Source organism: Glutamicibacter creatinolyticus (genome assembly GCF_006094275.1).
Classification (GTDB): Bacteria; Actinomycetota; Actinomycetes; order Actinomycetales; family Micrococcaceae; genus Glutamicibacter; species Glutamicibacter creatinolyticus.
Genome location: NZ_CP034412.1, coordinates 3,188,287 through 3,243,540 on the forward strand (window position 1 = coordinate 3,188,287; position 55,254 = coordinate 3,243,540).

The 55,254-nt window shown below is 65.3% G+C and carries 55 protein-coding genes and 1 tRNA gene (2 of these 56 cut by a window edge); 24 read left to right on the forward strand and 32 right to left on the reverse strand.

Annotated elements, in window-relative coordinates; genetic code table 11:
* Together GcLGCM259_RS14590 and GcLGCM259_RS14595 are read right to left on the reverse strand one after the other, a co-directional pair.
* On the reverse strand, positions 1–262 hold the 5' end (the start) of the coding sequence (locus GcLGCM259_RS14590; RefSeq protein WP_138927060.1) for an ABC transporter permease. It extends 719 nt beyond the left edge of the window; the window shows 262 of its 981 coding nt (coding positions 1–262); the start codon lies at positions 260–262; its stop codon lies beyond the left edge, outside the window.
* 93 nt (positions 263–355) lie between these two features.
* Complete coding sequence (locus GcLGCM259_RS14595) at positions 356–1,345, reverse strand: siderophore ABC transporter substrate-binding protein (RefSeq protein ID WP_138927061.1); 990 nt, start codon at positions 1,343–1,345, stop codon at positions 356–358.
* A 941-nt stretch (positions 1,346–2,286) separates the two neighbouring features.
* Here GcLGCM259_RS14595 and GcLGCM259_RS14600 point away from each other — a divergent pair.
* Entirely contained in the window at positions 2,287–2,499 is a 213-nt protein-coding gene (locus GcLGCM259_RS14600) for a hypothetical protein (RefSeq protein ID WP_138927062.1), read from the forward strand.
* A gap of 55 nt (positions 2,500–2,554) precedes the next feature.
* Here the strand turns inward: GcLGCM259_RS14600 and GcLGCM259_RS14605 are convergent, their stop codons facing one another.
* The 7 genes from GcLGCM259_RS14605 to GcLGCM259_RS14630 all read right to left on the reverse strand — a co-directional run bounded on the left by GcLGCM259_RS14605 (position 2,555) and on the right by GcLGCM259_RS14630 (position 8,813).
* The gene (locus GcLGCM259_RS14605) at positions 2,555–3,301 is read right to left on the reverse strand and encodes an aspartate/glutamate racemase family protein (protein ID WP_138927063.1); all 747 of its coding nucleotides are present in this window, start codon (positions 3,299–3,301) and stop codon (positions 2,555–2,557) included.
* Positions 3,302–3,318: 17 nt separating this feature from the next.
* Entirely contained in the window at positions 3,319–4,845 is a 1,527-nt protein-coding gene (locus GcLGCM259_RS14610) for an NCS1 family nucleobase:cation symporter-1 (RefSeq protein WP_138927064.1), read from the reverse strand.
* Positions 4,846–5,065: 220 nt separating this feature from the next.
* Complete coding sequence (locus GcLGCM259_RS15315) at positions 5,066–5,203, reverse strand: hypothetical protein (RefSeq protein WP_175419463.1); 138 nt, start codon at positions 5,201–5,203, stop codon at positions 5,066–5,068.
* A gap of 298 nt (positions 5,204–5,501) precedes the next feature.
* Positions 5,502–6,164 (reverse strand): HNH endonuclease, encoded by a 663-nt coding sequence (locus GcLGCM259_RS14615; protein WP_138927065.1) that lies wholly within the window; start codon positions 6,162–6,164, stop codon positions 5,502–5,504.
* A gap of 59 nt (positions 6,165–6,223) precedes the next feature.
* Positions 6,224–7,168 carry an endonuclease/exonuclease/phosphatase family protein gene (locus tag GcLGCM259_RS14620; protein ID WP_138927066.1) on the reverse strand — a complete coding sequence of 315 codons (945 nt, stop codon included), beginning with the start codon at positions 7,166–7,168 and terminating at the stop codon, positions 6,224–6,226.
* Between the two features lie 68 nt (positions 7,169–7,236).
* Positions 7,237–7,734, reverse strand: a complete 498-nt coding sequence (locus tag GcLGCM259_RS14625) for a hypothetical protein (RefSeq protein ID WP_138927067.1) — start codon at positions 7,732–7,734, stop codon at positions 7,237–7,239.
* A 2-nt stretch (positions 7,735–7,736) separates the two neighbouring features.
* Positions 7,737–8,813 carry a carboxylate-amine ligase gene (locus GcLGCM259_RS14630; protein WP_175419464.1) on the reverse strand — a complete coding sequence of 359 codons (1,077 nt, stop codon included), beginning with the start codon at positions 8,811–8,813 and terminating at the stop codon, positions 7,737–7,739.
* A 380-nt stretch (positions 8,814–9,193) separates the two neighbouring features.
* Here GcLGCM259_RS14630 and GcLGCM259_RS14635 point away from each other — a divergent pair, with 380 nt between their 5' ends.
* A complete protein-coding gene (locus GcLGCM259_RS14635; protein ID WP_138927069.1) occupies positions 9,194–11,326 on the forward strand; it encodes a catalase in 2,133 nt (710 codons plus the stop codon).
* Positions 11,327–11,535: 209 nt separating this feature from the next.
* On the opposite strand, the gene GcLGCM259_RS14640 is transcribed toward GcLGCM259_RS14635, so the two are convergent.
* Positions 11,536–12,441 carry an SDR family oxidoreductase gene (locus GcLGCM259_RS14640; RefSeq protein WP_391495604.1) on the reverse strand — a complete coding sequence of 302 codons (906 nt, stop codon included), beginning with the start codon at positions 12,439–12,441 and terminating at the stop codon, positions 11,536–11,538.
* 649 nt (positions 12,442–13,090) lie between these two features.
* Here GcLGCM259_RS14640 and GcLGCM259_RS14645 point away from each other — a divergent pair.
* The 3 genes from GcLGCM259_RS14645 to GcLGCM259_RS14655 are packed head-to-tail and all read left to right on the forward strand — an operon-like array spanning position 13,091 to position 13,881.
* Complete coding sequence (locus GcLGCM259_RS14645) at positions 13,091–13,360, forward strand: DUF7218 family protein (protein ID WP_138927070.1); 270 nt, start codon at positions 13,091–13,093, stop codon at positions 13,358–13,360.
* 28 nt (positions 13,361–13,388) lie between these two features.
* A complete protein-coding gene (locus GcLGCM259_RS14650; RefSeq protein WP_138927071.1) occupies positions 13,389–13,577 on the forward strand; it encodes a hypothetical protein in 189 nt (62 codons plus the stop codon).
* A 46-nt stretch (positions 13,578–13,623) separates the two neighbouring features.
* On the forward strand, positions 13,624–13,881 hold the full coding sequence (locus GcLGCM259_RS14655) for a hypothetical protein (protein ID WP_138175949.1): 258 nt from the start codon (positions 13,624–13,626) through the stop codon (positions 13,879–13,881).
* Positions 13,882–14,007: 126 nt separating this feature from the next.
* On the opposite strand, the gene GcLGCM259_RS14660 is transcribed toward GcLGCM259_RS14655, so the two are convergent.
* The 5 genes from GcLGCM259_RS14660 to GcLGCM259_RS14680 all read right to left on the reverse strand — a co-directional run bounded on the left by GcLGCM259_RS14660 (position 14,008) and on the right by GcLGCM259_RS14680 (position 19,191).
* Entirely contained in the window at positions 14,008–14,901 is an 894-nt protein-coding gene (locus GcLGCM259_RS14660; protein ID WP_246049654.1) for a carbohydrate ABC transporter permease, read from the reverse strand.
* The gene (locus GcLGCM259_RS14665) at positions 14,894–15,817 is read right to left on the reverse strand and encodes a carbohydrate ABC transporter permease (RefSeq protein WP_138175951.1); all 924 of its coding nucleotides are present in this window, start codon (positions 15,815–15,817) and stop codon (positions 14,894–14,896) included. Before GcLGCM259_RS14665 ends, GcLGCM259_RS14660 begins: the two co-directional genes overlap by 8 nt.
* Before the next feature lie 9 nt (positions 15,818–15,826).
* Positions 15,827–17,293, reverse strand: a complete 1,467-nt coding sequence (locus GcLGCM259_RS14670; protein WP_138927072.1) for an extracellular solute-binding protein — start codon at positions 17,291–17,293, stop codon at positions 15,827–15,829.
* Positions 17,294–17,476: 183 nt separating this feature from the next.
* Positions 17,477–18,640, reverse strand: coding sequence for a hypothetical protein (locus GcLGCM259_RS14675; protein WP_138927073.1), 1,164 nt, complete (start codon positions 18,638–18,640; stop codon positions 17,477–17,479).
* Between the two features lie 122 nt (positions 18,641–18,762).
* Positions 18,763–19,191, reverse strand: coding sequence for a CBS domain-containing protein (locus tag GcLGCM259_RS14680; RefSeq protein ID WP_138927074.1), 429 nt, complete (start codon positions 19,189–19,191; stop codon positions 18,763–18,765).
* Between the two features lie 334 nt (positions 19,192–19,525).
* Here GcLGCM259_RS14680 and GcLGCM259_RS14685 point away from each other — a divergent pair, with 334 nt between their 5' ends.
* Entirely contained in the window at positions 19,526–19,741 is a 216-nt protein-coding gene (locus GcLGCM259_RS14685; protein ID WP_054821704.1) for a hypothetical protein, read from the forward strand.
* A 69-nt stretch (positions 19,742–19,810) separates the two neighbouring features.
* Positions 19,811–20,983: an alcohol dehydrogenase catalytic domain-containing protein gene (locus GcLGCM259_RS14690; RefSeq protein WP_138927075.1), complete on the forward strand. Its 1,173-nt coding sequence runs from the start codon at positions 19,811–19,813 to the stop codon at positions 20,981–20,983.
* Positions 20,984–21,017: 34 nt separating this feature from the next.
* Here GcLGCM259_RS14690 and ku read toward each other — a convergent pair whose 3' ends face one another.
* Positions 21,018–22,163 (reverse strand): non-homologous end joining protein Ku, encoded by a 1,146-nt coding sequence (ku, locus tag GcLGCM259_RS14695; protein ID WP_138927076.1) that lies wholly within the window; start codon positions 22,161–22,163, stop codon positions 21,018–21,020.
* Between the two features lie 253 nt (positions 22,164–22,416).
* Between ku and GcLGCM259_RS14700 the strand changes: the two genes are divergently transcribed.
* The 6 genes from GcLGCM259_RS14700 (at position 22,417) to GcLGCM259_RS14730 (ending at position 29,333) form a co-directional block, all read left to right on the forward strand.
* Positions 22,417–24,918: an ATP-dependent DNA ligase gene (locus GcLGCM259_RS14700; protein ID WP_138927077.1), complete on the forward strand. Its 2,502-nt coding sequence runs from the start codon at positions 22,417–22,419 to the stop codon at positions 24,916–24,918.
* A 482-nt stretch (positions 24,919–25,400) separates the two neighbouring features.
* The gene (locus GcLGCM259_RS14710) at positions 25,401–25,652 is read left to right on the forward strand and encodes a DUF4235 domain-containing protein (protein WP_054821171.1); all 252 of its coding nucleotides are present in this window, start codon (positions 25,401–25,403) and stop codon (positions 25,650–25,652) included.
* Positions 25,653–25,685: 33 nt separating this feature from the next.
* Positions 25,686–26,345, forward strand: coding sequence for a cysteine hydrolase family protein (locus GcLGCM259_RS14715; protein ID WP_138927078.1), 660 nt, complete (start codon positions 25,686–25,688; stop codon positions 26,343–26,345).
* Between the two features lie 4 nt (positions 26,346–26,349).
* On the forward strand, positions 26,350–26,670 hold the full coding sequence (locus tag GcLGCM259_RS14720; protein WP_138175967.1) for a hypothetical protein: 321 nt from the start codon (positions 26,350–26,352) through the stop codon (positions 26,668–26,670).
* A gap of 77 nt (positions 26,671–26,747) precedes the next feature.
* On the forward strand, positions 26,748–28,586 hold the full coding sequence (locus GcLGCM259_RS14725; protein WP_138927079.1) for a thiamine pyrophosphate-requiring protein: 1,839 nt from the start codon (positions 26,748–26,750) through the stop codon (positions 28,584–28,586).
* A 3-nt stretch (positions 28,587–28,589) separates the two neighbouring features.
* Entirely contained in the window at positions 28,590–29,333 is a 744-nt protein-coding gene (locus GcLGCM259_RS14730; RefSeq protein WP_138927080.1) for an MBL fold metallo-hydrolase, read from the forward strand.
* A gap of 91 nt (positions 29,334–29,424) precedes the next feature.
* Here the strand turns inward: GcLGCM259_RS14730 and GcLGCM259_RS14735 are convergent, their stop codons facing one another.
* A complete protein-coding gene (locus GcLGCM259_RS14735; RefSeq protein WP_138927081.1) occupies positions 29,425–29,892 on the reverse strand; it encodes a DUF421 domain-containing protein in 468 nt (155 codons plus the stop codon).
* On the reverse strand, positions 29,892–30,431 hold the full coding sequence (locus tag GcLGCM259_RS14740; protein WP_138927082.1) for a hypothetical protein: 540 nt from the start codon (positions 30,429–30,431) through the stop codon (positions 29,892–29,894). Before GcLGCM259_RS14740 ends, GcLGCM259_RS14735 begins: the two co-directional genes overlap by 1 nt.
* A 350-nt stretch (positions 30,432–30,781) precedes the next feature.
* Here GcLGCM259_RS14740 and GcLGCM259_RS14745 point away from each other — a divergent pair, with 350 nt between their 5' ends.
* Positions 30,782–31,261 (forward strand): hypothetical protein, encoded by a 480-nt coding sequence (locus GcLGCM259_RS14745; RefSeq protein WP_138175977.1) that lies wholly within the window; start codon positions 30,782–30,784, stop codon positions 31,259–31,261.
* Between the two features lie 141 nt (positions 31,262–31,402).
* Here GcLGCM259_RS14745 and GcLGCM259_RS14750 read toward each other — a convergent pair whose 3' ends face one another.
* Positions 31,403–31,846, reverse strand: a complete 444-nt coding sequence (locus GcLGCM259_RS14750; protein ID WP_138927084.1) for a hypothetical protein — start codon at positions 31,844–31,846, stop codon at positions 31,403–31,405.
* 517 nt (positions 31,847–32,363) lie between these two features.
* On the opposite strand from GcLGCM259_RS14750, the gene GcLGCM259_RS14755 reads away from it, so the two are divergent.
* Positions 32,364–33,602, forward strand: coding sequence for an MFS transporter (locus GcLGCM259_RS14755; RefSeq protein WP_138927085.1), 1,239 nt, complete (start codon positions 32,364–32,366; stop codon positions 33,600–33,602).
* A gap of 106 nt (positions 33,603–33,708) precedes the next feature.
* On the opposite strand, the gene GcLGCM259_RS14760 is transcribed toward GcLGCM259_RS14755, so the two are convergent.
* Positions 33,709–34,140 (reverse strand): VOC family protein, encoded by a 432-nt coding sequence (locus tag GcLGCM259_RS14760; protein WP_138175981.1) that lies wholly within the window; start codon positions 34,138–34,140, stop codon positions 33,709–33,711.
* A 185-nt stretch (positions 34,141–34,325) separates the two neighbouring features.
* On the opposite strand from GcLGCM259_RS14760, the gene GcLGCM259_RS14765 reads away from it, so the two are divergent.
* The 4 genes from GcLGCM259_RS14765 (at position 34,326) to GcLGCM259_RS14780 (ending at position 37,660) form a co-directional block, all read left to right on the forward strand.
* Positions 34,326–34,401 (forward strand) — tRNA-Ala (locus GcLGCM259_RS14765).
* Between the two features lie 568 nt (positions 34,402–34,969).
* On the forward strand, positions 34,970–35,602 hold the full coding sequence (locus tag GcLGCM259_RS14770) for a TetR/AcrR family transcriptional regulator (RefSeq protein ID WP_054821082.1): 633 nt from the start codon (positions 34,970–34,972) through the stop codon (positions 35,600–35,602).
* A gap of 92 nt (positions 35,603–35,694) precedes the next feature.
* Positions 35,695–36,549: a 3-hydroxyacyl-CoA dehydrogenase gene (locus GcLGCM259_RS14775; RefSeq protein ID WP_138927086.1), complete on the forward strand. Its 855-nt coding sequence runs from the start codon at positions 35,695–35,697 to the stop codon at positions 36,547–36,549.
* 307 nt (positions 36,550–36,856) lie between these two features.
* On the forward strand, positions 36,857–37,660 hold the full coding sequence (locus GcLGCM259_RS14780; protein WP_246049655.1) for a P1 family peptidase: 804 nt from the start codon (positions 36,857–36,859) through the stop codon (positions 37,658–37,660).
* A 44-nt stretch (positions 37,661–37,704) separates the two neighbouring features.
* On the opposite strand, the gene GcLGCM259_RS14785 is transcribed toward GcLGCM259_RS14780, so the two are convergent.
* The 3 genes from GcLGCM259_RS14785 to GcLGCM259_RS14795 all read right to left on the reverse strand — a co-directional run bounded on the left by GcLGCM259_RS14785 (position 37,705) and on the right by GcLGCM259_RS14795 (position 40,292).
* On the reverse strand, positions 37,705–37,968 hold the full coding sequence (locus GcLGCM259_RS14785; RefSeq protein ID WP_138175995.1) for a hypothetical protein: 264 nt from the start codon (positions 37,966–37,968) through the stop codon (positions 37,705–37,707).
* Between the two features lie 95 nt (positions 37,969–38,063).
* Positions 38,064–39,269, reverse strand: coding sequence for a S8 family serine peptidase (locus GcLGCM259_RS14790; protein ID WP_138927087.1), 1,206 nt, complete (start codon positions 39,267–39,269; stop codon positions 38,064–38,066).
* Between the two features lie 147 nt (positions 39,270–39,416).
* Positions 39,417–40,292, reverse strand: coding sequence for an EamA family transporter (locus GcLGCM259_RS14795; protein ID WP_138927088.1), 876 nt, complete (start codon positions 40,290–40,292; stop codon positions 39,417–39,419).
* Between the two features lie 341 nt (positions 40,293–40,633).
* On the opposite strand from GcLGCM259_RS14795, the gene GcLGCM259_RS14800 reads away from it, so the two are divergent.
* From GcLGCM259_RS14800 to GcLGCM259_RS14810, 3 genes are all read left to right on the forward strand, one after another.
* Positions 40,634–41,404, forward strand: coding sequence for an SDR family oxidoreductase (locus GcLGCM259_RS14800; RefSeq protein ID WP_138927089.1), 771 nt, complete (start codon positions 40,634–40,636; stop codon positions 41,402–41,404).
* The gene (locus tag GcLGCM259_RS14805; RefSeq protein WP_138927090.1) at positions 41,394–42,446 is read left to right on the forward strand and encodes an L-idonate 5-dehydrogenase; all 1,053 of its coding nucleotides are present in this window, start codon (positions 41,394–41,396) and stop codon (positions 42,444–42,446) included. Before GcLGCM259_RS14800 ends, GcLGCM259_RS14805 begins: the two co-directional genes overlap by 11 nt.
* 246 nt (positions 42,447–42,692) lie before the next feature.
* Positions 42,693–44,126, forward strand: a complete 1,434-nt coding sequence (locus GcLGCM259_RS14810) for an L-lactate permease (protein ID WP_138927091.1) — start codon at positions 42,693–42,695, stop codon at positions 44,124–44,126.
* A gap of 38 nt (positions 44,127–44,164) precedes the next feature.
* Here the strand turns inward: GcLGCM259_RS14810 and nrdF are convergent, their stop codons facing one another.
* From nrdF to GcLGCM259_RS14845, 7 genes are all read right to left on the reverse strand, one after another.
* Entirely contained in the window at positions 44,165–45,190 is a 1,026-nt protein-coding gene (gene nrdF, locus GcLGCM259_RS14815) for a class 1b ribonucleoside-diphosphate reductase subunit beta (protein WP_138927092.1), read from the reverse strand.
* A gap of 84 nt (positions 45,191–45,274) precedes the next feature.
* Entirely contained in the window at positions 45,275–45,757 is a 483-nt protein-coding gene (nrdI, locus tag GcLGCM259_RS14820; protein WP_138927093.1) for a class Ib ribonucleoside-diphosphate reductase assembly flavoprotein NrdI, read from the reverse strand.
* A 510-nt stretch (positions 45,758–46,267) separates the two neighbouring features.
* Positions 46,268–46,684, reverse strand: a complete 417-nt coding sequence (locus GcLGCM259_RS14825) for a cupin domain-containing protein (protein WP_138927094.1) — start codon at positions 46,682–46,684, stop codon at positions 46,268–46,270.
* Positions 46,685–46,712: 28 nt separating this feature from the next.
* Positions 46,713–47,522: an IclR family transcriptional regulator gene (locus tag GcLGCM259_RS14830; protein ID WP_138927095.1), complete on the reverse strand. Its 810-nt coding sequence runs from the start codon at positions 47,520–47,522 to the stop codon at positions 46,713–46,715.
* 76 nt (positions 47,523–47,598) lie between these two features.
* Positions 47,599–48,897, reverse strand: coding sequence for an MFS transporter (locus GcLGCM259_RS14835; protein WP_138927297.1), 1,299 nt, complete (start codon positions 48,895–48,897; stop codon positions 47,599–47,601).
* Positions 48,898–49,230: 333 nt separating this feature from the next.
* Positions 49,231–50,592 carry an MFS transporter gene (locus GcLGCM259_RS14840; RefSeq protein ID WP_138176015.1) on the reverse strand — a complete coding sequence of 454 codons (1,362 nt, stop codon included), beginning with the start codon at positions 50,590–50,592 and terminating at the stop codon, positions 49,231–49,233.
* A gap of 256 nt (positions 50,593–50,848) precedes the next feature.
* Entirely contained in the window at positions 50,849–52,102 is a 1,254-nt protein-coding gene (locus GcLGCM259_RS14845) for a M24 family metallopeptidase (RefSeq protein ID WP_138176017.1), read from the reverse strand.
* Positions 52,103–52,119: 17 nt separating this feature from the next.
* Here GcLGCM259_RS14845 and GcLGCM259_RS15320 point away from each other — a divergent pair, with 17 nt between their 5' ends.
* Entirely contained in the window at positions 52,120–52,299 is a 180-nt protein-coding gene (locus GcLGCM259_RS15320; protein ID WP_175419465.1) for a hypothetical protein, read from the forward strand.
* A gap of 109 nt (positions 52,300–52,408) precedes the next feature.
* On the opposite strand, the gene GcLGCM259_RS14850 is transcribed toward GcLGCM259_RS15320, so the two are convergent.
* Positions 52,409–54,199: a BCCT family transporter gene (locus tag GcLGCM259_RS14850; RefSeq protein ID WP_425459787.1), complete on the reverse strand. Its 1,791-nt coding sequence runs from the start codon at positions 54,197–54,199 to the stop codon at positions 52,409–52,411.
* A gap of 1 nt (position 54,200) precedes the next feature.
* On the reverse strand, positions 54,201–54,992 hold the full coding sequence (locus GcLGCM259_RS14855) for a creatininase (RefSeq protein ID WP_138927096.1): 792 nt from the start codon (positions 54,990–54,992) through the stop codon (positions 54,201–54,203).
* 223 nt (positions 54,993–55,215) lie between these two features.
* Here GcLGCM259_RS14855 and GcLGCM259_RS14860 point away from each other — a divergent pair, with 223 nt between their 5' ends.
* Positions 55,216–55,254 carry the 5' end (the start) of a PucR family transcriptional regulator gene (locus tag GcLGCM259_RS14860; protein WP_175419466.1) on the forward strand. It continues 1,455 nt past the right edge of the window, so the window shows 39 of its 1,494 coding nt (coding positions 1–39); its start codon is at positions 55,216–55,218; its stop codon lies off the right edge, out of view.

Here is a 55,254-nt window from a genome sequence, read left to right on the forward strand (position 1 = left end):
TGGGCTCCACGAACCGGTTCTGGGTCAGCAGCTGCATCACCAGCCCGCTCATGGCCATGGCCGCGCCAGCCAGAACCAGGGCGATGGTGCGCGGGATGCGGGTGATGGCGAACATGTCCCCACCATCCTCGGCGCCGAAAATGTCGTAGACGCCGGTAAAAAGCGAAAAGCCCAGCAGGATCAGGACTCCAAGGATCCCAAGCAGCAGCTTGGGTTCGAAGAGCCTGCCCCGGGGCGGCTGTGTGGTGATGGTGCTGGTCATGGTCCTGCCGTTACTGCGAAGGTGTGGTGAGACGCCACAGTGGTGGACGCCGCCGGTTGGCTGCGTCCACCACTGGGTCAGTGCGCGTTGGGGCTACTTGCCTTCGAGCGCATCAGCGAAGTCATTGATGAATTCGGTGTAGGTCTGGATGCCCTCGTTGGTGTAGGTGTCAGCCGGCATCACCAGGACGTTGCCTTCCTTGGCGGCGGTGACGTTCTTCAGCGCATCCGAGTTCTTCAGCAGGTCGGCGGCCGGCTTGTAGTCCGGCTCATCGGCGGCCACTGCGGCATCGCGGTCCATGACCAGGATCCAGTCCGGGTTGGACTTGGCGATGGCCTCAACGGAGATGTCATCACCCTGGTGGTCGGTGGAGGACTCATCAACCTCAAGGGCCGGGGTCAGATCCAGCAGGTCGAACAGCGGGCCAAGGGTGCGGCCGGTGGACGGTGCCGAGTAGTTGATGTTGCCGCCGGAGGTGATGACGCCCATCACCTTCTGGTCCTTGTTGTAGGCGGCCTTGGCGCGCTCGACGGCCTTGTCGAACTCGTCGGTCAGCTTCTTGGCTTCATCTTCCTTCTGGAAGATCTGGCCCAGCACGGTGGTCTGGCGCTTGAGTTCCTCGCCGAACGGCTTGTCCTCGCGCGGGTCCAGGGAGACGATGGTGGCCTCGGGGGCCAGCTTCTTGAAGTCCTTCTCGTACTGGGTGAAGCGCTGGCCGTTGATGATCAGGTCCGGCTCCACGGCGACGACCGATTCCAGGTCAGGCTCGCGGTGGCTACCCAGGTCGATCAGGTCCTTGTCCTTGGTGTAGCCGATGGTGTCCGGCATCAGCGAAACCGCTGCGGCCGAGAGCTCCACGCCCCAGGAGTCCAGGGTCTCGAAGGTGCGGTTGTCGGTGGCAACCACGGACTTTGCCGGGACATCGATGGTGTGCTCGCCGTTGTTGTCCTCGAACGTGACGGTCGAGGCGCCCTCGGAGGACGAAGCGCTCGACTCTGGGGTCGAAGCGTTCGAACCGCAGGCGGTCAGGGACAGAGCGGCGATGCCAAGCAGCGCAGCGGCGCGCAGTTTCACAGAGGCCATGATTTCCTATCGTTCCGGGGCCACCGAGCGGCGGCCAGCGAGGTTGATCTGAAATTAGCTTAGCCTAAGCTCCATGCGCTCTGCACTCCGCAGATAAGGTTATTCAAATCACACCTAATGTGATCCAGGCTCCGAAAGTACGGGTTTTCAAGGATTTTTCCGCGAACAACAAGGCGCGCCTGCCTGAATAACGAACCAAATTGTTTCCGGAATCCAAGAAAAAGAGAATTCCGGGAAATTTTCGTTGGCGAAGGTCCCTCGCGGCTGGTATTGTGCCCGCCTTCGACTCCCGACCTTCACTTGGACGATGTGGGGCAGACTGCCTTCCCCCGAGGTTTATGCCCATCTCCTTGGGGACTCAGTTCTTGGGGAGCCCGGACGGCACTTTCGCGCGCTGCTTCCACCTTGAAGCGGTTGCGCGGGAATGCCCGGCAGTTTAGCTGGCAGCGGGTGGCAGTGGCGAGGGTCGTTGCCCCGTCGGTTCAACGGGTGCGCTTCGACTTTGTCGGAAAGGCGCCGGTGATGGCGATGGGTGACGCTGATATTGAAATCATTGTGGAAGGGCGGCGCAGTTTCCGGCTTCCGAACGCCCGACAGGCGTGCCGGCTGCCACGTGCTGAACCAGGAGTTGGCTGCTCAAGAATTCCCTGCCGCCCTCACTCAATCGGCGGCCACTTTGGTCACCGCTGAGCCTACGGCGGAAAGGACATTGAGCTGGGCTCGGTGATTTAGGCGGCATGCTTCCGCCATGTCCTGGATCGGCTTAGGGAGGGCTTGGGGTGCACTAATGATGTACTGGCGGGTGCCGAATCACGAGAGCCAGCAGGGCGCCCCGTTAGAGATTGCGCAAAGGGCTGGACGCGGGGCTGGGAGTTTCAAACTGCAAGCGCTAGCCTTGAGAGCCTTGGGCCCACCACCTACAGTGCTGAAGGAGGTTGCTTATGGAAGTGAGGACGCTGCTCCTTGAACTAAGCGATGACCAGTTAGCCGATCTGAACGACGCTTTGGAAGACTACAGAGACTATTTCAAGACGCAAGCTCAAGAAGCCTCCATGGGTTTCGGGCTCGATGCCGAGTATTGGGAATCCCGGGCGAATGAGATTCAAGGCTTAAGGGAGATGCTCCTGAAGGCCCGCGGCAAAGAAGTCACCTGAAGGCACTCACTGCGGGGCGGTCCAGCACTTTGGACCGCCCCGCAGTGAGTTTCTATCAGGACGCGGCGTTGACTTCCGTCAACCTGGTCAGGGGCCAGCCAATAACGCGCTTCGGCCGCGGCGGGGCATAGGTGCGCACCTTTGAGGTAGACAGGCCCATTCGGACCATTGACTCAGCGATGGTGACCGCAGCGCGCACGCCGTCAACGATCGGAACGCCGGTGGCTTCGCGGACCTGGTGCTCGAGCTCGGCCATGCCGCCGCAGCCCAGGCAGATCACCTCGGCCTTGTCCTCCTGCACCGCATGCCGGGACTGATCGACGATGGCTTCGATGGCGCGCTGCGGATCCGACTCTAGCTCCAGGACCCCCAGTCCGCTGGCCCGCACGGAGGCGAGCCGGTCGGTCAGCCCGGCCAACTTCAGCCGGTCCTCGATCAGCGGAACCGTCCGGTCCAGCGTGGTCACCACTGAGTACTTGTGCCCGAGGAACTGGGCCGTGGACGCCGCCGCCTCGGTGATGTCCACGACCGGCACCTCCAGCAGTTCCTGCAGGCCTTCGCGGCCGTGCTCCCCGTAGCCAGCCTGAATCACCGCATCGAACGGCTCGGGATAATTGACCACTTTGTCGATGACGGCGATCGCCGCCAAGTAGCTTTCGAAGTTTCCCTCGCAGCTGTCGGCCCCGAAATCGGGGGTGAGCTCAATGATCTGCGTCCCGGGGGAGGCCACTTCCCGCGCGGAGTCTCCGATGGCGGTGGTCATTGAGGCAGTGGTGTTCACGTTCAGGACGAGAATTCGCATGGTCTTTTCCCTTCCCTCTAGTGCTTTGCCACTACGGCGATGGCTTCGCCATCGATATCCGCCAGGTCATGCTGTCGCTTGGCGAGCAGCAGGTATACCAGTGCGCCGCTGCCCGAGCCCAGGAACCAGGCGAAAGGACCGACAACATGCAGGGCAGGAAGGAAGGCGAGCAGCAGGGCCACTATGGAGCTGATGGCCAGCGCTGCCACGGCACGGTAGTTCACGCCACGGGTGAAGTAGTAGGTGCCGTTGGGGGAGGTGCGGTAGAGGTCCACGACGTTGATGCGTGCCCGGCGCACCAGCCAGTAGTCGGCCATGATGATCCCGAACAGCGGGCCGAGCAGCGCGCCCAGGCCGCCCAGGAAGTAGTTGATGATTTCCGGTGAGTTGTACAGATTCCACGGCAGGATGACCAACCCGATTACCCCGGAGATCAGCGCGGCCCGGCGGAAGTTCAGGTGCTTGGGGAACAGGTTGTTCAGGGCGTACGTGGGTGCGACGAAGTTCGCCATCAGGTTCACCGCGATGGTCAGCACCAACAGGGCGCCGGATGCCAGCAACAGCAACGCCGTGTTCGGAATGGCCTGAACGACATCTGACGGAGAGTCAATGATGATTCCGTTGATGGAGAACTGGGTGCCGGTCAGCACCACCACAATCGCACCGAAGAACAGCATGTTCAGCGGGATTCCGAAGAAGTTGCCGCGCACGATTGCCTGCTTGGAGATCGCGCCGCGGGTGAAATCGCAGAAGTTCAACACGAAGGTGCCGTAGATGGAGACCCACAGCGCTGCCGCGCCGAACACGCCGATCCACATGTCCAGCCCACTGCGGGGAGTGCCGGTATCCAGGGCGATGTTGAACCCGGATTCGAACAACATCCACACGGCCAGGGCAAGGAACGTGACAAGGATGACCGGACCGGCGAAGGCCTCATACTTGCGGATCATCTCCATTCCATAGCTGACGATGACCAACTGCAGGATCCACAGGGAAACAAAGCATATCCAGCCCAACACGTCGAGGCCGAGGAAGCTGGTTTCCCGCAGGGAAACGGCCCCCGGGGCCAAGGCGATCACCATCACGCTGAGGACCTGGGAGGCCAGGAAGGTTTGGATGCCGAACCAGGCGATAGCGACCGCGCCGCGAAGGAGCGCCGGAAGCTGCGCGCCGGTGATGCCAAAAGCAATGCGGCTCATGACCGGGAAGGGAACGCCGGTCTTCTCTCCCATGAATCCGGAGAGGGTCAACAGGGCAAAGAGCAATATGGCTCCGATTCCCAACGCGCCTAGAATCTGCCATCCGCTCATGCCCAGGGCAAAGAGGCCGATGGCAAATGCGTAGTTGCCCAGTGAGTGCACATCGTTTGCCCAGAGGGTGAAGATGCTGTAGGCGTTCCACGTTCTGCCCTTTTGGGCGGTCGGTGCCAGGTCTTCGTTGTAGAGCGAAGCGGACAGCTGGTGCGGGTTGGAGGGGTCGATGCCCAATGGGACATCAGTGGTTGGGGTGCTTTGAGGCGCCGTTACGGCGTTGGGGATAGACATTGGTCAGGATCCTCTGAGATTTATGGCAGGCCAAGGCAGCGGCTGCGGGCAGCGCAAAGCGGACTGCAAAAGTTAGGGAGAACCGAGGGCAAATGAGCTGGTTCGGTATGGAGGGTTGCGGCGAAGTGGTCAGAGCGACAGGGACCGCAGGCAAAGGGTGCCTCTCCGGAAACGCCAGCGCCAAAATCATGGGCGGGGCGTGCGGAGGAAAAAGGAAATCTCAGACGCGCAGGAAGGTATCTTTGTAGCCGGCATAGTGGCCGGCCAGCGCCGCGTTGCGTTTCGCGGCATAGTGCGAACGGCGAATCCACTGCCGGCCCACGTGGGCGCTGCAGAGAATCAGATCGAGACTGATCATGGCTGCTCCTGAGAAAGAACTCCGAGATGTGTGCCACATCACTAATGGTGCTCTTACTGTAGTGGTGCCGCGTTGATTCCGCAAGAAAATAATTCACTTCCAGCATACGGAAGGGATTCCTCTTGCCCTGCGGAATGAATTCATTCTGTCCGGCGGAATAGGGGCTGGAAACAAGCTTGCGTGGTGGAACTTGAGCCAAGGGAATCAGGGTCGCGGTCTGAACAAAAATCGCTGGAGCCTGTGGCCGTCCCTGGGGTGGGGCGGCCACAGGCCGAAGACGCATCACGAACCGATGGGATTAGCCAGGTCCCAGCTCATCCCCGGCATGCCAGGACAAGGTGGCATCCGGTGGGCCGGTGCCATCCGGTGGGTCGGGGTCATCGCCTGGTGGCCCGTGTGGTGCCCGGTTCCCGGCGCCCGGTGGCGGGTCCCCGGGGATTTGCGAGCTCAGATCCGGGTCGCTGGGATCATGCCAATACCCCGGGGTGCCCGGCGGGACCTCATGCAACGCCAACACCTCACGCAGCTTCTCATCCACATACACCGCCTCCCGCGAAGGAGCGCTCATCGTGTAGTTCGACCGACCATTCACGGTGGTCAGACTGCCCGGATCAGAAAAGTGCACCAACCCGTTCGGGGATTCCCACCGCACCGACCCATCCGGCAGGAACTGGCTCTGCCACCGCAACGCGTGTTTGAACATCTGATGCCGGGTACACAACAATTTCGTGTTATCCCGGGTGGTCGCCCCGCCCTTGGCCCAGTCCTTGACATGATCGATCTCGCACCGCTCCGCCGGGCGCCGGCATCCAGGGAACTGGCAATGCTCATCACGCAACTGCACCAGCTCCTGCAACGCCGCCGGAGGCCGGTACCGGGTGCGGCCCACATCGATCGGGGCCCCGTCCCACGGATCGGTAAGCACCCGGGCAAAGGACGGGGCGTGCCGGACAGACCCCATACCGGCATCGGCGGCAAATCACCCATCGACCGCGTACACAACGTCCATGGGAAGAACAGCTAGGGGGCGGACACATCCAGGGTGGAAACCAGCCCCAGGTGGTCAGAATCCCCGGCCTCCACGCGTTCCAGGCCGGCCGGCTCCACCCCGCGCACCAGCACGTGGTCGATGCCCAGCACCGGGAAGGGCTGGCGCGGCCAGGTCAGCGCCAGCCCCCAGCGGCTGTAGCGCACCAGTTCCAGCTGCCCGCTGACCGGCGCGAAGTGCCGGTCGGTGCTGGTTGCGTTGAAGTCCCCGGCGGCCACAATGCGCGGGGAGGGATCCTGCCGCACATACGCGGCCAGGTTGCGCAGCATCATGTCCCGGTCACCGTGCCCGGTGGGCCGGGCGGAGGCGGCATGCACCGTGTACAGGCGCACCGGCCCGGCCGCGGTTTCCACATCCAGGCGCAGCGCCCGATCCCAGTCCAGGCCCAAATCCAGCGGCTCGGCCCGGCTGACCGGGTACTTGGACCAGACCCCCACGGTGCTGACCGAGAAATGGTACGGGTGGCTGGAGGCCAGGGTGCGGCTCACCTCGGCGTCCTGCCCGGCACCCAGCTCCTGCAGGGCGATGACCTCCGCCCCGGCCTGCGCCAGGGAACGGGCCGCCGAATCCACCTGCCGTTCATGCACGTTCTGGGTGGCCACCTTCAGCCCCTGCACCGGTTCGCGGGCGGGAGCCGGCACCACCATCGGGCCGAAGATCAGCGCCCAGGCCACCGCCGGAACCAGCAGCATCAGGAAGGTGCCGCGCCCGCGCGCGCCCAGGGCAAGGAGCAGCAGCACCGGTACCCCCAGCCCCAGCCAGGGGGCCAGGTTGTCGATGACCAGGCCGAGCCCGGCCACGTCGGGAACCTGCTGGTGGAAAACCAGCAGCACGGTCAAGGCGAGGCAGCCGGCAATGATCAGCAGGCGCGCAAATATTCTGGATGCCGACAGGCGGCGTGATGCAACGTGGGACATTGGACTTCAACAGTGCCACAGAAACCTGCAAAAACAATCGATTTGCCCTGCGAAATGCTGTGGACGGTTCAGGCCTCTTCCAGGGGGCCGCCGGAGAGGCGATCTGCCGAGTACGGCTGGTGATCCAAGACCCGGCGTTCCGGATTCTGCTGTTTTGCGGAGCGATACCCGGGCACCTCATCCTGCAGCGACTCATCTTCCAGCTCATGCCAGTCAATGCTGTCCACCGGGTTGTTCCAGCACGCGTTCTCGCGGCGGATGCGCCGGGTCTTCTCCCGGTCTACCCACGCCACCTTCAGGTGCGAGAAGTGATTGGCGTCAAGGACCTGCGCCGGGTAGCGGATCATGACCCGCGGCCCATAACTGGCGATTTCCTGGGCATGGATCAGCGACCCGTCCAGCTGCACCTCCAGATACGGGCATTGGTCGGCCTCGTGATGCTGGATCTGCGCCGGGTCCTCGGCGGCGGGCAAGCGTCCGCGCGATGCCCCCGTCGACTCGCCCTCCATCCAGCGCAGGACGGCGCAGCCATTGAGCAGGCCACCGGTATGAAAAGGATCCCCCATGATTACAACTCCAACTCGTGCCGGGCCAACTGCAGCAGTTCACTAAGCGAACCCTGCGCGAAGGCCTGGCGCTGGCGGCGTGCCCCATTGCCGCGACGTACTGTTTCCTCCAATTCCTGACGGACGTACTCATAGTCCCTGCTGTCCCGCAGGGCCGGCTCGATGTGGGTGAGCAGGGTCTGCAGGAAAGCCTCGGTGCTGGTGGTGCTGGAGGTCCAGGGGTTCAGCAGCGGGCCGTCCAACCCGTGCTTGGCCGCCTGCCAGAACGCGATGTCCAAGAATTCCGGGTCAAATTCCCGGTTGCGGCTCGGATATTTCACCGCCTGGTCCACCAGCCCGCGCACCAGCAGCGCCAGCAGCACCGAATCGGCGGCCCGCATCTGGGAGTCGGCCACCCGGACCTCCACGGTCGGCTGGTTTTCCGACAGGCGCATTGCCCAGCCCACGTGTCCACTGTCCAGGACCACGTCACTGGCCAGCACCCGGCCCAGGCGCCGGTCGTAGTCCCGGCTGTCCTTGAAGGCCGGCGGAATGCCCTGCACCGACCACCGGCGGTACTGGATGGTGCGCCAGGAGGCGAAACCGGTGTCCGCGGCCCGCCAGTAAGGGGAGTTCGCGCTGATCGCCAGCAGCAGCGGAAGCCAGGGGCGCAGCGCGTTCATGGCCACGATCCCCTCCTCACGGTTCTCGATGCCCACATGGATGTGCTGACCGCTGAGGTAGTGCTCCGCGGCGATGCCGGGCATGTGCTGGGCAATGCGCTGGTAGCGTTCGGTGTCGGTGACCGTCGCGGTTTCGGTGCTGATCGCGGGAACCGCGCCCAGCCCCACCGCCATTAGTCCCTCGGCCTGCGCCGCGGAAGCCAGCTTGCGCCGAAAGGTGCGCAGCTGATCCAGCCCGTCCTGGGGGCTCTGGCAGACCCCGGTGGCGAACTCGATCTGGCATGCCAGCCATTCCTTCTGGATCTCCCCTTCAAGCCGATGCGTTCCCAGCCCGAGCAGTTCACCGCGCGGAACGGCGGGCAGACCGGTTTCCCCATCGAGCAGGAAGAACTCCTCCTCCACACCAAAGGTGTTCAACGTGTCCTTCCTTCCTTTCTCCCACGCACGCCGCTTGCGTCGACGGCGGGTGGGGGCCAGTGCCTGTCGGTAATCCTGGTGCGACACTAGGCCAGTGACGCCGCCGCTGAAAGGGGACCGGGTGAATTCACATGCTGCGTTCAAGAAGCCATAGCGGAGCCTGATGGTAAACGGCAGGAAATTTGCTGAACCGTTCCGATGAATCCATTGACATTTGTTTGATGCCCTGCCTGCGACTCGTAGCGTGAGGGGCAGGAATCAGGCACGAATCCCCGTGCCGGCGCCGACCGGTGCTGACCGGGCACCCGCTGGCCGCTGCGGGGGTTTGTCGCCGAACACCGACTTCATCTGCCTCGAACAACTCACGTAGGAGCGCACGCATGAACAAGCCAGCCAATCAACCCAATCAATCCGCCAACGCGAAGCACACCGGTCCGCCGGAGGATGCCAAAACCGGTTACGGCCAGCGTTCCGAGCACATGACCACCAGCCAGGGCGCCCCGGTGCGCGATACCGACCATTCGCTGAAGGCCGGTCCGCGCGGCCCGGTGCTGCTGCAGGATCACCACCTGCGCGAGAAGATCACCCACTTTGACCACGAACGCATTCCCGAGCGCGTGGTCCACGCCCGCGGCGCCGGGGCCTTCGGGCAGTTCACCAGCTACGGCACCGCCGAATCGATCTGCGCCGCCGGGTTCCTGGAACCCGGACGCGTCACCCGGGTATTCTCCCGCTTCTCCACCGTGGTCGGTTCGCGCGGCTCCTCGGACACCGTGCGCGACACCCGCGGCTTCGCCACGAAGTTCTACACCGAGGAGGGCGTCTTTGACCTGGTGGGGAACAACATCCCAGTGTTCTTCATCCAGGACGGCATCAAGTTCCCGGACATCGTGCACGCCGCCAAACCGCACCCGGACCTTGAGATCCCGCAGGCCCAGTCGGCGCACGACACGTTCTGGGATTTCGTCTCCCTGCACACCCCCGCCCAGGCGCACGCCATCTGGCAGATGAGTGACCGCGGCATCCCGCGGTCATTCCGGATGATGGAGGGCTTTGGCATCCACACCTTCCGGCTGATCAATGCCCAAGGCAACAGCTGTCTGGCCAAGTTCCATTGGAAGCCCAAGCTCGGGGTGCACTCGTTGACCTGGGAGGAAGCCCAGCTGACCTCCGGGGCGGATCCGGACTTCCACCGCCGGGACCTGGCTGATGCGATCAGCTCCGGGCACTACCCGCAGTGGGAGCTGGGGGTCCAGGTGTTCCCCGATGACGGTTCGGAAAGCTTTGAGGGCATCGACCTGCTGGACCCGACGAAGATCGTGCCCGAGGAACTGGCCCCCGTCCAGCCGCTGGGGCTGCTGGAACTGAACGAGAACCCGTCGAACTACTTCGCCGAAACCGAGCAGGTGGCCTTCCACCCCGGACACCTGGTGCCCGGCATCGACGTCACCAACGACCCGCTGCTGCAGGTGCGCCTGTTCTCCTACATCGACACCCAGCTCAGCCGGCTGGGCGGGCCGAACTTCTCCCAGCTGCCGATCAACCGTCCGCACGCGCCGATCAATGACACGTTCCGCGACGGGATGCACCAGCAGTACATCCACGAAGGGATCGCGCCCTACAAGCCGAACTCGCTGGACGGCGGGTGCCCGTTCATGGCCGAGCCGGGCAGCGAAGCCCAGGCGCGGATGGTGGACTTCCCCGAGGCGGTCACCGAGGCGGTGAAGGAACGCGCCGAGCCGGTGGGCTTCAGCGATCACTTCAGCCAGGCCCGCCTGTTCTACCGCAGCCTCACCGCCCCCGAACAGCTGCACGTGCAGCAGGGGTACTCCTTCGAACTGGGCAAGTGCAGCAGCGAGGAAGTGCGCAAGCGCCAGCTGCAGTGCCTGGCCAACATCGATGAGGAGCTGTGCGCCTCGGTCGCCCTCGCCCTGGGCCTGCCGGCCCCGCAGCCGGATGAGGAGGTCAAGGACATGGCACCGAGTCCCGCGCTGTCCCAGGTCGGCCAGCAGTGGCCGGTCGATGGCCGCGTGCTGGGACTGGTTGTCAGCCCGGAAACCGACCTGGAGCTGGTGCGCCGGCTCAAGGACGAGGCGATGGGCCTGAACCTGCGGGTGCTGCTGGTGGCCGCCGACGGCGGCAAGCTGGCCGAGGGCCTGCCGGTGGACCGCAGCTACCTCACCGCCCGCTCGGTGGAGTTCGACAGCATCCTGGTGGTCGGCCGGCACCGTGCCGCGCCCACCGCCAAGGTTCCGCTGGACACCAAGGCCGGGGCGGCCGGGGACCACGCCGGACCCGAGATGCTGGACCCGCGGGTGGGCCTGCTGCTGCAGGAAACCTTCCGCCAGTCCAAGGCCGTGGCCTACACCAGCCCGGAGCTGGAGCAGGACCTGGCGAAGCTGGCCATCCCGGCGGGCACGCCCGGGTTCGAACACCAAGATGCCGGGCAGGCCGTGACCTGGCTGGCCGGGCAGATGGCCCTGCACCGGGTGTGGCAGCGCTTCGGCGGCTAGGACGCCAAACAACGCAAGACGACCTGGGGCCGTGGATCCGTGTGGGGGTCCACGGCCCCAGGTTCATTTGCCGTACCGGCCCCGCGTGGGCAGCGAGCGCCGCCAAACGGGGTGTGAGTCAAATAAAAAGAGGCACCAACGCCGTGGCGTTGGTGCCTCTTTTTATTGGCGGGCTGTGCCGCCGTCAGGCCGTTGCGGCCAGCTGCCGGCTACGGCTGGTTCTGTCCGCCGTTGACGTGGATCGTGGACCCGACCACGTAGGAGGCGTCGTCGGAGGCCAGGAACACATAGGCCGGAGCCACCTCCACCGGCTGACCGGCACGGCCGAGCCAGGTATTGTGACCGAACTTCGGCAGCTTCTCGATGGGCTGGCCATCCGAGGGCTGCAGCGGCGTCCAGATCGGTCCGGGAGCCACCGCGTTCACGCGCACGCCGCGTTCGGCGGCCTGCTGCGCCAGACCCTTGGTGAAGTTCGAGATCGCGCCCTTAGTGGCCGCATAGTCCAGCAGGTGCGCGGAGGGTTCGAACGCCTGGATGGAGGTGGTGTTGATGATCGACCCACCCTCGCCCAGGTGCTTCAGGGCGGCCCGGCTGAGGGTGAACATCGTCAGGATGTTCACGTCAAAGGTCGCCTCCACCTGCTCATCGCTCAGCTGGTCGATGGACTCGATGCTGATCTGCTTGCCGGCGTTGTTCACCAGGATGTCCAGCCCGCCCAGGGCCTTGACCGCCTCGTCCACCAGCGAATCACGGTAGCTGCGGTCCCGCAGGTCACCGGGCAGGTGGTGCACCTCCACACCGGCTTCCTCCAGCACCTGCGCGATGCTCAGCGCGTCGCTTTCCTCCTGCGGCAGGTAGGCCAGCGCCACGTCGGCGCCCTCGCGGGCAAACGCGATGGCCACGGCCGCGCCGATGCCCGAATCACCGCCGGTGATCAGCGCGCGCTTGCCGGTGAGCCGGTCCCGGCCCTGGTAGGTGCGCTCGCCGTGATCGGCCAGCGGGATCATCTCGCTGTCCAGGCCCGGTTCGGGCTGACGCTGTTCGGGTGGGGAGATCTTCTCCTTGCCGGCGCGCTGGGCGCGGTCCCCGTCCCCGCCGCCGGAGGAGGTTTCCACGCCACCGGTGCCCACCGGCTCGTGCGGGGCGCCGGGCCCCGCCTGCTTGCGGCCGCTGTGACCGTCCCCGGTGCCGACCGGTTCGTTGTGCTGCGGCACGCCGGAGGTCGATTCCTCGTCGTCGTCGCGGTCGGTGTGGGCGGTGCCTACCGGCTCGTTGTGTTCGGCGCTGGACGTGGTGTCCTTGCTGCTGGTGTCGTTGGGAGTACCCACCGGTTCGGTGTGCTTCTGTGGATGTCCAGGGTTCTGGGACTGATCATGGGACATGATTGTTTCCTCCTGCTTTCGACATTCGACGGTAGGAGACCGCGCCGCCCCGGGCGACGTAGCCCCTGCTTCAATCCACAGTCTTACAGGCTTGCCCGGCGTCGACAGGCAGGGCAGGGTTTTCACGGAGAAAGCTCAGACGATACTCGGATTCGATTAAGGCATGCGGGATTTTGTTCTCACCGCGGGACAATACGACCGGCGACGGCGGCCTTCTCGGTGTTAGCTGGGATTTCCCGCAAAGCCGCACACACGCCCTGTTACCAGCCTGTGAGGTGGTCTAGCGTGATGCGAATAAGGGGCCCGCACCTTGCACGGACGAACGTCCGGGACGGTGAACCAGGGTCCACGGCGCAGGAGTGAACCGAGTAGGGGAGGATCCATGCCAGAGAACAAGGACAACAGCCGCATCAAGGACGAGGAGCTCTACGAGGAGCTTCGCAAGGAGGGCAACTCCAAGCAGAAGTCCGCCCGCATCGCCAACGCCGCCGCCCGCGACGGGCGCTCGAAGGTGGGTGAACGTGGCGGGGAGTCCGGCAGCTACGAGGACTGGACCGTTCAGCAGCTGCGGGAGCGGGCGGCCGAAATCGGCGTTGATGGCCGTTCCAAGATGAAGAAGGACGAACTGGTCGAGGCCCTGCGCAATTCGTAGGGCTGCATCCAAGGAAAGGACTGGACCAATGAGTGATCGCAAATCTTCCGACGACTACCCACAGACCGACGAGCAGGATGCACGCCTGGCCGAACCGGTTGATCAGGAAACCACCGACCAGCAGGCCAGCACCGAGCGCGGCAAGCGCGGCGATGAGCAGACCGGGCCGGCCGGCAAGGGAGCCGACGAAGACGAACAGCGCTTCGACGCGGGATAGGCCGGCAACGGCCCCGCCACACACAACTTTGCACAAGGGAGAACCAATGTCAGATAGCCGTGGAGTATCTCGTCCGCAGAAGAAACGCCCCGGCGTGGGGCTCATGATCTCCGGTGCCATCATCGCGGTGGCCTTCGCCGCGTTCCTGATCTTCGCACCAGGAGCCGGCACCACCAACCCCAGCCCGCTGTGGATCGCCGTGATCTGGGGTGCGCTGATGTTCATCTACGGCGCGTTCCGGGCGATCCGCGGGCGTCACGCATTGGACCACCCGCGCGGCGGCACCAGCGTCGACGGCAAGTAGCCGCACACGCCCGGTGACTGCCACCACCGCAGCACGGCGGTGAACCACACCGGACCGTGAAGAAACCAGCCAGGGGCTGCAGATCCCGTTCAAGGGAACTGCAGCCCCTGGTCTGTGGTCCGCCCGCTATCGGGGACCGGCGGGTGCCGCGCCCTCCAGAATGTGGCGCTGGGCGATGAAGAAGACGATGATCATGGGAATGGTGGCAATGACGCTGGCGGTGACGATCAGCTCCCAATGCCAGTTGCCAGCAAAACCAAACTGATCCACCAGGGCCTTCAGCCCGCGGGGGATCGTGAACGTGGTTTTATCGCGCAGGTAGATCAGCGGCCGCATCAGGTCCGTCCAGGCCGCCTGCGTCTCAAAGACCAAGGTCACCACGATCGCCGGCTTGCACAGCGGCAAGGCGAAGTTCCAGTACAGCCGCCAGTCGCTGGCCCCGTCCACGCGGGCCGCCTCGAAGACCTGCCGGGGCAGGCCCAGGAAGAACTGCCGGATCAGGAAAATGTAGAACGCCGAACCGAACAGGTTCTGCGCCCACAGCGGCGTCAACGTCCCCACCTGGCCCAGGGCATCCCAGATCAGGTACGTGGGAATCAGGGTGACCACCCCGGGCAGCATCATGGTGGCCAGAATCAGGAAGAACAGCGCGTCCCGGCCGGGGAAGCGGTAGTACGCGAACCCCCAGGCCACCAGGGAACTGCTGAACGTTACGGCCAGAGACGCCAGCACGGTCACCAGGATCGTGTTGCCCATCCACAGGGCCATCGGCGCCGACTGCCAAATGTCCAGATAGTTCTGCAGTGTTGGGGTCGCGGGGATCAACCGGTTGTCGAAGACCTCTGACTGCGGTTTGAAGGAGGCCGAAAGCAGCCAGATCAGCGGGTAGATGAACAGGCCCGTGGCGATCAGCAGGACCACCCAGGACAACAGCTTGCGCACCTTGCGCAGGGCCGTGCGCTGCCCGGCCATCTCGCGCGGGGGGCCGGCGATGCTGCTGGTGCTGCGGATGCTAGCCACCGTCTTCTCCTTCGTAGTAGACCAGTTTCCGTCCGGCGAAGTACTGGATCATCGAAATCACCATGATCACCAGGAACAGCACCCAGGCCAGCGCCGAAGCGTAGCCCATGTGCAGGTATTCGAAGGCCTGGCGGAACAGGTAGATGACGTAGAACAGGGCCGCGTCATTGCTGTAGGTCTGGTTGCCCGCCCCGAAGTACGCGGTATAGGCCTCGGTAAAGGTCTGCAGCCCGGCAATCGTGTTGACGATGACCAGGAAGAACAGGGTTCCGGAAATCATCGGCAGGGTGATGCGGGTCAGCCGCCGCCAGGCCCCGGCCCCGTCCAGCTTGGCCGCGTCGTACAGGTCCTGCGGCACCTGGTTCAGCGATGCCAGCAGGATCACCACCGATCCGCCCAGCGTCCACAGGCTCATCAGCACCAGGCCCGGGACCACCCAGCGTCCATCGGTGGTCCACTGCGGGCCGGGGATTCCCACGGCCTCCAGCAGGACGTTGACCGCTCCGGTGTGCCCGTTGAACAGCAACAGCAGCAGCACGCCCACCGCCACCGGCGGGGTCATGTTCGGCAGGTAAAACACGGTGCGGAAGAAGCCGCGGCCCCGGATCACCTGCTGCAGCAACAGCGCCAACGCCAGGGCCACCCCTATGTGCAGCGGCACCGAGAGCAGCGTGAAGTACATGGTGTTGCGCAGCGAGAGCAGCACCTTGGGGTCCTCGAAGAGCTCCCGGTAGTTGTCCATCCCCACAAACGACGGGTCGGTCAGCACGTCATAGTCGGTCAGGGACAGGTAGGCGGTGTAGATGATCGGCCAGGCCGTGAAGATCAAAAACCCCAGGATCCATGGGCTGATGAACACCAGCGCGGTCAGCGTGGTGCGCCGCCGCCGGGCCCGCCGGGTGGTTGCGGTTGCCATCGGGCAGCCCTACTGTTCCGAGCTGCTGGCCTGGGAATTGGCCTCCCACTCACTCCACGCCTGGTCCAGGGCCCGCTGGGCCTCATCCTGCGCGGTTTCCAGCGAATCGGTGACCGACGCGTTGCCGCTGAGCACCCGGTTCACCGCGTCCAGCCACGCCTGCTTGAACTGTGCGTCGGCCGGCAGGGCCGGGATGGCGAAGGAGTGGTTGTTCGCTTCGTAGGACGCCTCCACGGCCTCGGCCCACGGGGAGGCCAGGTAGTCGTTGGTGTCCACGAACTGCTCCTTGATCTGCTCATCCGCCGTCCGGTTCGCCGTGAACAGGCCCGTGAACGGCTTCTGATCCTTCACTCGGTCATCCGAGCGGGCCTTGGACGCCGCCAACCAGGTGTCAGTGGTGGTCATGGTCTTCAAAAAGCGGCACGCGGCCTGCGGGTTGTCGCCCCCGCTGGGGATCGCCCAGGCCGAACCGGTGCCAAAGCTCATCGGCTCACCGGCGGAGGTCTTCATCGTGGTGAACGCCATTGGGGTATCGGGGGAAACGTCGTTGAGGATATTGACGTACCACTGCTCCATGGGCATCGCGCCCAGGGCGTTGGTGGCGAACTGGTTGCCCTTGCCGAAGAAGTCGGCGGAGTCACGCAGCGACTTGACGGTGCCAAAACCGTCCTGCTTTTCGTAGAGGTCGATGCCGAACTCCAGGGCGCTGACCACCTTCGGGTCGTTCAACAGCGCGGTCCGCCCGTCCTCCGACACCAGGGCGGCACCCTCGCCCATGGCCCACAGCGGAAGGAATTCTGGAAGCTTGGGGTCGTAGCCGATGGCCGAGAGCTTGCCGTTCTTGTGCTGCATCATTTTCTCGGCGGCATCGGTGATCAGCTGCGGGTTGGACCCGTCGATGTCCTGCACGGACAGCCCGGCGGAGTTCAGCATTTCGGCGTTGGCCATGATGATCTGCACCTGGTTGAACTCCGGCACCCCGTAGACGTTCCCGTCGAAGGTGACCTGGGCCAGGGCCGACTCGCGGAAGTCATCGGTGTTGATGCCCTCACCCTCGATGCAGGTGTCCAGCGGCATGACCGCCTTGCGGGCGGCCATCGAACCCAACTCGTCCCGGTTGATGTAGATCAAATCCGGGGCCTTGCCTGCGGCAATGGCCGACAGCAGCTGCTGGGTGTCCAGTTCCCCGGCCGGGGCGCTGAGCGTGGCCGGCTTGATGGCCTCCTCGGCCAGGTCGGTGCGGGTGCTGGCCACCTCGTCGGCGTCCCGGTTGAAGCCCATCACATCCAGCTTGCCCTGAAGCTCGGCGTCGGAGGAGAACTCGATGCCCGGATCGTTGTTCTTGTCATTGGTGCTGCCCCGGGCGCAGCCGGTTACGGCGATGGCCGCGACACACGCCAGGGCCAGGGTGCGGACAGCCGGGTGCGCGGGCGGGCGAAGACCGGACGCCGGGGACGGGGAAGAAGAGCGTGACATCGTGACTCCCAGGTGCGCGTGAAGGAACCGGTGCTCAGCGACCGCGCCGGCAGATCCCGGCGCGGGAGCTGAACGTGGTCTCACGATAGAAGCGGTGCCCAGAGTAAGCCATGTCACACGATTTTTAACAGCAAGTACTCAGGTTTAGTGCCCGTTTCCTGGCGGGTGGCGCGCGGAGCGCGGCTATTCGCCGGACTCTTCGTCCTCTTCCTCCAGCTGCAGGTTGCGCCGCTCGTACTCGCGGTGGCTGAACGTCGCCTGGCGCACCGCCTGCTCATCATCGAAGCTCGAGCCGATGGCCCCGCCCATGGTGCCCAGGGATGCGGCCAGCCACGCCAGGTTCAGGTATTCGTCGAGGCTCGCCTCATGGCCCAGCTGTTCGGAGAGGAATTCAATGTCAATGACGGCCAGCGCACCGAGCAGCAGCACCCCGTAGAGCACCAGGTACATGGCGGCGGCCGCCAGCCCCACGGTGACCAGGGTGGCCACGTTGTACAGCACCCAGCGTTCGCGCCTGCGCACCCCGCGCGGGGACTCCCACAGGCGGTTGTGCATGATCAGCCAGGTGGTCAGCACCGCCAGCGAGGTCAGCGTGATCAGGGTCAGCCGGGCGGCGGAGAGATAGTCGGCCATCTGCCAGATGCTGGTGTAGAACACGCCGAACGCGCCGGTGGCGGCGGCACCGGCCATGGCGGAGGACAGCCGCGGCACCAGGCGCCAGGGACGGTTGCTGCGCACCATCCCGAACACCAGCAGCAGCCGGCCCGAGAGCCCCTCCACCGTGGAGAAGCGGTCCTCCGGCTCCTGCTCGTGCACCACGCTGCCGGTCATTGACAGCAGCCGGTCGGGCATCTTCACCGAGGGCTCGGGGGTCTCGTTGTCCTCGTGCAGTTCCTTGATGGCCCGCAGGACCCAGTCGATCAGGGTGCGGCGGCGGGCCAGGCCCATCATCGGCACCACGATGGTCGCCACCCGGTGGGCGCTGCTGACGATCATGCGCACCGGCCGGCCCTCGACGTACTGCGGGATGTCGGTCAGGTAGACCACGTAGTCCCAGCCCAGGCGCTTGCCCAGCGATTCGGCGTGGTCGTTGATCATCACCCGCCCGGCGGCCGAGACCGGCAGCGACTGCCGGTCGCTGTCGATCTCCCACAGCTTGCCGCCCTCATCGCGGGTGTTCAGCGTGTGGCGCACCGGCTGCAGGACCCGGCCGGCCAGTGTCTGGGCGATTCCGGGATCGGCAAGCAGCCCCACCGTGTAGTCCGGTTCCCGCTGCGGGCTTTCCTCGCCCTCGGACTTGTCCTCTGCGGCCATCTGTTCCTGCCTGTCGATCCCGCCGGTGCTCATGCGTCCCACTTTCCAAGGCGCCATCCGGCGGTGCTGGATATGGCACTGTGGTGGCCGGCCAGGGGCCGGGCCACCACAGTGCCTCGTAGTTGTTCAGTATGGGTCAAGCGGCTGTGTGTCTCCTAGTCCTGCGGTTGGGAAACACCGGAGACCATGTCACCGGTGCGCTCCTCGTCGTAGTAGCGGGCAACGTCGGCCTGGGCGAGCATGCCCACCAGCTTGTGCCCGTCAATGACCGGCAGGCGGCGCACCTGGTGCTGCTGCATGGTCTTGATGGCCTCCTCCACGGAGTCATCGGCGCCGATGGTCACCGGCTTGCCCTGGGCGTAGTCGGCGACCTTCACCCGTGAGGTCTCCACCCCGTCGGCCACACAGTTGATGACGATGTCGCGGTCGGTGATGGTTCCGGCCAGCCGCTCATCGCTGCCGCAGATCGGCAGCATGCCCACATCCAGCTGCCGCATGCGCTGCGCGGCGAACTGGATGGAATCCTGCTCGTTGACGCACTCGGCCGGAGAGGTCATGAGTTCTCGTGCGGTCACTGTTGCCATGGTCCTACTTCCTTCCTTTTCAGGGGAACGGAAGCCGGTCGGCTCCCTGAGTTGTCGCTGCCCGCCGCCGCTGCCGATGCGCTGAAGCAAAATCCGCTGCGGCGGCATCCAGGCACACCCCCAGCGTGGCCGCTGCCCGGGCGCAGCGGCAATGATTGCCAGCAACCTTTATGCCGTTACCGCCGGCGGGCCAAGCTGGGGGCCGGGCATTCTGTAAGAAACCGATTAAGCGTGTTCCCGCGCCACGGTGCGTGGTACTTGGTAGGGGGTCAGCTGTTGCGTGCGCGGCCGCTGGCACCCCACGTTCCCGAATCGAGGAAAGGCGGAACACCACATGGGTTTCATCGACAAGGCCAAGGATGCGGTGAAGGAAACCATCGACAAGATCAAGGACCCGGACCAGAACCTGGTGGAGAAGGCCTGGCCGGTTTCCGAGGGGAACCCGGACGTGGATGACCGTCCGGAGCCCGGGGAAGAGGATGACCCCACCGTGGGCATCGACCCGGACCTGGACCCCTCCGAGGGCGACCAGTACGACGACGAGCGCTAGGACCACCGCCGGCGGCAGCCACCGCCCGGCGAACCCCCGGCACCAGCCCATCCCAACCGAAAGGCAGGCATGAAGGCACTGACATGGCAAGGCAAGCGCAAGATCGAGTACACCCAGGTCCCCGACCCGCAACTGCAGCAGCCCACCGACGCGATCGTGCGGATCACCTCCACCGCGATCTGCGGTTCGGATCTGCACCTGTACGAACTGCTCGGCCCGTTCATGCAGGAGGGGGACATCATCGGCCATGAGCCCATGGGCGTGGTCGTTGAGGTGGGCAGCGAGGTGCACAACCTCAAGGTCGGGGACCGGGTGGTGATCCCCTTCAACATCGCCTGCGGCCACTGCTGGATGTGCGAGCAAGGGCTGCAGTCCCAGTGTGAAACCACCCAGGTCAAGGAGCAGGGCAAGGGGGCCGCTCTCTTCGGGTACTCGAAGATGTACGGGCAGGTGCCCGGCGGGCAGGCCGAACTGCTGCGGGTGCCGCACGCCGACTACGGCCCGATCGTGGTGGGCAACGAGCTGCCCGACCACCGCTACCTGTTCCTCTCGGACATCCTGCCCACCGCCTGGCAGGCCGTGCAGTACGCGCAGGTGCCCGACGGCGGGAGCGTGGCGGTCTTCGGGCTGGGGCCGGTCGGCCAGATGGCCTCCCGCATCGCCACCCACCTGGGCTTCCGGGTTATCGGGGTGGACCCGGTGGCCGAACGCCGCGACATGGCCGCACGCCACGGCGTGGAAACCCTGAACTTCAAGTCCTCCAGCGCCAAGGAACTGGCGGAAATGACCGGTCGCGGACCGGATTCGGTCATTGACGCGGTGGGCATGGAGGCGCACGGTTCACCGGCAGCCTGGGTGGCGCAGCAGGCGACCGGCCTGCTGCCGGGTCCGGTGGCGGAACTGGCGATGAAGCATGCGGCGGTGGACCGCACCGCGGTGCTGCATTCGGCGGTGTCCTCGGTGCGCCGCGGCGGAACGATTTCCCTCAGTGGGGTTTACGGTGGGGCCGTGACCCCGATGCCGCTGCTGGAGATGTTCGACAAGCAGATCACCGTGAAGCAGGGCCAGTGCAATGTGCGGCGCTGGATCGATGACCTGCTGCCGCTGACCGAGGATTCAGCTGACCCGCTGGGCCTGGACGACCTGGTCACCCACACCGCCCCGCTCTCCCGCGGGCCGGAGCTCTATGAGACCTTCCAGAAGAAGAAGGACGGCTGCATCAAGGTGGTGCTAACGCCCTAGGGAACCACCGGGCCGAACGGTCCCGGAAGAGTGTTCAGGCGCTCTTCCGGGGTCGTTTGGTCTCTGTGGACTTCTTCGCGCTGGAGGTGGTGCCCTTTTTGGCCGCCGGTTTCTTGGCCGCCGTCTTTTTAGCGGCCGGCTTCTTCTCTGCCGACTTTTTGGTCTCCGTCTTCTTCTGCGCGGTTTTCTTCGCGGTGGATTTTCTGGTGCTGGTCTTCTCGTCCGAGGAGTTCTTGGCCGCTGTCTTCGTGGCCGTGGATTTCTTGGTGCCCTTGGTGGCTGTTTCCTTCTTGGCCGCCGTCTTCTTGCCGCCGGAGCCCGAATCAGCGTCCTCATCCTCGGCCTCGGCGTCCTTGGCCGGCTTCGAGCGGGTGGCCGCCTTGGCCTTGCCACCGCGCTTGGAATCGATGCTGCGCTTCAGCGCCTCCATCAGGTCAATGACCTCCCCGGAGGATTCGGTCTCGGCCGGGGCCTCACCGAACGTGGCGTCGGTGTCCAGCGCGTCCCCCTGCTTCAGTTTTTCGTCAATGAGGGTGCGCAGCTCGTTCTGGTAGTCGTCCTCGAACTGGCTCGAATCGAAATCCCCGGTGAACTGCTCCACCAACGCCGCCGACATCTTCAGCTCCTGCGGGGAAATCTTCGCCGCACCATGGGCGGCAGGGAAATCGGCTTCCCGCAATTCATCGCCCCACATCATGGACTGCAGCACCATGACATCGTCACGCACCCGCAGGACGCCCAGCCGGGTCTTCTGGCGCAGCGCGAACTTCACCACCGCCATCAGCTCGGTCTGCTCCAACGTGCGGCGCAGCAGCGCGTAGGCCTTGGGGGACTTGGAATCCGGTTCCAGGTAGTAGCTGCGCTCCAGGGTCAGCGGGTCAATCTGCTCTGCCGGAACGAACTGCACCACATCGATTTCGCGGCTCTTCTCCGAGGGCAGCGCATCCATTTCCTCGTCGGTGAGCACCACGGTCTGCTCACCGGTGTCGTAGGCCTTGTCGATGTGCTGATAGGTGATCTTCTTCCCGCACACCTCACAGCGCCGCTCGTAGCGGATCCGGCCGCCGTCCTTGTCGTGAACCTGATGCAGGTCAATGTCGTGGTCGCTGGCCGCACTGTAGGCCTTGACCGGCACGTTGACCAGCCCGAACGCAATAGAACCTGTCCAGATAGCACGCATAGGCACAGTCAAGCAGGAAGGCAGCGGCGCTGACTAGGGGGCGCAGCAAACTTCATGGTTCTTCCACCATCACCCGGCCCCGCTGTCCGCCGGCGGGGCGGACAACCGCAAAGCTTGCCATGAGCGGTTGGGCACCGTCACCCGGCAGGGCACAGTGGGAAACAGCGGCACGGGCCTTGAGCAAGGAGCCGGGCCAACGCACGATGGCAGTAGCCGGCACGTGGGAAGCGTGCGGCAGATAAGGGAGGGACGCATGGCTCGGCGGGGCGGCGAACAGAGCGTGAGCATTGACGGACACACCCTGCGGGTCAGCAACCTGGACAAGGTGCTGTATCCGCAGACCGGGACCACCAAGGGTGAGGTGATCGACTACTACGCCCGGGTGGCGCCCACCCTGATCAGCTACGCGGCCTGGCGCCCGGCCACCCGCAAACGCTGGGTCGAAGGGGTCGGTACGGAGGGCAAGCCGCTGCAGCCGTTCTTCCGCAAGGACCTGGAGGACTCGGCCCCCAGCTGGATTCCCACCGGGAAGATCCAGCATTCGGATCACGTGAACACCTACCCGCTGGTCAACGAACCAGCGGTCCTGGCCTGGCTCGGGCAGGTGGCCGCCCTGGAAATCCATGTCCCGCAGTGGCGCTTTGATCCCACCCTGAACCCGCAGAACCCGGACCGCATGGTTCTGGACTTGGATCCCGGGCCCGGGGCCGGACTGGCCGAATGCGTTCAGGTGGCCAAGTGGTGCCGGGAAATCCTGGAGGGGATGGGCATGCAGGCGCTGCCGGTGACCAGCGGGTCCAAGGGCATCCACCTGTATGCGCCGCTGGATGGCACCCATACTTCCGAGCAGATCTCCGCGGTCGCCCGTGAGATGGCCCGTTCCCTGGAGCAGGACCAGCCGGAGCTGGTGGTCTCGAACATGAAACGCTCGCTGCGTGAGGGGAAGGTGCTTGTGGACTGGAGCCAGAACAACGCGGCCAAGACCACCATCTGCCCGTATTCGCTGCGCGGACGCGCCCACCCGACCGTGGCCGTTCCCCGGCACTGGGAGGAACTGGAGGATCCGGACCTGCGCCACCTGGAGTACCCGGAGGTGCTGCAGCGCCTGGAGGAGGGCAACGACCCGCTCACCCCGCTGGCCGATACGGCCAGCACGGATCGGCTGGCCACCTACCGCTCCATGCGCGATGCGGCCAAGACCCCGGAGCCGGTGCCCGAACCACGCACCAAGACCACGCTGCGCACGGTCGGGCAGCAGGCCACGTTCGTCATCCAGGAACACCAGGCCCGCCGCCTGCATTGGGATTTCCGGCTGGAACACGACGGGGTGCTGGTGTCCTGGGCGGTGCCCAAGGGACCGCCGCTGCGCCAGGGCGTGCACCGGCTGGCCGTCATGACCGAAGACCATCCGCTGGAATACGCCAGCTTCCACGGCAGCATCCCCAAGGGGGAGTACGGGGCGGGCACCGTGGAAATCTGGGACACCGGCACCTGCCGGATCGAGGAGTGGGAGGACGACAAGAAGGTCATCGCCGTGCTGGAGGGACGCCCCGACGGTGGGCTGGAGGGCGTACCGCGCCGCTTCGTGCTCATCCACGCGAAGAACATGGGTGGGGAGCGCAACTGGCTGCTGCAGCTGACCAAGGACCAGCCCTCCGAACACGAGCGGTCCGAACCGGAACCAAGCGAGGAACCAGGCGCACCGGCTTCCCACCCCAAGGCCCGGGCCACCCGCAGAACTAACGGCAACGGGCCGAGACCCGCTCAGCTGCCCGAACTGCGTCCGATGCTGGCCACCGCCGGAAGCCTGGGGGACATCGACCCGGACGAATGCTGGTCCTTTGAAATGAAATGGGACGGCTACCGCGCCCTGGTGGGCACCACCGGGGGAAAGCTGAGCATCACCAGCCGCAACGGCAAGGACCTGACCGAGCTGTTCCCCGAACTGGCTGAAATCACCGGGCTGGCCCCGCAGGGCAGCATCCTGGACGGGGAAATCGTGGCGTTGGATTCCACGGGGCGCCCCGACTTCGGGTTGCTGCAGCAGCGGCTGTCCAGCACCGCCAAGTCCTCGCGGTCCACCGCCAAGGCCCGCTCCGGTCCCGGGAAATCGGATGTGCACCTGATGCTCTTTGACGTGTTGGCATTGCCCGGTGAGGGTGGAGCGATGCAGGACCTGACCGATCAGGTCTACCAGGTGCGCCGCGAACGGCTGCAGCAGGCGGTGCGCGAAGGCCGTTTCATCCACATTCCACCGGCCCACCACGGGGCGGCGCCGGACGCGGTGGCCACCAGTGAAGAGCTGGGGCTGGAAGGCATCGTCGCCAAGGAATGCGACAGCAGCTATGAACCGGGCCGGCGCAGCCGCGAATGGATCAAGATCAAGCACCAGGCCCACCAGGAAGTGGTGGTGATCGGCTGGCGGCAGGGCCAGGGGGCGCGCAGCTCCAGCTTTGGCTCCCTGCTGCTGGCCATCCCCGACCAGCAGGGCACCTTGCACTACGCCGGGCGGGTGGGCACCGGGTTCCGCGAGGAACAGCTGACCCAGATCCGCGCCCGCCTTCAGAAGCTCACCCGCAAGACCCCGCCGGCCAAGGACGTGCCGGCCGCCGATCAGCGCGACGCCCACTGGGTCAGCCCGAAGCTGGTCGGCGAGGTGCAATACAGCGAGACCACCCGGGACGGGCGCCTGCGCCATCCGGTGTGGCGCGGCTGGCGCCCGGACAAGGACCCGGAGCAGGTCCGCCGCGAATAACCGCCCACTTATCGCTGGCTGGGATCTTGCTGGACGTCCTTGGGACTGAACCCGGCCAGATGACAGGGTGGTGGCAACCGGTGCGAAACGAACCGGACTCGATCACGGAAAGGAGAAGGACCATGCAAACTTGTGCCAATTGCGGAAACACGGCCCAGGACATGTTCAGTATCACCCGCGACGAGATGACCCGGCACTTTGACAGTTTTGAATGCGCGATCCACATGATGGCCCCGCGCTGCGCGCACTGTCAGTGTGCCATTCTCGGCCACCCGGTGCGCAAGGAGGGCGGAGCGTTCTGCTGCTCCCACTGCGCCGAGGGAAGCGAATCGTCGCAGGTGCCCACGCAGTAATCGCGAAGCACGGCGGCTGGCCGAAGCACCGAGGGCTTCTTCGCACCCAGCCACTATCCGCAACCACCAATTTCCAATTCACCAACCATCAGCAACAGCCCGCCACCGGCGGGAAGTAAGGGGATAGAAATGAAAATCCTGATCCGTCTGCTGAGTCTGGGAGTGTCGATGCTGGCCGGACTGGTCGGCACCAAGCTCATCAGCGCCGTCTGGCGCAAGGGCACCGGCGAAGAGCCGCCGAGCCCGGCCAACCCAAAGGAACAGCAGCAGGCCACCGTGCCCAAGCTGCTGGTCTTCGCCGCGATCTCCGGAGCGAGCGCCGCGGTCATCCAGGCCATCACCAAGCGCTGGACCGGCCAGCTGGAAGCCAAGGTCGGCTAGCCGGCCCGCGGGCCAGAGCCAACAGGAGGCAGCATGACACAGCTCAGTGGGGACTTCCGGCATCCGGCCTTGCTGCTCATCGACCTGCAGAACGCGTTCTTTGAGACCGAGGAGCTGGCCGCCAAGCGCGATCAGGTGGTGGCCAACTGCAATCGCCTGATCGCCGCCGCCCGCGAGGCCGGGGCACCGGTGATCAACGCCCGCACCGTGCACAAGCGCGACGGCTCCACCTGGACCCTGAAGATGCTGGAGGACGAACAGGGTTACCTGTTCGAGGGCACCGAGCAGGCCGAGAACCTGAGTGAACTGGACCTGGACGGGGCCATCAGCATCATCAAGCGGCGCGACAGCGTCTTTTGGAACACCGAACTGCTCACCCAGCTGCTGCAGCACCGGGTCACCTCGCTGATCATGGCCGGGGTGTCCTCGCACACCTGCGTGGCGGCCACCGCCTCGGACGCGTTCGCCGCGAACCTGGCCGTGGTCGTGGCCACCGACGCGGTGGCCTCCGAGGACCCGGATTTTGAGGATGTCACCCTGAAGCTGCTGCGCGAGCAGCACCGCCAGCGCCTGGCCGAAACCTCCTCCATTGTGCGCCTGCTCCACGTCTCGCACACCCACCACAACGAATCGACCGACCCCAACCCGTTGGAGAATGCACCCACGAACACCGGGCGCGAACGAAAGGACTGAGGACATGACCCTGAACAACTCCGAATTTGACGACGTGCGCCGCGACGAGGACATCGACGAGCCGATCGACGGACGCGACAGCCAGCCGGTCAGCGAAGGCTCCTCCGACGCCCCGCAGACCCTGGAATCCGAGGATCCGCTGCGCGGCCAGGACGCCATCCTGGACGAGGACGACGAACATGCCTTCGGCACCGGGCCGCTGGAGGGCGACGACGAGGAGCGGATCGTGGGCGACCCGCAGCTCGAACAGGACATCGACCCAGGGGTGGACGAAGCCCGGCCCGCCAACCAGGGCGACCACCGCGACGACCCGGACCTGGACTGACCCCAGGGCCTTCCCACCCGCCCCGGCTGCCGGCAGGCAGCCGGGGCGCGGCGCGAGAGCACACACAGGAGGCAGCAATGACTGAGCGACTAGTGGCCGATACCCTCGTGGACCGGCTTGCCGAGTGGGGCGTCACCCGCATCTACGGCTACAGCGGGGACGGGATCAACACGTTCCTCGGCGCGCTGCGGCGCAAATCCATGCCGTTCATCCAGGCCCGGCATGAGGAGGGCGCCGGGTTCATGGCGGTGGCGCACAGCAAGTACGCGCTCGGCCAGCTTGGCCAGCAGGCCGACACCGACACCGGGGTGGACATCGGGGTGATGACCTCCACCCAGGGCCCCGGGGCGGTGCACCTGCTCAACGCCCTGTACGACGCAAAACTGGACAGCATTCCGGTGGTGGCCATCGTCGGGCAGCAGAACCGGCCCTCCCTGGGCAGCGAATACCAGCAGGAAATCGACCTGGAGGGCATGTTCCAGGATGTGGCCGCCTACCGGGAGGAAGTGACAACCGCCGAACAGGTGATCCCGGTGCTTGACCGGGCGCTGCGCACCGCGCTGGCCACCTCCGCGCCCGCCGTGGTGATCGTGCCGCACGACGTGCAGCAGCAGGCCGAAAAGATCCCCGGCGGCTCCCACGGCCAGATTCCCACCGCCGCCAGCTGGCAGCGCTCCAACGCGATGCCCGGCGAAGCCGAACTGCAGCAGGCCGCGGCGCTGCTCGATGACAGCGAACGCATCACCCTGCTGGTCGGCCAGGGCGCCCGTCAGGCCGGGGAACAGGTGCGCCAACTGGCCCACGAGCTGGACGCTGCGGTGGTCACCAGCCTGCTGGGCAAACCGTACGTGGATGAAACCCTGCCCACCAGCGCCGGGGTCATGGGGCACCTGGGCACCTCGGCCAGCGCCGCGGTGATGGCGGAATGCGACGCCCTGCTGATCATTGGCTCCAATGACCCATGGACCGAGTTCTACCCCAAACCCGGCAGCGCCCGCGGCGTGCAGATCGACATCTCCGCCCAGCGCCCGGGCAACCGCTACCCGGTGGAGGTCGCCCTGGTCGGCGACGCGGCGCTGAGCCTGGAACGGCTCCAACAGCTGATCACCCGCCGCGCCGGGCAGCGCGGCGCCTGGCGCGAACGGGTCGAGGAACACGTGCGCAACTGGCATGAGGTGCGCCGCCAGCGGGCTGCGGTGCCCGCCCGGCCGATCAACCCCGAACTGGTGGTGCGCGAACTGGGCGAACACCTGCCGCACGACGCCCAGCTGGCCCTGGACGTGGGAAGCTGCGTGTACTGGTATGCCCGACAGCTGATCCTGCCGCCGAATGTGCCCGCCCACCTGTGCAGCACCCTGGCCAGCATGGGCGGGGGAGTGCCCTACGGGATCGCGGCCAAGCTGCTGCACCCGGACCGTCCGGTGGTGGTGCTGGCCGGCGACGGCGGCATGCAGATGAGCGGCAACGCGGAACTGATCACCCTGGCCGCCCAGTGGAAGAACTGGTCGAATCCCGGGTTCGTGGTCTGCGTGCTGAACAACTCCGATCTGGCCGAGGTCACCTGGGAGCAGCGTGAAACGGAAGGGGACCCGCGCTACGAGCAGAGCCAGCAGCTGCCCGGCTTCCCGTTCGCCGAATACGCTCGGCTGCTGGGTCTGGGCGGCATCAAGGTCACCGACCCGCAGCAGCTCGGCGCCGCCTGGCACCAGGCGCTGAACGAGGAGCGCCCGGTGGTCCTGGAGGTGCACACCGATCCGGACACCCCGATGCTGCCCCCGGTGCCGCACCTGATGCAGAAGCTGCCGGACCTGCGCAACGGCCTGGAGCAGGAAGACGATTCCGGCGCCCACGGCCTGGAGTTGCTGGAACGCTACGTGAAAATCGAAACCGACCTGTTCGGTTCGCAGGAGGGATAGCCCATGGAGGTCACCACCGTCGCCGACGGCATCTACCTGGTGTCCGCGGCCAACGTGAACTGCTATGTGGTGGAGGACGAGCAGGGCTGCACCCTCATCGATGCCGGCCTGCCCGCGATGCGCCACGCCCTGGCCGGGCTGCTGGCCGGACTGGAACGCCACGGCAAGCCGCTGCGGGCCATCGTGCTCACCCATGGACACTTCGACCACGTGGGCACCGCCCGCTGGGCCCAGCAGCGCTACCGGGTGCCGGTCTACGTGCACGCCCTGGACCGGCGGCTGGCAGCCCACCCCTACCGCTACCGGTCCCAGGGCAGCCGTCTGCTCTATCCGCTGGCCCACCCGCAGGCCCTGCCCGGGCTCGGGCAGATGATGCTGCATGGCGCCCTGTGGGTGCGTGGGGTGCAGGAAACCGACACCTGGCAGGAGCAGCAGCCGCTGCCGGTGCCCGGCAACCCGGTCCCGATCCACACCCCGGGGCACACCGACGGGCACTGCGCCCTGCACCTGCCCGAGCGTGACGTGGTGTTTTCCGGCGATGCGGTGGTGACCCTGGACCCGTACAACACCCGCACCGGTCCACGGATCGTGGCCAGCGCCGCCACCGCGGACCTTGACCAGGCGCTGCGCTCCCTGGAGCCCATCGCCCAGACCGAGGCCCGCACGCTGCTCAGCGGCCACGGCCAGCCCTGGCTTTCCGGGGCCCGAAGTGCAGTGGAGGAGGCCCGGAAGGCGAAAGCCGACTAGGTCACCGGCCCACTAGGGCCTTCCGAGCGTATTCGATCGAAGCCGCGTCCCCGCCCCGTCCAACTTCGGACGGGGCGGGGACGCGGCCGTGTCAGACCGAATCGGCGGAGTCCGCGGAGGCCTCCTGGGTGAAGAAGGAAACCTTCCCGCTGGCCTCCATGATCGCCAGGCGGATCTCACTGTATTTTTCGATGCCCGACTGGCGGGCCAGCATGCTCAGCTCGTCAATGCCGATGCGTTCACGGTGCAGCGCCTTGCGGTCAATCTGCCCGTCCCGCACCAGCACGATGGGCCGGCCCTGGGTGATCTTTCCGAACTTGGGCCAGCGCATGTTCGCATAGCCCAGGATCGCGGCGAGCAGGACCACGGTGGCCACTGCCAGCAGGCTGCCGGTCAGGCTGCGGTCGTTCATGGTGATTCCCTGCTGGACCAGGTCACCCAGGACCACGAAGACCACCAGTTCAAAGGAGCTCAGCTCCCCGAGGGTGGCCCGCCCCGCGGCGCGGGTGACCAGCCAGATAATGAAGAAGGCGATGGCTGCACGGATGACTATTTCCATTACGGAATCCTCCAGGTCTTGAAGTCAAGCGCAGCCGTCTCGGGTTTGCCGGTGTCCACGGTGAGGGTACCGGCGGTGGCCGGCTCCCACTCCTCGGACGCTTCGCCGGTCAGTTTCAGGTGAAACTCCTTGGCACCGGGTTCGGTGGCCAGGGTGAGCTGGATGTTCCCATCCCCATCGGCGGTCTGCGATTCGGGATCAGGGTAGATGTCCAGACCCTCGAAGAAGGAGAGGTACTCTTCGGTGAGCCCCACCGTGATCGTCTCCGGAAGGCCCTCGGAGTCATTGATGTCCAGTTCAAGCTCGATCTCATTGCCGGCCCGGGCCACCGACGGATAAGACAACTCCACGTTGCCGTTCTGCAGGTTTTGCGAGACCGTGGCCTCCCGATCAAAGGAGTGGGCCAGGGCCGCGAGGATGAACAGCGCCGTCGTCATCAGAATTAGAAGGCTGGCCAGTCTCCGCCTGCGGTTCTCATCCTCATCGATCACGTCATCCAGCGTTGAATCATTGACCTTCGCCTGGTAGATGTTCCGCATCGTCTCCTCCTGTCGATTTCTCCCCGACAGGCTGAGCATTGAGCAGGGACAAAAACTGCATTATTCATACTCTCTATCACTGATGCTAGTTCTATTTCCCTTGTCAGAGTCTGGTTTCAGGATTCTCTCAGACAGCACCGAGTTACGGAAGAGGGGTGAGCGAAACAGTTTCGACAACTGGGCTCCCAGCCCTAAAGGACACTGGTAATCCTTGTTCTGCTCGGGGAGCAGCAACGAGAATCGTAGGCAACTGGAGTCTAGGAGACCTTCGGTTCATCAGCCTTATCGCAAGGACACATTCTCGAGACTTTGGGAAGGTGGTTATGGAACGCAGGAGCTTGAACCGGCCAGTGTTGGAAAAGTATTTGCGGGAGCACGCGCTAGCCTCACAGATGTGCCTCCGGTATCTGGGAGCTGTTTGTCATCAGTGGCGCAACACCGACCTCGGCCCGGAGCTGGCGAAGATGTATGAGCAGGTGCGTGATGACCATAATGACCTGCGCGCAATCATGGGCCGTCTGGGGTTTGAGGAGATTAGTGGTTGCCGGGTACGCATCGGCAACAAGTGTCTGTCCGACCGTTTTTCCACAATCAAGATGGGCATTCCACCGACAATGGCCGGTACTCAGATGCAGCTGGACGCGGTATGCGGTCTGCTGAGTTCGAAACTGGCCATGTGGAACACGCTGCTCTCGCTGGTGACCAGCGAGGAACGGCTGAACCCAGTCGAACTGATCAGCCTGGCCGAGCGCGGCCAGTGGCAGATTGACCGGGTGCACAGCCTCAGCAGCCAGATGCGGCCAGAGCAGTTCACCTACACGCGCCGGTGACCAGCACAGTGAGGCTGGGATACCAGAGTTGGCCAATACCTTTTTCGGGTAGGACCAGAAAACTCTGTGGGGTACCGCAGCACGGTACCCCACAGAGCGGTAAAGAAATGGATTGATATGGGAAGGGGGTTGAGTCCTTGTCTAGGCGATTGCCAATGGTGAGGGCGCACGCCAGTAGGTGGAGATCTGGGTAGTCAGCAGCTCGGGCACACGCAGGGCCACGGCGCTGTAGCGCCAGAACCGGACCCGGAATGTCTCCCACAGTTTCGGGACGACCTTTTCATAGAGGCAGCCGATGGTTTCGTCCTTGCCCCAAACGTTCACGACTTCAAGCGCAGAGGTGCCCAAGGTGACGCGCAGCAGGCATAGCCGTTCCGGCTCCTGCTCCAGCATCGCGACGTAAACTGGGGTTTCATGTAGCGACACGAGCGCCATTACATCTTCCAGCGGTTCGTCGCTTCGGGTCATAATGATCGGAGTGCCAGGCACCCAGCCATGAGATTCCAAATGCTTTCTGCCGTACCGTGAGCCTAAGACCTCGGCAACGAGTTCGGCAGTCCGTGAACGCACCATGCGGTTCGTCATTTTCTACCTCCTTCAATTGAAAGTGTTCCGGGTGGAACCACCCGGAAAGCCCCGCGAGTATCGGCGCTGCCCCGACTCCAACCCCGGCTTGCGGATCAGCCAAAGGTAGGAAGTAGCGACGACCAAGGGCGTAGCCCTGACCCTAGCTGTGAAGTCAATCCCAAACTAGAGGCGGTGACCGGGGCCACTTTTTACTGTGGCAAAAAGGTTCCTCCATACGGCGCCGGCCTTTGGCGAAGCGGTCGGATGGGATTGTGAATTAATCCTCCAAGTCCCTTCTGACAAACGTGCAATATTAGGAACTGGTGTTGTTACTCCTCTTGAGTGGGAGGCGATATGTCCGGGAAGGCGACCGATGATTCCACGCTCGAAGCTGGGAACAAGCTGAGTGCGGCGCCTTTAGTTCTCCGGAGTGACTTGCAGGTTCGGTGCGGACAGCGCTATCCACTACGATCGAACCCGGGCGCCAACGAAGCCGTACCGTTAATCAACGCGGCACAAAGAAAAAGAGGGATTGATGAAACATCCACAGCCCAGCCAGATCCTGGAGGGGCGGGCGCTGCTGTTCGCGGTGCTGGCGCTGTCTATGGGTGGCTTTGGCATCGGAGTCACCGAATTCGCCATCATGGGTCTACTTCAGGAAGGCGGAGCGGATCTGGGCGTGAACAACGCCCAGATGGGGCTGATGATTAGCGCCTACGCCATCGGCGTCGTTGTGGGAGCGCCCATACTTACGGCGCTCGCGGCGAAGATCCCCCGCAAGCGCGCGGTGCAGTACCTGATGATCTTCTTCACGCTGGCCAACTTTTCCTCGGCCCTGGCACCCGACTATGGAACGATGCTGTTCACCCGCTTCCTCTCCGGGTTGCCGCACGGCGCCTACTTCGGCCTGGCTGGCGTGCTGGCCGGTTCCCTGGTGCCCGCCTCGATGCGCGGCCGGGCCATCGCCTGGGTCATGCTGGGCCTCTCGGTCGCCAACGTCGCCGGGGTGCCGCTGGTGACCAAGCTGGGCCAGGAGGCCGGGTGGCGTTCCATGTTCCTCGTCGTGGCAATCGTTGGCCTGCTCACGCTGCTGATGCTCAGCATTTTCGTCCCATGGCGCAAGGCCGAGGCCGGAGCAAGTATCCGCCGGGAACTCTCGGCGCTTAAGAGCCTGCAGGTGTGGCTTGCCATGGCCACCGGCGTGGTTGGCTTCGGAGGGTTCTTCGCCGTCTATTCCTACATCAGCCCCACGCTGACCGACGTGACCGGTATGGACATCGGCCTGGTTCCGATCGCGCTGGCGCTCTACGGGGTGGGCATGGTGGTCGGCTCCCTGATCGGCGGCCGGCTCGCGGATTGGTCCGTATTCGGTGCCATCAAGCTGACCTCGGTGATCATGGTGGTGGTCATGATCATCTTCGGGCTGGTCACCAGTTGGCTGATCCCCGCCTTCATCATGGTCTTCATCATGGGCGCCACCGGATCGCTGCTGATCCCGAGCCTGCAGACGCTGCTCATGGATTCGGCGCCCCATGCCCAGTCGCTCGCCGCATCCCTGAACCACTCGGCACTGAACGTTGCCAACGCGATGGGCGCGGCGTTGGGCGCAGCGGTGATCAGCGCTGGCTTCGGCTACCGAGCCCCGGCATTTGTCGGCGCCACTTTGGCGGCCCTTGGGTTGGTCCTGGCCGTGATCACCGAATATCGCTCGCGCAAGCTCGGGCTGAAAATCGGCCGGGAAGCACTGGCTGAGACGGAATCTTCCGCTCGGTAAATCCTGACGGGTATGGAGGCGGCGCGACGCCCACGGTCCCGTAGATGAGGAAGGGGGGTTCTCCGGTTAAGGCCGAAGAACCACCCTTCCTTGATTCAGTGCAAGCCTACTGGCTGGCGTCCGCTCCAATATTGAACATCCAGGTGACCCCGTAGCGGTCGGTCAGCTGGCCAAAGTAGTCACCCCAGGGTGCCTGCTCCAGCGGGATGTCGATATGTGAGTCCTTGCTGAGCTTGGACCACCATTCCTTGAGCGTATCGATCTCGGATGGCCCATCCTCACCGCTGCCGCTGATGGCGATTGTTCCATTGGGACCGACGTTCATGTCTGGGTGAGTGTCCGAGGCCATCAGATGCAGCCCGCGATCCACATAGAGCGAGGAGTGCATGATCTGATCCGCTACCTGTGGGTTGGTTTCCCCGGCACCTTCGGCGAAGGTCATGAAACTCAGTTCACCCCCAAACACCGAATGGTAGAGTTCCATCGCCTCACGGGCGACTCCGCCGTAGCGCAGGTAGGGAGTCATTGCAACGGTCATTGGTTTCCCTCTCGTCTCATGGGAGCGAACTGTCCCGCGCTCATTCTTCCAGCTTGGGGTGGAACGCGGAAGGGTGCAGTGTGAGCAGCGTCTCGTGAGCTCGATTGGCGTTCTGGGCGGAGCTTCGGGTAGAGTTTTATCTCGGTTCGAAGGGAAGAAATTCCCCGGCAACCACACCTTCATCTGGGGGTATGGCGCAGTTGGTAGCGCGTCTGCATGGCATGCAGAAGGTCAGGGGTTCGAATCCCCTTACCTCCACCAGTAAAAAGTCCCGAGGCATCGCAAAATGCCTCGGGACTTTTTTATTTGCCTGATCTTTTCCGTCGGACTGGCGTTCGGTGGTCCGGCGGGAAAGGCTTGCCCGGCTTCGGCGCGGTAGCCGATAGCGTGCTGCCGTCAGCGTTTGCCGCTACGAAATGCCTGTCGGGAGTTTATGTGCTGGTAGATGCATGGAGCCTGGAACAGTACGGCCGCAGATGCTGCCGCCAACGCGATGCCGAATGCCACCATGGTCGTTTTTCCGTGCCTGCAGGGCGGCCCATGAATGAGCCTTCCTCGAGACAGCTCGCCCAGGTTGGGGCTATGACGAATACGGTGAGTATCAGCCCGGAGACGTGCACCGAGGCCCGCAGGCTGAGCAGGGTATGGAGTTGTCTATTTTCGTTGCGCCCTGCACCTCCAGAATGTCGAGCGGATCGTGCCCGGCGCGCGGGTGCGCTCCCTTGAATCTGCAGTAGTTAAGGGAAGCCGTTTACTGCTTGACTCGACTCCAGAGCGGAGTACACTCATAAATGAGTTCACTCATTATTTGATTGAGGATCGTGAGGACATGGCGCAGTTGTCGCGGCGGGACCGCAATGCACGAGAAAAACAAGAGCGGATCTTCCGCGCCGCTTCGGAACTTTTCGCCGAGCGCGGCTACGGGGCCGTGACCACTCAGGAAATCGCCAAACGTGCCGACGTCGCCGATGGCACCTTGTTCCGGTACGCGGCCTCCAAAAGTGAACTGCTGCTAATGGTGTACAACGAGGAATTTCGTGCCGCCCTGGAAGCCGGTGAAGCTCATGCTCAGCAGTCAGATCGGCCCGTCGAAGCCATCATGTCGCTGCTGGAGCCAGCGCTGGCCCGTGCCCGCCAGCAAGCCGAAAACAGCGCCGTCTACCAGCGCGAGCTGCTCTTTGGGGTCGCGGCAGAGCGTTATCGCTCCGAAGGCCTGGCCCTGGTGTCCCGCATCGAGAAATCAATCGCCGCGGTTATTCAGGCCGCAGCGGATGATCGTGGACTGGTCCAAGACCCGCAGGCAATCCGTGTCGCCAGCGCCGCGATCTTCGCGGCCATGCACCTGACCATTGCCCGGTCAACGACCGGTGCACACGGCGGAGCGGACGTCTTTGCCGACCTCAACGACCAGGTGTCCCAGATCGTGGCCGGGGTTCTGGCCACCCTGCCATCTGGAACCTGACCCCGGTGCCCGTACCTCCGGGTGACAGAACCACGACAAACTTGCCGGTTCCGCAGACAAGGCAACCGGTCATCAAGAAAAGGAGTAAGGCTATGAGCAGCATCAACAAGGTGACCGTGCTCGGCACGGGAGTTCTGGGATCGCAGATCGCATTCCAGAGCGCCTACAACGGCTTCGAAGTCACTGCGTACGACATCTCCGATACGGCGCTGATCGGTGCGAAGGAACGCTTCGCCAAGCTTGTGGAAACCTACAAGGCCGAGGCCGTGGCAGGAGCCAACGAGGGGAAGGCCGACCAGGCGCTGACCCGCTTGAGCTATTCCTCGGATCTAGCTGACGCGGTGCGCGATGCCGACCTGGTGATCGAAGCGGTGCCCGAGGCCCTGGCCATTAAGCAGCAGACCTATGAGAAGCTCGCAGCGGTGGCGCCGGAAAGCGCGATCTTTGCCACCAACTCCTCCACCTTGCTGCCAAGCGCGATGAAGGACTTCACCGGGCGGCCCGAGAAGTTCCTGGCACTGCACTTCGCGAACAAGATCTGGCAGTTCAATACCGCCGAGGTCATGGGCACTGCGGACACCGATCCGACAGTGTTCGAACAGATCGTGCAGTTTGCCAGCGAAATCGGGATGGTGCCTATCCCGGTGTACAAGGAGAAGTCCGGCTACGTGCTGAACTCACTGCTAGTTCCGTTCCTCAACGCCGCGGCGGAGCTGGCCGCCGGCGGCTACGCCGAACCGCAGGACGTGGACAAGGTCTGGCGGACCGCCACCGGCGCCCCCATGGGGCCGTTCCAGATCTACGACGTCATTGGGCTGACCACCCCGTACAACATCCTCGCCCACGGCGATGAGAAGGACCAGAAGCTGGCGGCCTGGCTGAAGGAAAACTACATCGACCAAGGCAAGCTCGGCATCGCCAGCGGCTCCGGGTTCTACACCTACTAGCAACACCAGGGCGCGCACCCAACACGTCACGCCACACACCGCTCGTGTGCATGACCCGGGTGACGCCGCCAGCGAAAGCCGCGCTCTGCCGTCCAGATCAACGCCTGGAGAGGCTTTCCCGGGCGTTCGAACCCCCTAGACAGCGGGCTGGTGATGCAGAAGCATGGACAGGAGTGCATGGTGGAATGAGGAGGCTGGAATGCAGCGCGGGGGAGCACCGGGCCCTGGTGGGCCCACTGCGGCGGCGGGCCGGGCAAGGATCAGCATTCCGGGCGTCCGGGTAGGGCACTGGAGCGATGCCCGAGCGATGACCGGATGCACGCTCATCGAGCTGCCCGAGGGCAGCGTGGGCTCCTATGAGGTGCGCGGTGGTGCCCCGGCCACGCGGGAACTAGATGTGCTGCACCCGCAAAAGACCGTGGCCCGCGTGGATGGAGTGCTGCTCACCGGCGGTTCGGCGTTTGGCCTGGCAGCCGCCGACGGGGTGGTGCGCTGGATGGAGGAGCAGGGGCGCGGGGTGCCCACCCCGGCCGGCAATGTGCCGATCGTTCCGGCCCTGGGGCTCTTTGACCTCGCGCTGGGTGAGAGCAGCATCCGCCCGGACGCCCAGGCCGGCTACCGGGCGGCCAGCAGCGCTGCCGCCGAATTTGAGGTGGGACCGGTTGGGGCGGGTACCGGGGCGCGCTCGAGTCAATGGCGCGGTCCAGGGCAGGCACACCGCGCCGGCCTGGGCTTTGCCGAACACCGGCTGGGGCAGCTGCGAGTCGCGGCGATCTGCGCCGTCAATGCCTTCGGCGACATCCGGCAGGAGCCCGACCCGCCCTCCTTCGCCGCGGCCGAAGCCTTCGCCGCCCTGGCCTCCGGACCGCTGCCGCGCACCCACACGACCATCGGGGTGGTCATCACCAACGCGCAACTGGACAAGGTCGGCTGCAAGGTGGTGGCCGAGGGTGGGCACGACGGGTTGGCGCGGGCGGTCTTCCCGCCGCACACCCGGATGGACGGAGATGCCCTGATCGCCGTGGCCACCGGGCAGGTGTCCGCCCCAGTCGACACCGTGCGGATGCTGGCGAACGCCGCCGTCGCCGACGCGATCCGCTCGCGCGGCTAAACCCGCCCACCGCGGCTTCGGCAGGCGGGACACCGGTCCCGGGGTTACTGAACGTCCGAGTCCGGGGGAGCGATCCGCATGGTGCGCTGCGGGCTGACCGACTCCACCTTCTCCACCTGGCGCAGCGCGTCAACGTGCTCCGCCGTGGTGGTGCCGGTGACCTGGCCCAGGGTCTTGAGCACGTTGTCCACCATCAGCCCCGCGGCGCGCAGCTTCTCGGCGACGTCATCAATCTGGGCCAGGTCCTCGGAGCGGATCGTGACAATCACCGTCTCGGTCACCTGGGATTCCTGCTTCTTTTCGTCCATCGCACCCTACTTCGTGTTGACCGCCCCGGGTTGTTCGCGCCGGCACCGCGGCTCCGGCGCCCCTGGCGGTGCGGCGTCTGGATGTGCCTCGGCTCCTAGGCCTGGGCCGGGGGCGGAGCCTGGGTCATCCCGGCCCCCACGTCCACGGAGAACTGCTCCAGGCGTTCGCCTTCCTGCACCAGCTCCGCCCACAGTTCCCGGGCCCGGAAGCCGGTGGCCTCGCACAGCAGGGCTGCGACCCCGGCAACGTGCGGGGTGGCCATCGAGGTGCCGCTGATGGTGTTGTAGCGTTGCTCGCCGGGCCACGAGGAGTAGATGCGCACCCCGGGTCCGGAGATGTCCACCTGCCCGCCGCGGCCGGGCAGCGTGCGGGCGGAGAAGTCGGCCACCTTCAGCCCCTCGTCCAGGGCCGCCACCGCCATGACGAACGGGCTGTTCGCCGGGGCGCCGACGAACCCGTAGTTCCCCTGGGGGCGGCGGGCGTTGTTGCCGGCCGCGGCCACGATCAGCGACCCCAGCTCCAGGGCCCGGCGTCCGGCGGCCACATAGGGCGGGTGCACCTCCCGCACGTCCGCGCCCAGCGACATGGAGATCACCTGGCACTCGTTCTCCAATGCCCAGTCGATCCCGCCCAGGATCTGGGCGTCGGTGCCCGAACCCGAGTTGCCCAGCACCTTGCCGGCGAAGATGCTCGCCCCGGAAGCCACCCCGTAGCCGCGCTGGCCGGGCACGCCGCGCGGGCCGCAGGCGGTGCCGATGCAGTGGGTTCCGTGCCCGTGCCCGTCTAGGGCGTCCTCACCCTCCACGAAGGACTTGGTGGTGACCTGCCGGCCGGCGAAGTCCGGGTGGTTCTCGTCGAACCCGGTGTCCAGCACGGCCACCTTCACCCCGGCCCCGGTGTACCCCGATTCCACGGCCTTCACCGCCTGCAGTCCCCAGGTCAGCTCGTCGGTGTCCGCGTATGCCGGCCGCTCGGCCGCGGCCACGTCCCCGGTGTTGACCTGGATGCGGTAGATCCGTTCGGGCACCACCTTCATCGGTAGGCGCCGGGAGGCGCAGCGTTCGCGCAGCTGTTCGACCTGCCCGGACTCGCTGTCCACCACGGCCATGCCCAGCCGGGGAAAGTAGTGCTTGAGCGAGTAGCCCTCGTCGGAAAGCACCTCGGGCGCCTGCTCCTGCAGCACCCCCAGGCTGGTCATCGGGGTGCCCACCGGCTCGGCGCCGTCGAAGATGACGACGTAGCGTCCGGGGATCGCCTCGGAGGTGATGCTCACGGACAGCGGCTCATCGGGATCGAACATGACCAGCTCCTTTTCACGGCGCGCCGCCGGGATGAACCCCTGGCAGCCACGGGTATCGGCCTACTCAGGCGAGTACCCAGCACTCTACTCGTCCCGCCCGCCGCTGGGTAGGTCTGCCCGCCCCCGGCAGCTGGTGCCTCCGATGGCCTAGCGCCGCAGGGCACGCAGCGCCTCAAAGCCCAGGATCAGCAGCGCCAGGGCCAGCAGGCCGTAGACGGCCAGATCCGTGGGCGCCAACCGCTCGCCCAGCAGCAGCGCGACGGCCACCAGGATCAGCGGCTCCAGGTAGGAGAGCAGGCCAAACAGCGGCAGCGGCAGCAGCCGGGACGCCGCCAGGTAGGCCACCATCGCCACCGCCCCGCATACGGCGATCACCGCGACGCCCGCCTGCTGTCCGGGCTGATGCGACGGACCGGGCAGGACGGCCAGCAGCACCAGGGCCGGCGGGGTCAGCACCGCGGCCTCCACCGCAAAACCGGCCCGGTGATCCAGCCCGGTGTGGTGCCGCAGCATGAAGTACACCGGATAGACCAGGGCGATGAACCAGGTCACCCAGGAGAACGCCGGAGCCACCGCGATCTTCAGCGCCAGCGCCAGCGCGGCCACCACGACGCTGAGCCACTGCACCACGGACACCGGGGACTTGAACACCAAGCGCCCGCCGAGCACCAGGGTGATGGGCAGCAGCAGGAAACCCAGCGAGGCGTCCAGCGCCTTGCCGTGGGCCGGGGCCCAGACGAACAGCCACAGCTGCACGCCCACCATCACGCTCAGCGGCAGCAGCAGCCACAGGTGGGTGCGGCGGGCGGTGAGCAGCGTGAAGTATTCCCCCAGGGCGCGTCGACCCGAGGACAGCAGCAAAGCCGGAAGATAGCAGCCCAGGATCGCCAGCACCCGCCAGGCAAAGACATATTCGGCCGAGGCCTGCACCCTGCCCGAAACCAGGAAGATGACGCCAAAGAGCAGGGAGGCTCCCACCGAGGCGATCACGCCGCGGCCCGTTGTGCCCGAGCCAGAACGCACAGAACCTCCCTGGGTGTGGTGAGCCGGTGGCCGGCCGCGCTCCGGCGGCGGGCGCGAACCTCAATTCCCCAGCATTGCCCAGCGGTTGCGGGAGCACAACTTCATGTCAGCGCCCATGGGCACCGCCTCCTGCGCCACGACACGAGGGCCAATAAATCGTACTTATTGTTCTAGTTGATCCTATATATCTGCTATAACTGAGAGCGGACGCGCCCTCCGGCAGCCACCGGGGTCGGCCGTCACTGAGTGCGACGTCGAGGTCGACCGGGGTTCCCGTGGTTGTCGGCGTCGTGAGCAACAACCCCCACGCCTGCTGCGGCAGGCACAGAGAAGGAATCCGCATGAGCCAGCTCTTTGACCTCACCGGACGCCTGGCACTGGTGACCGGCTCCTCCCGCGGCATCGGCCGCGAACTGGCCGCGGCGCTCGCCGAGGCCGGTGCAACGGTGATCCTGCACGGACGCGACCCCCAGCGGCTGGCGCAGACCGTCGCGCAGTTCACCGACCGCTTCGGCGCCGAACGCATTCACCACACCTGCTTCGACGTCACCGACGCCACCGCGGTGGCCGAAGCCATCACCCGCATCGAAACCGAGATCGGCCCGCTGCGCATCCTGGTCAACAACGCCGGCATCCAGCACCGGGTCCCGCTGCTGGAACTGGCGGCCGAGGATTGGCAACGGGTCATTGACACGAACCTGACCAGCGCGTTCCTGGTTGGCAGGGAGGCCGCGCGCGGCATGGTGAAGCGCGGCGCGGGCAAGATCATCAACATCTGCTCGGTGCAGACCGACCTGGCCCGGCCCACCATCTCCGCCTACACCGCCGCCAAGGGCGGGCTGCGCAACCTCACCCGCGCGATGACGTCGGAATGGGCCGGCCACGGAATCCAGGTCAACGGCATCGCCCCGGGCTACATCCACACCGAAATGACCCAAAACCTCGTCGACGACGAGCAGTTCAACTCCTGGATCCTGGGCCGCACCCCGGCCAACCGCTGGGGCACCGTCGCGGATCTGGCCGGACCGGCCATCTGGCTGGCCTCGGACGGCTCCAACTACGTCAACGGGCAGACCATCTTCATCGACGGAGGCATGAGCGTTGTCGTCTAATCCCACTGCCACGCAAACCACCGCGGTCATCGCCCATGCGGCCGGGGACCTGCGCGTCGCCGAGATCCAGCTGCCGGCTCCCCGGCCCGACGAGGCCCGCGTGGCCATCGCCTACGGCGGGATTTGCGGATCCGACCTGCACTACTGGCAGCACGGGGCTGCCGGCGAATCGATCCTGAAAGCCCCGATGGTGCTCGGGCACGAGATCGTGGGCACCGTGCTGGAAGCTGCCGCCGACGGCAGCGGCCCGGCCGCCGGAACGCGCGTCGCCGTGCACCCGGCCACCCCGGGCGAGACCGGCGAACCGTACCCGAGCCACCGACCCAACCTGTCTCCGGGCTGCACCTACCTGGGCTCGGCGGCACGCTTCCCGCACACCGAGGGCGCCTTCGCCACCCGGGTGAACCTCCCGGCCCGGATGCTGCGGGCCCTGCCCGAGGGGTTGACGCTGCGCGCCGCCGCGCTGGCCGAACCGGCCGCCGTGGCCTGGCATGCGGTATCCCGGGCCGGTGAGGTGGCCGGCCGCCGGGTGCTGGTCATCGGCGCCGGACCCATCGGTGCGCTGAGCGTCGCGGTGCTCAAACGGGCCGGGGCCCGGGAGATCATTGCGGTGGACATGCACGACAAGCCGCTGCAGATCGCCACCGAACTGGGCGCGCACCGCACGCTGCGTGCCGATCAGGCCGAAGAGATCGCCCAGGTCCATGCGGACGTGGTCATCGAGGCCACCGGCAACCACCGCGGGCTGGCCTCGGCCGTGCGCGGTGCGGTGCGCGGCGGGCGGGTGGTCATGGTGGGGCTGCTGCCCTCCGGGGAACAGCCGGCCCTGATCTCACTGGCGATCACCCGTGAGCTGGAGCTGGTCGGCTCCTTCCGCTTCAACGACGAGATCGACCAGGTGCTCACCGCCCTGGCCGACGGCTCGCTGAACATCGACGCCGCCATCACCCACGAATACCCGCTGGCCGACGCGCTGCAGGCGTTCGAGACTGCGCGCAACTCAGCCGCATCGGGCAAGGTGCTGCTGCGCTTCGAGGCCTAAGCGGCCCGCACCGGATCCGAGTGATTCGGCGCCTGACCATCCCGGCCGTGCACGCGTCCAACCCCCAATGCCACGCGTGCACGGCCGACCCTCAGCCTGCGCACGCCTGGCCCGCCGCGGATGATAGCTTGAGCCCATGCCCACACCGTCCCCCGCCCGAGCCCGACCCGCCCGCCAAGCCCACGGTGGCGAAACGCGCGTCCGGCCGGTGGCCGGGCAACCGGAACGGCGCCCGGGGGTGGGCCGTTGCTGAACTTCACGGTGGCGTTGGCCCCGATCGTGCTGGTCATTGCCCTGCTGGTGCTTCGCGTCTCGCCGACCCGGGCGGCGCTGGCGGCCCTGGCCACCGCCGTCATCGGCACCTGGCTCGCCTTTCCGCTCTCCTCCCCGGCCGCGCCCGAGGTCGGCACGGCCATGGGGCCAACCACCCTGACGGTGATCTTCATTCTGCTCGGTGGGGTGGGACTGACCGAGGTTTCCGCCCGCAGCGGCGGACAGGCGGTAATTTCCCGATGGCTGCGGGCCACCGAAACCTCCGGGGACCGGCTGACCACCCTGCTGCTCATCGCCCTGGGGGTCACCCCCTTCACGGAATCGGTGACCGGCTTTGGGCTGGGCGTGGTGATCACCGCCCCGCTGCTGGTCGGCTTCGGGCTGAGCCCGGCGCGCGCGGTGGTTACCGGAATGCTGGGATTGGTGTTGGTGCCCTGGGGATCGCTGGGGCCCGGTACCCTGGTGGCCGCCGAACTGGGTCAGGTTGACTTCACCGGCCTGGGCGTGTGGAGCGCGGTGCTCAGCCTGCCGGTGCTGGTCATCAACGCGGCCCTGATCATCGGGCTCAACCAGCGCCGCATCGGCTGGGGGCAGGCGGGCTTCGTCGTGGTGCTGCTGCTGGGTGAATGGCTGGTGCTGATCGCGGCGAACTACTTCTTTGGCCCACCGCTGGCCGGGGTGCTGGCCAGCGGCTGGGTCATCGCGGTGACGCTGTGGCGGCTGCGCCGTGGTGGGCCGCTGCCCTCGATCTGGCGGCTGGGCCGGGCGCTGCTGCCCTACGCCATCCTGGTGGGCGGGCTGGTGTTCTCAAACCTGGCGGTGGCCCTGGCCGGTGGGAGCGGGAAGATCGCGACCAACCCGGCGCTCTGGCTGAACCTCACGGTCCTGATCACCGTGCTGCTGCTGCGCTGGCCGCGCAGGATGCTGCACGAGGTGTGGCCGGTCATCTGGGGGCGCTGGCAGAGCGTCGCCCTGGTGACCTTGCTGTACGTGCTGCTCGGATCGCTGATGTCCGCCAACGGCATGGCCGAACAGCTGGCCAGCACCGCCGCGTCCCTGGGCGGTGGCTTCACCCTGCTGGTGCCGCTGATCGGCGCGCTGGGCGGCTATTTGACCGGCTCCAACACCGGGGCGGCGGCCATGTTTTCCACCGCCACGGTCACTGCGGCGAACCAGCTGGGCAGCAGCCCGCTGATTCTGCTGGCCGGGCAAAACGTGGCCGGCTCGGTGGCGATCATCGCCTCCCCGCCGCGGGTGGCCTTCGCGGTATCGGTCACCTATCCTCCCGGGCAGACGCTGCCCGCCTCCGGGCAACGCCAGCTTCTGGGCGCGGTGGGGCTGCTGGTTGTGGTGCTGGCCGCGCTCCTGCCGTGGGTGGCCGCCCTGGCCCCCGGCGTCGGAGAATAGCGGCTAGGGCCGCCGGGCATGCCAGGCGGCCCTAGCCGCTAGAATTCCCAATCGGCGTCGTGGGTGTCCTCGGCGCGTCCAATGATGTAGGAGGAGCCCGAACCGGAGAAGAAGTCATGGTTCTCCTCCGATCCCGGTGACAGCGCCGCCAGGATGGTGGGGTTCACCGCGGTTTCCGCGGCGCTGAACGGTGCCGGGTACCCCAGGTTCATCATCGCCTTGTTGGCGTTGTAGCGCACGAAGACCGCCACGTCATCCATGAGCCCCAGCGGCTCGTAGAGCTGGGCGGAATAGCGCAGCTCCAGCTCGTAGAGGTCGTGAAGCAGCTGTTGTGTGAACTGGTGCATCTCGCGTTGGCGCCCCGCGTCCTGCTCGGCGAGGCTGCGCTGGTACTTGTACCCGGAATAGTAGCCGTGAATCGCCTTGTCCCGCAGGATCAGCCGGATCATGTCCGCGGTGTTGGTCAGCGTGGCATGCACGGAGTAGTGCAACGGCAGGTAGAACCCCGCGTAGAGCAGCAGCGAGGAAAGCAGCGTGGAGGCCACCTTTCGCTTAAGCGCGTCCTGCCCGTAATAGTGCGCCATCACGGACTTACAGCGCTGCTGCAGCAGGTCGTTGTCCACCGCCCACCGGTAGGCCGCATCGATTCGCGGGGTGTCCGAGAGCGTGGAGAAGACGCTGGAGTAGGAGCGGGCATGCACCGACTGCATGAACGCAATGTTCGTGTACACCGCCTGCTCGTGTTCGGTGCGCCCGTCCTGAATCTGGCAGATCTCCCCGACGGTGGCCTGCAGGGTGTCGAGCATCGTCAAACCGGTGAACACCCGCATGGTCTGGGTGCGCTGCAGCTCGCTGAGGGATTTCCAGGCCGGCAGGTCGTTGGACAACGGCACCTTTTCCGGCAGCCAGAAGTTGGCGGTCAACCGCAGCCAGACCTCCAGGTCCTTCTCGTCCTGCACGCGGTTCCAGTTGATGGGCCGGAGCCGGGCCGCAGGATTCCTGCGGTATTCCGGCGGGGTGACCGATACGGTGCTCAGCTCCGGTTCGAGCAGTCGTTCTTGCATGGGTGGTTGGCCTTTCTCGGTGGGGCGGTGGACCGGCGTGATGGGTTCCGGTCCGTTGTCGACAACGTTGCTGACGCCCGCGGTTCAGTCCTCGGGGTCAGTGGGCTGGGTGCTCCAGAACAGGGCGAGTCCCTCGCGGACCCGCGCCACATCGTGGGGCGTGCCCAGCAGCTCAAAGCGGTAGAGCTCCGGAATGCCGCACTTTTCGGCCACGACGGTGCCCGCCAGGCAGTAGTCCTGGCCAAAGTTCGTGTTGCCGGCGGTGATGACACCGCGCAGCAGTGACCTGTTGCGGGGGACATTCAGGAACTGGGCCACCTGTCGGGGCAGCGCCCGGGACCGCGAGCCACCCCCGTAGGTGGGCACGATGAGTACGAAGGGCCGGTTGACGTGCAACATGCCCTCCAGCCGCGGCCGCAGGGGGATACGGGCCGCCGGCATTCCCAGTCTTTCGACGAAACGCCGCGTGTTCCCCGAGACGCTGGAAAAGTAGATGAGGTTGGGGGAGTCTTCCGGAGCCAGATCGGGCGGGGAAACGCGGCGGTCGGGGGTCGCTCTGAGCGTCATTGAAACCTCCGTGGTTGCAGAACATCGGGACCCAGGACGGGCGGTGCGCATCTCACCGCGACGCACCTCAAACATTCTTGCTTAAAGTTTTGATTAAGCCAACTTAAAAGTTTGACCCATCAAACTCATGCGCGAAGGCCCGGTGTGGAAGGGGGAGGGCATCAAAGAGCGACGGGAGGATTCGGTGGTCTTGGGCCGTTCGGGAAGGGCGAAACCAGGCGCGGACGGGTTGCCCGGCAAGAGGCCACACGCAGTGGTGCGTATGGCACGGATGAACGCGGCGCCCCACGGGAAGGGGAAGCGGCTGACAGAGGGTGCAGCCCCGGATGTGGGTCTAGGACCCAAAGACGGAGATCGACGACCAAGCCCGCGGGGTCCGCCCAGCTGATGGGGCGTCCCACCTGCGATGGCGTGCTGGCTGGGAAGCGAGGCGCACCATTGGAAAACCGGGCCAAGGTGCCCTGCCGCGGTGCGCAAGGCGCGGGCGGCCCGGGTAATGCGGTGTTTGGCCTAGGTTGCCCGCGGGGGCCGGTTGCGCAGCGCGCCGTCCTTCCGGTGGGAGCCGAAGGAGGAAAGGTCAAAGCTGGCCGGTGGACCCCACACCACGAGCACCCGCAGGTCGCCCTGCCCGATGTTCTTCAGGTCGTGCGGCACCCCCGAAGGGGCCAAGACGCTGTCGCCGGGATTGAGCAGATGCAGCTGATCGCCCACCCGCATTTTGGCGCTGCCCTCGATGACCTGATAGAACTCCTCCAGGGGCAGGTCTTGGTCGTGTGCGTGGAACCCCTCATGGCCGCCGGGCGGGATGATCCAGGTCTGGATGGCCACTGCCATGCCGGTGTTGCCGCCAAAATGGTGCTGCAGGCGCATACTGCTGCCGCCGTGCAGCTGGTAGTCGAATTCGTTCTCACCCCGGGCTTCGAACATGGTTCCTCCACATCGTTGGCGGTGCGTCTCAGGTTCCGGGCAGGTGTCCCAGACGCACGCTGACTTCGGCTGCTGCCCGCATGGTTTGGCGTGTCAGGTCCTGCAGAACCTCGGTGCTCACCCGATAGTAGGGAGCGGCGATCATGACACATGCCACCAGTTGGCCGCGGTGGTCGAAAACCGGTGCCGCGACGCCCACCTCATCCTGTGACGTTTCCCCGTAGTTGATGGCGAATCCCGCTTCGCGGGCCGACTGCAGGCGTTTGAGGTATTCCTCGGTGTCGGTTTGCGCGGGAAGGCTGATAGCTCCGGAGTCGATCAGCTCCAGGGCCTGGTCCCGGGTTTCGTGGGCCAGGAACATCTGCACGGTGGCGCTGAGCCCGGTGGCGTAGCGGCTGCCCATCACGGAAGTGTGCTTCACGTTGCGCTTGGAGGGGATCTGCTCCACGGACACCGATTCGCCGCCGTCCCAGATGTTGAGCACCGCGGTTTCCCCGCTGCGCTCACACAGCTCGTTGAGCACCGGGTAGGCCACCCGCCGCACGTTCAGGTTCGCCAGCAACGGCCCGGTGATGGCGATCAGGCCCAACCCCAGGCGGAACTTGCGGGTTTCCTGGTCGCGTTCCACGATCCGTTCCTGCTCCAGGGTGGCCAGGATCCGCGAGACACTGGACTTGTGCAGTCCCACCTCCGCGGCAATGTCGGTGACCCCGACCTCCGGCCGCTCGGTGGTAAAGCAGCGCAGCACATCCACCACGTTCACGATCACCGAGGCGCCGCGCGAATCGCTTCCCGGGGTGCGTGCTCTGCTGCTCGACTCCTTGTTTACCGCGGTCATCACTTCTCCTGGCTAGCTGAGGGTTCCTGACTCAATATCCTAGGCGGTGCAGTGGCAGGTTCCCCGGCGATGATCCTCAGGTCAGTGGCTTGCGGCTGGTCTCCACGGAGCAGGCGACGGCGATCAGGGAAACCACGGCCGCGGCCATCAGGTACCAGCCCGGGGCCAGCAGGTTGCCGGAGGCGGCGATCAGCAGGGTCGCCATGAACGGTGCGGTGCCGCCGAACAATGCGTTGGACAGGTTGAAGGAGACCGCGAAACCGGAGTAGCGCACGCGGGTGGGGAACATTTCGGCCAGATAGCTGGGCAGGGTGCCGTCATTCAGGGTCAGCATGGCTCCCAGGGCGATCTGGACCAGGATGATCAACAGGAAGTTGCCGGTGTCCAGCAGCATGAACGCCGGCACGGTGAACAGGACGAACAGCACCGAGGCGCTCATCAGGACCCGCTTGCGCCCGAACTTGTCCGAAAGCATGCCGGTGATGAAGATGAAGCCGATGTAGGTCACCAGCGCCACCGTCGTGGCCAGGTAGGAACGAGTGGCGTCCAGGTGCAGCTCTTCGGAGAGGTAGGTGGGCATGTAGGAGAGGATGACGTAGAAGCCGACCGCGTTCAGCAGCACCGCACCGGCGGCCAGCAGCAGGCGCCGCCAGTGCTCGCGGAACAGCGAGCTGACCGGAGAGGTCGGGGCGTCGTTTTCTTCCTCGGCCATTGCCCGGAAAGCAGGGGAGTCCTCCAACTTGGTGCGGATGTAGCGTCCAATCAGGCCCATCGGTGCGGCCAGGAGGAAGGGCAGCCGCCAGCCCCAGGACTCCATCTGATCCGCCTGGAGCAGGCCCGTGAGCAGGGCTGCCATCAGCGATCCGAGCAACAGGCCCGTGGCGGTGCTGGCCGGAACCACCGCGGCGTACAATCCGCGCCGGTTCGCCGGGGCGTATTCGACCAGGAAGGCCGCCGCGCCGGCATACTCACCGGAGGCGGAGAACCCCTGGACCAGGCGCAAGGCCAGCAGCAGGAGCGGGGCGCCGATGCCGATGCTGGCGTAGCCCGGCAGCAGGGCGATGCAGAAGGTGGCCCCGGACATCAGCAGGATTGACCAGCTCAGTGCCTCCTTGCGACCAATTCGGTCGCCGAGGTGTCCCCACACGAATCCGCCCAGTGGACGGACCAGGAAGGAGATGGCGAAAACACCAAAGGTCATCAGCAGGGCCAGTTGCCTGTCGTCGCTGGGGAAGAAGACCGCCGCGATGGTCACTGCCAGGTAGCCGTAGGCGGCATAGTCGAACCACTCCACGAAGTTGCCGATGAAGCTTGCGGCGACTACTTTGCGCCGGGTGGCCCCGTCAATGGCTCCGTTTCCCGCGGCATCGGCCACGGAAGCTGAAGAGGAGGCCGGGTTGCGGACGGCCGAGGCCGTCGGGTTTGGTGTTTTGAGTTGGTCGTTCTGGGTCACTGTCCACCGCCATCGGTAGGTTTATCAGTTGCGCCTATCGCAACACTGTTGCTTAACGCTATGTGTGCCGTGCCTCACAGTCAAGAAGTTTCCCGTGGTTTTCCATTCGGTGGACACCGCGGCAGAGCGTGAAGTGCGCCGCACCTGGGTCCGCTCCCCGGGGAATGCGGCCGGGCGTTCTTGGCCGCTGAAAAGGCGAACTGCGCACCGCCGGCTGGCGGTGCGCAGTTCGGATGCGAATTGAAATGGGCGTGCTTAGGTCAGTGGCTTGCGGCTGGTCTCCGCGGAGCAGGCGACGGCGATCAGGGAAACCACGGCTGCGGCCATCAGGTACCAGCCCGGGGCCAGCAGGTTGCCGGAGGCGGCGATCAGCAGGGTTGCCATAAAGGGTGCGGTGCCGCCGAACAATGCGTTGGACAGGTTGAAGGAAACCGCGAACCCGGAGTAGCGCACCCGGGTGGGGAACATTTCGGCCAGGTAGCTGGGCAGGGTGCCGTCGTTCAGGGTGAGCATGGCGCCGAGCAGGATCTGCACGAGGATGATCAGCAGGAAGTTGCCGGTGTCCAGCAGCATGAACGCCGGCACCGTGAACAGGACAAAGAGGATCGAGGCGCTCATCAGGACCCGCTTGCGCCCAAACTTGTCCGAAAGCATCCCGGTGATGAAGATGAAGCCGATGTAGGTCACCAGCGCCACCGTGGTGGCGACGTAGGACGCCGTCTCATCGAGTCCCAGCTCCTGGGACAGGTAGGTGGGCATGTAGGACAGGATGACGTAGAAGCCGACCGCGTTCAAAAGCACCGCGCCGGCGGCCAGCACCAGGCGGCGCCAGTGGTCGCGGAACAGGGACTTGACCGGCGCCTTGATGACCTCGTCCTCCTGAGCCAGCTCCTTGAAGGCCGGCGAGTCCTCCAGCTTCGTACGGATGTAGCGTCCGATCAGGCCCATCGGGGCCGCCAGCACGAAGGGAATGCGCCAGCCCCAGGACTGCATCTGTTCTGCATCCAGCAGGCCGGTCAGCAGGGCGGCCAACAGTGAGCCGAGCAGCAGGCCGGTGGCGGTGCTGGCCGGAACCACCGCGGCATACAGTCCGCGCCGGTTCGCCGGGGCGTACTCGACCAGGAACGCCGAGGCACCGGCATACTCGCCCGAGGCGGAAAAGCCCTGCACTAGGCGCAGGAGCAGCAGGATCAGCGGGGCCGCGATGCCGATGCTGGCGTAGCCCGGCAGCAGGGCAATGCAGAAGGTCGCCCCGGACATCAGCAGGATTGACCAGCTCAGCGCCTCGCGCCGGCCAATGCGGTCGCCAATGTGACCCCAGACGAAACCGCCCAGTGGACGGACTAGGAAGGAAATCGCGAACAGGGCGAAGGTCATCAGCAGCGCGGTCTGCGGTGCGGATTCGGGGAAGAAGACCACCGAGATGGTCACCGCCAGGTAGCCGTAGGCCGCGTAGTCGAACCACTCGACGAAGTTGCCGATGAAGCTCGCGGCAACGACCTTGCGCCGGGTGGCGCTGCCCACGCCACCGGGGTCTGGGCGCTGTTGTCCGCTGAGTGTCGGGCCCAGGTCGGCCTTCGCCCCGGGCACGCTGGATTGCGAATTTTGATGATTCATTGTGGAAACCGCCAAGAGAACTGGAGTGAAAGTTGCAGTGAACGCAACACGGTTGCATTAATAGTAGATGTGGTACACATCACTGTCAACGGATTCCGGGGCGCACTTCAATGACATTTCTGAATGGCCGCTTTCCTGCTTCGCTGAGGCGGGGAGACGGCTGGTTGCGCGGGGAAAAACACTGGCGTTAAGCACGGGTAGCGGCCTGGGTTCCCGTGGGAACCCAGGCCGCTGCCCGTGTGGTGGGTGGTGCCGACTAGGCGTCGATGATGTTGTTCTCCGGGCCGAAGCCGAACTTCGTGATGTTCTCCGCGCCATCTTCGCCCACGACCAGGATGTCGTGCTCGCGGTAGCCGCCGGCCCCCGGCTCGCCATCCATCACGGTGATCATCGGCTCCATCGACACCACCATGCCCGGCTCCAGGACGGTGTCGATGTCCTCGCGCAGCTCCAGGCCGGCTTCACGGCCGTAGTAGTGCGAAAGCACTCCGAAGGAGTGGCCGTAGCCGAAGGTGCGGTTGGGCAGCAGGCCGTGGGAAATGTAGATCTCGTTCAGCTCGGCGGCGATGTCCTTGCAGACCGCGCCGGGCTTGATTAGCTCCAGGCCGCGCTTGTGGACCTCGACGTTCACATTCCACAGCTGCAGGCTGCGCTCGTCGGGCTGACCCAGGAACAAGGTGCGCTCCAGTGCGGTGTAGTAGCCCGAGGTCATCGGGAAGCAGTTCAGCGACAGGATGTCCCCGCGCTGCAGCTTGCGGGTGGTGGCCCAGTTGTGGGCGCCGTCGGTGTTGATGCCGGACTGGAACCACACCCAGGTGTCGCGCACTTCGCGGTGAGGGAAGGTCCTGGCGATCTCGTGCACCATCGCCTCGGTGCCGATCAGTGCCACCTCGTACTCGGTGATCCCCTCGCGGATCGCGGCCTTGATGGCCTCACCGCCCAGGTCGCCGATGCGGGCGCCGTGCTTGATGACCTCGATTTCCTCGGCGGACTTGATCATGCGCTGACGCATGGCATCCTGCGAGACATCCAGCAGCTGGGCGCCGGGGAACGCATCCTGGATGCGCTGGCGGGTCAGGCCCGGCAGGAAGTCATCTTCCACGCCGATGCGGGTCGCCTTTACCCCGTCACGCTTGAGCGCCTCCTGCAGTCCGTAGAAGAAGTTGTCACGCTTCCAGTCGGTGTACACGATGTTCTCGCCATAGCTGGTGCGCCACGGCATGCCGGCATCGATGTTCGCGGTCACGGTGGTGGAGTTGTTCGCGGTGACCACCAGCGCGTAGTTGCGTCCGAACGTGGTGTACAGGAAGTCCGAGTAGTACTTGATGCCGTGGTAGCTGGTGAGGATCACTGCATCCAGCGACTTGGCCGCCATGATCTGGCGCAGGCCCGCCAGGCGGCGCTCGAACTCCGCGTCGGAGAAGGTCAGCTGCTGCTTCGAGCCGTTGTGCAGGGTCTTCAGGCGCTCCAGCTCGGAGACATTGGTGGGGCTGTTTGAGGTCGTGGTCATGGTCGACTCCTATGTCTATGAAGGTACTGCAGGAAAACTGGGTCAGCGTTGCCGGGAAGAAGCGCAAGAGAGAAGTTGCATTATCTGCAACGCTGTTGCATTCAGGTTATTTGTGGTCCGAGTCACTGTCAAGCAGTGTTCTTGTAGATTTTGTAGATCTCATTCATCGCCGGCCTGACAAGGGCGTTCCGAAGTAATGTGACGCCGGTTCCGCGCCCCGGGGCGATGCCCGGCGGGTGCGGTTCGGTTGCATCGAGGCTCGGGCCTTCGCCCGGGTGCCGGGGAAGTGCCCAACGGACGAGGACCTTAGTCCGGGTCGCCGGACGCCGAGTCGGGGCCATTTGGGTCCCGCCGGAGGGGCCGCTTCTGGGTTCGCGAGCGCAGCAGCGCGCCCGAACCGCTGGGGTCAGCGGTGAAGATCAGCGACGGGTCGGGATTGTTGATGTCCTTTTCCAGCTGCTTGATCGCCTTGTCGCGCTTGAGCAGACGTCGAATCAGATTGACGATCATCAAGAGGATTACGAAGGAGAACGGGAATGCCCCAATGATCGTGCCGGTCTGCACCGTATCGACGACCGCCGTGCCGCCCAGGGTCAGCAGCACCGTGGCCACGGTGGCGATGGACAGCACCAACACCACCCGGAAGATGGGCCCGGACTTGTTGGGCGCCGAAACAAACTCGCTGAGCGCATAGATCCCCGAATCCAGGGAGGTGACGTAATAGGTGGCCACCAGGATCGTGGACACCACCAGCAGGATCGTGCCGATCAGCGGCACATGGTCCAGCATCGCGAACAGTCCCGCAGAGGTGTCGGCGGCTACGGCGGCACTGATGCCGCGCTCCGCGCGGTCGTCATAGTAGATGGCGGCCGAACCGATCACGCCCACCCAGATCATCACGATCAGCGTGGGGATCACCGTCACCCCCAGGACAAATTCGCGGATGGTGCGGCCCCGGGAGATGCGGGCGATGAACCCGGCGACGAATGGCGAGAAGGCAATGACCCAGCACCAGATGAACACCGTCCACCAGCCGTTCCAGCTGTCCTGCCAGGTGCTGAGGGGATTGGCGGTGCTTCCCGCATCGGTCCACAGGCTCATGTGAATGAAGTTCGACATGAAGCTGCCGAAGGTCTGGGACAGGTTGGACACGATGTAGAGCGTGGGTCCAAAGATGAATACCGCGCCCACCAGGATAATGCTGAGGATCGAGTTCAGGCTCGATATGCGCGCCATCCCCTTGTTGATGCCCACGATCGCGGAAATCGCCGTGATCCCGGCGAACACCGCGATGACCATTAGCCACATCATCGGGCTGGAGGTGATTCCGGTGAAGGAGGTGATCCCGGAACTGAACTGCAGGGCCGCGAACCCGAAGGAGGTGGCCAGCCCCAGCACCGTGGCAATGATGGCCAGCAGCTCAACTACTACGCCGGCGCCGCGCTGCGACCACTTGGGCAGGATGTCGACGGTGGCCTCCCTGAAGGTCAACGTCTTGCCCAGGTTGTGGTGCGAATAGGCCAGGCAGACCGCCACCACGCAGTACATGGCCCACGCCGTCAGGCCCCAATGGAAATAGGTCCACACGATCCCACCCTCCGCGGCGCCCGTTGCGCCGGCGGGAATGACCGGGTTCTCATCGCGCAGCATGATCGGTTCGGCAACCGACCAGAAGATCAGCCCGATGCCCTGGCCGCAGGCGAACAGCATGGAATACCAGGCAAACTTGCTGTGCTGGGGTTTCGCCTTGGGCCCGCCCAGACGGATGCGCCCCACCCTGCTGAAGGAAAGCCAGATGCAGACAATGACCGCGAATGCCGAATACAGGATGAACAGCCAAGTGAACTTCCCGGTCACCAAGGTTCGCAGGTCGGAGATCACCGTTGAGGCGCCGGTGGGGTTCAGCAACACCCACAGGATGACCGCGCCGATGAGCAGCGGGGGAATGGTGCGGATCAGCAGGCGATCCAGCGGTGGAATGATGCGCCCGACAAATCGCGGCACCTCAACTTCCCTGTGCGCCGACGAGCTGCCCATCTCCTGGGGGTCCTCGGTTTCCAGGCGTCGTTGCTTCCGGTCGGCTTCGTTGATGGACATGCTATTTCACTCCGATGGGAAAGGTCGGTTGCAGCTCGATGTGCAGGGAGGTGGTAATGGCTCCGCTGATGGCCTCCAGCAGGAGCCGCCCGCGCGCGGCCGTCGCGCCCTTGGCGCTGGACAGGCATCCGCTGGCGGGGGTGCGCCCCGGGTCTTCGGGAAAAATGTCGTAGGGCGTCAGGACGGCGGGTGGATGATCGACTACCCGATCCATGTCAACCAGTTCCGGATGCAGCAACAGCATGAGCGATGTTTCCAGCACACCGCCGTGCTCGATGTCCCATCCCAGGAAACCGTCAGGGAAAACCTGGGCCAGGGTGTGCTCGTCCACGAAATCCCAGTAGGACATCAGCACCCCGCGGGAACCCGAGCCCTGGCGGCCCGCCCGGGCGACCGCGTTGTCCAGACCCTCATAGAGGAACTGGTAGTTCTCAAAGTGCCCGTTCAGCACGATGACGTTACACGCCCCTTGGTCGATGAAGGACGAGACCACATCGTCGATCATGCCGGTCAGCGCGGCTGCTCCCAGGCTGGTGGTCCCAAGCCGGTGGTTCCCGCCCCCGGAACGGGGCTGCGACTTATAGCCGTAGGAGAACTCCGGCGCCACCAGCGCGCCCACCTGCCGGGCCACTTCGGCGGCGATGGCCCGGGAAAGCATCGCATCCACGCCCAGCGGCAGGTGTGGCCCGTGCTGCTCGGTGGCGCCGGTGGGAATGATGACAGTCGACCCCTCGCGGGATAGGAACTGGGCGTAGCTTTCTGAGTCCAGGTTCTCTAGGAATACAGCGGACATCTATGGCTCCTAACTGCTTCGCGGACACAAGATTGGGCGGGATCCAAGGGACGGGAAGAGGATGGGCCAGGGCTTGCGTCGATGTGTTGCCCTCAAGCCTAGGGAGAGTAATGTGAGCCGCGATACACTCACACTGTTGCCGTTTCGAGACTTCGGGGTGACAGACCGACACTTGCGGCCGAGGCCAGGCACTGTGGATCTTCCTGCCGCGGAACGAGGAAACATGTTTGTCGCACTAACGGAAATCCTGCGGGACCAGTTG

What these genes read in the sequence shown, in the direction of transcription:
- GcLGCM259_RS14770 (WP_054821082.1), top strand. Translation starts at nt 34,970, where the DNA reads ATGGCGCAGTTGTCGCGGCGGGACCGCAATGCACGAGAAAAACAAGAG.
- ku (WP_138927076.1), bottom strand. Translation starts at nt 22,163, where the DNA reads ATGCGTGCTATCTGGACAGGTTCTATTGCGTTCGGGCTGGTCAACGTG.
- GcLGCM259_RS14825 (WP_138927094.1), bottom strand. Translation starts at nt 46,684, where the DNA reads ATGTTCGAAGCCCGGGGTGAGAACGAATTCGACTACCAGCTGCACGGC.
- GcLGCM259_RS14710 (WP_054821171.1), top strand. Translation starts at nt 25,401, where the DNA reads ATGAAAATCCTGATCCGTCTGCTGAGTCTGGGAGTGTCGATGCTGGCC.
- GcLGCM259_RS14850 (WP_425459787.1), bottom strand. Translation starts at nt 54,199, where the DNA reads ATGTCCATCAACGAAGCCGACCGGAAGCAACGACGCCTGGAAACCGAG.
- GcLGCM259_RS14635 (WP_138927069.1), top strand. Translation starts at nt 9,194, where the DNA reads ATGAACAAGCCAGCCAATCAACCCAATCAATCCGCCAACGCGAAGCAC.
- GcLGCM259_RS14655 (WP_138175949.1), top strand. Translation starts at nt 13,624, where the DNA reads ATGTCAGATAGCCGTGGAGTATCTCGTCCGCAGAAGAAACGCCCCGGC.
- GcLGCM259_RS14775 (WP_138927086.1), top strand. Translation starts at nt 35,695, where the DNA reads ATGAGCAGCATCAACAAGGTGACCGTGCTCGGCACGGGAGTTCTGGGA.
- GcLGCM259_RS14700 (WP_138927077.1), top strand. Translation starts at nt 22,417, where the DNA reads ATGGCTCGGCGGGGCGGCGAACAGAGCGTGAGCATTGACGGACACACC.
- GcLGCM259_RS14690 (WP_138927075.1), top strand. Translation starts at nt 19,811, where the DNA reads ATGAAGGCACTGACATGGCAAGGCAAGCGCAAGATCGAGTACACCCAG.
- GcLGCM259_RS14665 (WP_138175951.1), bottom strand. Translation starts at nt 15,817, where the DNA reads ATGGCAACCGCAACCACCCGGCGGGCCCGGCGGCGGCGCACCACGCTG.
- GcLGCM259_RS14645 (WP_138927070.1), top strand. Translation starts at nt 13,091, where the DNA reads ATGCCAGAGAACAAGGACAACAGCCGCATCAAGGACGAGGAGCTCTAC.
- GcLGCM259_RS14790 (WP_138927087.1), bottom strand. Translation starts at nt 39,269, where the DNA reads ATGTTCGATCCCGATGAGCCGCTGTCCGTGAGCATCACCTCCGAGGCG.
- GcLGCM259_RS14735 (WP_138927081.1), bottom strand. Translation starts at nt 29,892, where the DNA reads ATGGAAATAGTCATCCGTGCAGCCATCGCCTTCTTCATTATCTGGCTG.
- GcLGCM259_RS14730 (WP_138927080.1), top strand. Translation starts at nt 28,590, where the DNA reads ATGGAGGTCACCACCGTCGCCGACGGCATCTACCTGGTGTCCGCGGCC.
- GcLGCM259_RS14755 (WP_138927085.1), top strand. Translation starts at nt 32,364, where the DNA reads ATGAAACATCCACAGCCCAGCCAGATCCTGGAGGGGCGGGCGCTGCTG.
- GcLGCM259_RS14620 (WP_138927066.1), bottom strand. Translation starts at nt 7,168, where the DNA reads ATGTCCCACGTTGCATCACGCCGCCTGTCGGCATCCAGAATATTTGCG.
- GcLGCM259_RS14610 (WP_138927064.1), bottom strand. Translation starts at nt 4,845, where the DNA reads ATGTCTATCCCCAACGCCGTAACGGCGCCTCAAAGCACCCCAACCACT.
- GcLGCM259_RS14740 (WP_138927082.1), bottom strand. Translation starts at nt 30,431, where the DNA reads ATGCGGAACATCTACCAGGCGAAGGTCAATGATTCAACGCTGGATGAC.
- GcLGCM259_RS14670 (WP_138927072.1), bottom strand. Translation starts at nt 17,293, where the DNA reads ATGTCACGCTCTTCTTCCCCGTCCCCGGCGTCCGGTCTTCGCCCGCCC.
- GcLGCM259_RS14785 (WP_138175995.1), bottom strand. Translation starts at nt 37,968, where the DNA reads ATGGACGAAAAGAAGCAGGAATCCCAGGTGACCGAGACGGTGATTGTC.
- GcLGCM259_RS14830 (WP_138927095.1), bottom strand. Translation starts at nt 47,522, where the DNA reads ATGACCGCGGTAAACAAGGAGTCGAGCAGCAGAGCACGCACCCCGGGA.
- GcLGCM259_RS14625 (WP_138927067.1), bottom strand. Translation starts at nt 7,734, where the DNA reads ATGGGGGATCCTTTTCATACCGGTGGCCTGCTCAATGGCTGCGCCGTC.
- GcLGCM259_RS15320 (WP_175419465.1), top strand. Translation starts at nt 52,120, where the DNA reads ATGAAGGTACTGCAGGAAAACTGGGTCAGCGTTGCCGGGAAGAAGCGC.
- GcLGCM259_RS14595 (WP_138927061.1), bottom strand. Translation starts at nt 1,345, where the DNA reads ATGGCCTCTGTGAAACTGCGCGCCGCTGCGCTGCTTGGCATCGCCGCT.
- GcLGCM259_RS14750 (WP_138927084.1), bottom strand. Translation starts at nt 31,846, where the DNA reads ATGACGAACCGCATGGTGCGTTCACGGACTGCCGAACTCGTTGCCGAG.
- GcLGCM259_RS14685 (WP_054821704.1), top strand. Translation starts at nt 19,526, where the DNA reads ATGGGTTTCATCGACAAGGCCAAGGATGCGGTGAAGGAAACCATCGAC.
- GcLGCM259_RS14780 (WP_246049655.1), top strand. Translation starts at nt 36,857, where the DNA reads ATGACCGGATGCACGCTCATCGAGCTGCCCGAGGGCAGCGTGGGCTCC.
- GcLGCM259_RS14840 (WP_138176015.1), bottom strand. Translation starts at nt 50,592, where the DNA reads ATGAATCATCAAAATTCGCAATCCAGCGTGCCCGGGGCGAAGGCCGAC.
- nrdI (WP_138927093.1), bottom strand. Translation starts at nt 45,757, where the DNA reads ATGACGCTCAGAGCGACCCCCGACCGCCGCGTTTCCCCGCCCGATCTG.
- GcLGCM259_RS14725 (WP_138927079.1), top strand. Translation starts at nt 26,748, where the DNA reads ATGACTGAGCGACTAGTGGCCGATACCCTCGTGGACCGGCTTGCCGAG.
- GcLGCM259_RS15315 (WP_175419463.1), bottom strand. Translation starts at nt 5,203, where the DNA reads ATGATCAGTCTCGATCTGATTCTCTGCAGCGCCCACGTGGGCCGGCAG.
- GcLGCM259_RS14615 (WP_138927065.1), bottom strand. Translation starts at nt 6,164, where the DNA reads ATGGGGTCTGTCCGGCACGCCCCGTCCTTTGCCCGGGTGCTTACCGAT.
- nrdF (WP_138927092.1), bottom strand. Translation starts at nt 45,190, where the DNA reads ATGCAAGAACGACTGCTCGAACCGGAGCTGAGCACCGTATCGGTCACC.
- GcLGCM259_RS14760 (WP_138175981.1), bottom strand. Translation starts at nt 34,140, where the DNA reads ATGACCGTTGCAATGACTCCCTACCTGCGCTACGGCGGAGTCGCCCGT.
- GcLGCM259_RS14720 (WP_138175967.1), top strand. Translation starts at nt 26,350, where the DNA reads ATGACCCTGAACAACTCCGAATTTGACGACGTGCGCCGCGACGAGGAC.
- GcLGCM259_RS14605 (WP_138927063.1), bottom strand. Translation starts at nt 3,301, where the DNA reads ATGCGAATTCTCGTCCTGAACGTGAACACCACTGCCTCAATGACCACC.
- GcLGCM259_RS14675 (WP_138927073.1), bottom strand. Translation starts at nt 18,640, where the DNA reads ATGAGCACCGGCGGGATCGACAGGCAGGAACAGATGGCCGCAGAGGAC.
- GcLGCM259_RS14650 (WP_138927071.1), top strand. Translation starts at nt 13,389, where the DNA reads ATGAGTGATCGCAAATCTTCCGACGACTACCCACAGACCGACGAGCAG.
- GcLGCM259_RS14600 (WP_138927062.1), top strand. Translation starts at nt 2,287, where the DNA reads ATGGAAGTGAGGACGCTGCTCCTTGAACTAAGCGATGACCAGTTAGCC.
- GcLGCM259_RS14845 (WP_138176017.1), bottom strand. Translation starts at nt 52,102, where the DNA reads ATGACCACGACCTCAAACAGCCCCACCAATGTCTCCGAGCTGGAGCGC.
- GcLGCM259_RS14800 (WP_138927089.1), top strand. Translation starts at nt 40,634, where the DNA reads ATGAGCCAGCTCTTTGACCTCACCGGACGCCTGGCACTGGTGACCGGC.
- GcLGCM259_RS14715 (WP_138927078.1), top strand. Translation starts at nt 25,686, where the DNA reads ATGACACAGCTCAGTGGGGACTTCCGGCATCCGGCCTTGCTGCTCATC.
- GcLGCM259_RS14680 (WP_138927074.1), bottom strand. Translation starts at nt 19,191, where the DNA reads ATGGCAACAGTGACCGCACGAGAACTCATGACCTCTCCGGCCGAGTGC.
- GcLGCM259_RS14855 (WP_138927096.1), bottom strand. Translation starts at nt 54,992, where the DNA reads ATGTCCGCTGTATTCCTAGAGAACCTGGACTCAGAAAGCTACGCCCAG.